This is a genomic window from Anaeromyxobacter terrae (assembly GCF_022690685.1).
Taxonomy (GTDB): Bacteria; Myxococcota; Myxococcia; order Myxococcales; family Anaeromyxobacteraceae; genus Anaeromyxobacter; species Anaeromyxobacter terrae.
The window spans coordinates 1-55,604 of the sequence record NZ_JALCYY010000008.1 but is presented as its reverse complement, the minus strand read 5'-3'; the positions used below and the strand labels follow the sequence as shown (position 1 = coordinate 55,604).

The 55,604-nt window shown below is 73.5% G+C and carries 56 protein-coding genes and 1 pseudogene (1 of these 57 running past the window's edge); 38 read left to right on the top strand and 19 right to left on the bottom strand.

Features of this window, described 5'->3' with window-relative positions:
• A protein-coding gene (locus tag MNY62_RS05415) for a response regulator (RefSeq protein ID WP_242343088.1) crosses the window boundary here: on the bottom strand, positions 1-199 show its 5' end (the start). It extends 467 nt beyond the left edge of the window; only the first 199 of its 666 coding nucleotides appear in the window; it begins with the start codon at positions 197-199; its stop codon lies beyond the left edge, outside the window.
• Positions 200-305: 106 nt separating this feature from the next.
• Here MNY62_RS05415 and MNY62_RS05410 point away from each other — a divergent pair, with 106 nt between their 5' ends.
• From MNY62_RS05410 to MNY62_RS05395, 4 genes are all read left to right on the top strand, one after another.
• Entirely contained in the window at positions 306-1,400 is a 1,095-nt protein-coding gene (locus MNY62_RS05410) for an ABC transporter substrate-binding protein (RefSeq protein WP_242343087.1), read from the top strand.
• A 161-nt stretch (positions 1,401-1,561) separates the two neighbouring features.
• Entirely contained in the window at positions 1,562-2,560 is a 999-nt protein-coding gene (locus MNY62_RS05405) for a Bug family tripartite tricarboxylate transporter substrate binding protein (protein WP_242343086.1), read from the top strand.
• Between the two features lie 297 nt (positions 2,561-2,857).
• Complete coding sequence (locus MNY62_RS05400) at positions 2,858-3,199, top strand: tripartite tricarboxylate transporter TctB family protein (protein ID WP_242343085.1); 342 nt, start codon at positions 2,858-2,860, stop codon at positions 3,197-3,199.
• 7 nt (positions 3,200-3,206) lie between these two features.
• Positions 3,207-4,712, top strand: coding sequence for a tripartite tricarboxylate transporter permease (locus MNY62_RS05395; RefSeq protein ID WP_242343084.1), 1,506 nt, complete (start codon positions 3,207-3,209; stop codon positions 4,710-4,712).
• Between the two features lie 128 nt (positions 4,713-4,840).
• Here the strand turns inward: MNY62_RS05395 and MNY62_RS05390 are convergent, their stop codons facing one another.
• The 3 genes from MNY62_RS05390 to MNY62_RS05380 all read right to left on the bottom strand — a co-directional run bounded on the left by MNY62_RS05390 (position 4,841) and on the right by MNY62_RS05380 (position 6,964).
• On the bottom strand, positions 4,841-5,593 hold the full coding sequence (locus tag MNY62_RS05390; RefSeq protein ID WP_242343083.1) for a GntR family transcriptional regulator: 753 nt from the start codon (positions 5,591-5,593) through the stop codon (positions 4,841-4,843).
• Positions 5,594-5,654: 61 nt separating this feature from the next.
• Positions 5,655-6,002, bottom strand: coding sequence for a hypothetical protein (locus tag MNY62_RS05385; RefSeq protein ID WP_242343082.1), 348 nt, complete (start codon positions 6,000-6,002; stop codon positions 5,655-5,657).
• Positions 5,999-6,964, bottom strand: a complete 966-nt coding sequence (locus MNY62_RS05380; RefSeq protein WP_242343081.1) for an RluA family pseudouridine synthase — start codon at positions 6,962-6,964, stop codon at positions 5,999-6,001. The genes MNY62_RS05385 and MNY62_RS05380 overlap by 4 nt, the downstream gene beginning before the upstream one ends.
• A gap of 178 nt (positions 6,965-7,142) precedes the next feature.
• Between MNY62_RS05380 and MNY62_RS05375 the strand changes: the two genes are divergently transcribed.
• From MNY62_RS05375 to MNY62_RS05285, 19 genes are all read left to right on the top strand, one after another.
• The gene (locus tag MNY62_RS05375; protein WP_242343080.1) at positions 7,143-7,781 is read left to right on the top strand and encodes an outer membrane beta-barrel protein; all 639 of its coding nucleotides are present in this window, start codon (positions 7,143-7,145) and stop codon (positions 7,779-7,781) included.
• A gap of 264 nt (positions 7,782-8,045) precedes the next feature.
• Positions 8,046-8,777 carry a 3-deoxy-manno-octulosonate cytidylyltransferase gene (kdsB, locus tag MNY62_RS05370; protein ID WP_242343079.1) on the top strand — a complete coding sequence of 244 codons (732 nt, stop codon included), beginning with the start codon at positions 8,046-8,048 and terminating at the stop codon, positions 8,775-8,777.
• A 20-nt stretch (positions 8,778-8,797) separates the two neighbouring features.
• Positions 8,798-10,465 (top strand): CTP synthase, encoded by a 1,668-nt coding sequence (locus tag MNY62_RS05365; protein ID WP_242343078.1) that lies wholly within the window; start codon positions 8,798-8,800, stop codon positions 10,463-10,465.
• Positions 10,466-10,602: 137 nt separating this feature from the next.
• The gene (gene kdsA, locus MNY62_RS05360; protein ID WP_242343077.1) at positions 10,603-11,433 is read left to right on the top strand and encodes a 3-deoxy-8-phosphooctulonate synthase; all 831 of its coding nucleotides are present in this window, start codon (positions 10,603-10,605) and stop codon (positions 11,431-11,433) included.
• Positions 11,430-11,933, top strand: a complete 504-nt coding sequence (locus tag MNY62_RS05355; protein WP_242343076.1) for a KdsC family phosphatase — start codon at positions 11,430-11,432, stop codon at positions 11,931-11,933. Before kdsA ends, MNY62_RS05355 begins: the two co-directional genes overlap by 4 nt.
• A gap of 100 nt (positions 11,934-12,033) precedes the next feature.
• The gene (locus MNY62_RS05350; RefSeq protein WP_242343075.1) at positions 12,034-13,008 is read left to right on the top strand and encodes a lysophospholipid acyltransferase family protein; all 975 of its coding nucleotides are present in this window, start codon (positions 12,034-12,036) and stop codon (positions 13,006-13,008) included.
• Positions 13,009-13,208: 200 nt separating this feature from the next.
• Positions 13,209-13,613, top strand: a complete 405-nt coding sequence (locus MNY62_RS05345; protein WP_242343074.1) for a hypothetical protein — start codon at positions 13,209-13,211, stop codon at positions 13,611-13,613.
• Positions 13,610-14,164, top strand: coding sequence for an LptA/OstA family protein (locus tag MNY62_RS05340; protein WP_242343073.1), 555 nt, complete (start codon positions 13,610-13,612; stop codon positions 14,162-14,164). The genes MNY62_RS05345 and MNY62_RS05340 overlap by 4 nt, the downstream gene beginning before the upstream one ends.
• Positions 14,161-14,916: an LPS export ABC transporter ATP-binding protein gene (gene lptB / locus MNY62_RS05335; RefSeq protein ID WP_242343072.1), complete on the top strand. Its 756-nt coding sequence runs from the start codon at positions 14,161-14,163 to the stop codon at positions 14,914-14,916. Before MNY62_RS05340 ends, lptB begins: the two co-directional genes overlap by 4 nt.
• A complete protein-coding gene (rpoN, locus tag MNY62_RS05330) occupies positions 14,913-16,418 on the top strand; it encodes an RNA polymerase factor sigma-54 (RefSeq protein ID WP_242343071.1) in 1,506 nt (501 codons plus the stop codon). The genes lptB and rpoN overlap by 4 nt, the downstream gene beginning before the upstream one ends.
• Positions 16,419-16,627: 209 nt before the next feature.
• Positions 16,628-17,185 (top strand): ribosome hibernation-promoting factor, HPF/YfiA family, encoded by a 558-nt coding sequence (gene hpf, locus MNY62_RS05325; RefSeq protein WP_242343070.1) that lies wholly within the window; start codon positions 16,628-16,630, stop codon positions 17,183-17,185.
• Between the two features lie 554 nt (positions 17,186-17,739).
• Complete coding sequence (locus MNY62_RS05320) at positions 17,740-18,198, top strand: PTS sugar transporter subunit IIA (RefSeq protein WP_242343069.1); 459 nt, start codon at positions 17,740-17,742, stop codon at positions 18,196-18,198.
• 170 nt (positions 18,199-18,368) lie between these two features.
• Positions 18,369-18,596 carry a sulfurtransferase TusA family protein gene (locus MNY62_RS05315; RefSeq protein ID WP_242337181.1) on the top strand — a complete coding sequence of 76 codons (228 nt, stop codon included), beginning with the start codon at positions 18,369-18,371 and terminating at the stop codon, positions 18,594-18,596.
• Positions 18,597-18,600: 4 nt separating this feature from the next.
• A complete protein-coding gene (locus MNY62_RS05310; RefSeq protein ID WP_242343068.1) occupies positions 18,601-20,547 on the top strand; it encodes a 4Fe-4S dicluster domain-containing protein in 1,947 nt (648 codons plus the stop codon).
• A gap of 5 nt (positions 20,548-20,552) precedes the next feature.
• Positions 20,553-22,031 (top strand): hydrogenase iron-sulfur subunit, encoded by a 1,479-nt coding sequence (locus MNY62_RS05305; RefSeq protein WP_242343067.1) that lies wholly within the window; start codon positions 20,553-20,555, stop codon positions 22,029-22,031.
• On the top strand, positions 22,028-23,545 hold the full coding sequence (locus MNY62_RS05300) for a Ni/Fe hydrogenase subunit alpha (RefSeq protein WP_242343066.1): 1,518 nt from the start codon (positions 22,028-22,030) through the stop codon (positions 23,543-23,545). The genes MNY62_RS05305 and MNY62_RS05300 overlap by 4 nt, the downstream gene beginning before the upstream one ends.
• A complete protein-coding gene (locus tag MNY62_RS05295) occupies positions 23,542-24,009 on the top strand; it encodes a hydrogenase maturation protease (RefSeq protein ID WP_242343065.1) in 468 nt (155 codons plus the stop codon). The genes MNY62_RS05300 and MNY62_RS05295 overlap by 4 nt, the downstream gene beginning before the upstream one ends.
• Positions 24,010-24,092: 83 nt before the next feature.
• On the top strand, positions 24,093-24,440 hold the full coding sequence (locus MNY62_RS05290; RefSeq protein ID WP_242343064.1) for an iron-sulfur cluster assembly scaffold protein: 348 nt from the start codon (positions 24,093-24,095) through the stop codon (positions 24,438-24,440).
• On the top strand, positions 24,437-24,769 hold the full coding sequence (locus tag MNY62_RS05285) for a SaoD/DsrE family protein (RefSeq protein ID WP_242343063.1): 333 nt from the start codon (positions 24,437-24,439) through the stop codon (positions 24,767-24,769). Before MNY62_RS05290 ends, MNY62_RS05285 begins: the two co-directional genes overlap by 4 nt.
• A gap of 122 nt (positions 24,770-24,891) precedes the next feature.
• On the opposite strand, the gene MNY62_RS05280 is transcribed toward MNY62_RS05285, so the two are convergent.
• The 3 genes from MNY62_RS05280 to MNY62_RS05275 all read right to left on the bottom strand — a co-directional run bounded on the left by MNY62_RS05280 (position 24,892) and on the right by MNY62_RS05275 (position 27,584).
• Positions 24,892-25,383 carry a hypothetical protein gene (locus MNY62_RS05280; RefSeq protein WP_242343062.1) on the bottom strand — a complete coding sequence of 164 codons (492 nt, stop codon included), beginning with the start codon at positions 25,381-25,383 and terminating at the stop codon, positions 24,892-24,894.
• Positions 25,384-25,706: 323 nt separating this feature from the next.
• Positions 25,707-26,045 carry a DUF6843 domain-containing protein gene (locus tag MNY62_RS25685; RefSeq protein ID WP_408628836.1) on the bottom strand — a complete coding sequence of 113 codons (339 nt, stop codon included), beginning with the start codon at positions 26,043-26,045 and terminating at the stop codon, positions 25,707-25,709.
• Between the two features lie 615 nt (positions 26,046-26,660).
• On the bottom strand, positions 26,661-27,584 hold the full coding sequence (locus MNY62_RS05275) for an RHS repeat domain-containing protein (protein WP_242343061.1): 924 nt from the start codon (positions 27,582-27,584) through the stop codon (positions 26,661-26,663).
• A 617-nt stretch (positions 27,585-28,201) separates the two neighbouring features.
• On the opposite strand from MNY62_RS05275, the gene MNY62_RS05270 reads away from it, so the two are divergent.
• The 3 genes from MNY62_RS05270 (at position 28,202) to MNY62_RS05260 (ending at position 30,970) form a co-directional block, all read left to right on the top strand.
• Positions 28,202-29,761 carry an ATP-dependent DNA ligase gene (locus tag MNY62_RS05270; protein ID WP_242343060.1) on the top strand — a complete coding sequence of 520 codons (1,560 nt, stop codon included), beginning with the start codon at positions 28,202-28,204 and terminating at the stop codon, positions 29,759-29,761.
• Entirely contained in the window at positions 29,758-30,390 is a 633-nt protein-coding gene (locus MNY62_RS05265; RefSeq protein WP_242343059.1) for a peptidylprolyl isomerase, read from the top strand. Before MNY62_RS05270 ends, MNY62_RS05265 begins: the two co-directional genes overlap by 4 nt.
• 139 nt (positions 30,391-30,529) lie before the next feature.
• Positions 30,530-30,970, top strand: a complete 441-nt coding sequence (locus MNY62_RS05260; RefSeq protein ID WP_242343058.1) for a carboxymuconolactone decarboxylase family protein — start codon at positions 30,530-30,532, stop codon at positions 30,968-30,970.
• Between the two features lie 225 nt (positions 30,971-31,195).
• On the opposite strand, the gene lepB is transcribed toward MNY62_RS05260, so the two are convergent.
• From lepB to MNY62_RS05210, 10 genes are all read right to left on the bottom strand, one after another.
• Positions 31,196-31,885, bottom strand: a complete 690-nt coding sequence (lepB, locus tag MNY62_RS05255; protein ID WP_242343057.1) for a signal peptidase I — start codon at positions 31,883-31,885, stop codon at positions 31,196-31,198.
• Positions 31,886-31,899: 14 nt separating this feature from the next.
• A complete protein-coding gene (locus tag MNY62_RS05250) occupies positions 31,900-33,129 on the bottom strand; it encodes an ABC transporter permease (protein WP_242343056.1) in 1,230 nt (409 codons plus the stop codon).
• The gene (locus MNY62_RS05245; RefSeq protein WP_242343055.1) at positions 33,126-34,388 is read right to left on the bottom strand and encodes an ABC transporter permease; all 1,263 of its coding nucleotides are present in this window, start codon (positions 34,386-34,388) and stop codon (positions 33,126-33,128) included. Before MNY62_RS05245 ends, MNY62_RS05250 begins: the two co-directional genes overlap by 4 nt.
• Positions 34,385-35,113 (bottom strand): ABC transporter ATP-binding protein, encoded by a 729-nt coding sequence (locus MNY62_RS05240; protein WP_279426233.1) that lies wholly within the window; start codon positions 35,111-35,113, stop codon positions 34,385-34,387. Before MNY62_RS05240 ends, MNY62_RS05245 begins: the two co-directional genes overlap by 4 nt.
• Positions 35,114-35,115: 2 nt before the next feature.
• Complete coding sequence (locus MNY62_RS05235) at positions 35,116-36,516, bottom strand: efflux RND transporter periplasmic adaptor subunit (RefSeq protein ID WP_242343054.1); 1,401 nt, start codon at positions 36,514-36,516, stop codon at positions 35,116-35,118.
• Complete coding sequence (locus tag MNY62_RS05230) at positions 36,517-37,860, bottom strand: TolC family protein (protein ID WP_242343053.1); 1,344 nt, start codon at positions 37,858-37,860, stop codon at positions 36,517-36,519.
• Positions 37,861-37,866: 6 nt separating this feature from the next.
• Positions 37,867-38,595: a YIP1 family protein gene (locus MNY62_RS05225; RefSeq protein ID WP_242343052.1), complete on the bottom strand. Its 729-nt coding sequence runs from the start codon at positions 38,593-38,595 to the stop codon at positions 37,867-37,869.
• 468 nt (positions 38,596-39,063) lie between these two features.
• A complete protein-coding gene (locus tag MNY62_RS05220; RefSeq protein ID WP_242343051.1) occupies positions 39,064-39,543 on the bottom strand; it encodes a DUF1360 domain-containing protein in 480 nt (159 codons plus the stop codon).
• A 113-nt stretch (positions 39,544-39,656) separates the two neighbouring features.
• Complete coding sequence (locus MNY62_RS05215) at positions 39,657-40,982, bottom strand: class I SAM-dependent methyltransferase (RefSeq protein ID WP_242343050.1); 1,326 nt, start codon at positions 40,980-40,982, stop codon at positions 39,657-39,659.
• 184 nt (positions 40,983-41,166) lie between these two features.
• Positions 41,167-42,060 (bottom strand): substrate-binding domain-containing protein, encoded by an 894-nt coding sequence (locus MNY62_RS05210; RefSeq protein ID WP_242343049.1) that lies wholly within the window; start codon positions 42,058-42,060, stop codon positions 41,167-41,169.
• 17 nt (positions 42,061-42,077) lie between these two features.
• Between MNY62_RS05210 and modA the strand changes: the two genes are divergently transcribed.
• The 9 genes from modA (at position 42,078) to MNY62_RS05165 (ending at position 52,475) form a co-directional block, all read left to right on the top strand.
• Complete coding sequence (modA, locus tag MNY62_RS05205; protein ID WP_242343048.1) at positions 42,078-42,836, top strand: molybdate ABC transporter substrate-binding protein; 759 nt, start codon at positions 42,078-42,080, stop codon at positions 42,834-42,836.
• 2 nt (positions 42,837-42,838) lie between these two features.
• The gene (gene modB / locus MNY62_RS05200; protein ID WP_242343047.1) at positions 42,839-43,513 is read left to right on the top strand and encodes a molybdate ABC transporter permease subunit; all 675 of its coding nucleotides are present in this window, start codon (positions 42,839-42,841) and stop codon (positions 43,511-43,513) included.
• Positions 43,498-44,601, top strand: a complete 1,104-nt coding sequence (locus tag MNY62_RS05195) for an ABC transporter ATP-binding protein (protein WP_242343046.1) — start codon at positions 43,498-43,500, stop codon at positions 44,599-44,601. The genes modB and MNY62_RS05195 overlap by 16 nt, the downstream gene beginning before the upstream one ends.
• A 238-nt stretch (positions 44,602-44,839) precedes the next feature.
• Positions 44,840-46,144, top strand: coding sequence for an inositol-3-phosphate synthase (locus MNY62_RS05190; protein ID WP_242343045.1), 1,305 nt, complete (start codon positions 44,840-44,842; stop codon positions 46,142-46,144).
• A 108-nt stretch (positions 46,145-46,252) separates the two neighbouring features.
• Positions 46,253-47,419 (top strand): glycosyltransferase family 4 protein, encoded by a 1,167-nt coding sequence (locus MNY62_RS05185; protein ID WP_242343044.1) that lies wholly within the window; start codon positions 46,253-46,255, stop codon positions 47,417-47,419.
• A gap of 275 nt (positions 47,420-47,694) precedes the next feature.
• Positions 47,695-48,405, top strand: a complete 711-nt coding sequence (locus tag MNY62_RS05180) for a lysophospholipid acyltransferase family protein (RefSeq protein ID WP_242343043.1) — start codon at positions 47,695-47,697, stop codon at positions 48,403-48,405.
• Positions 48,402-49,142 carry a lysophospholipid acyltransferase family protein gene (locus tag MNY62_RS05175; RefSeq protein ID WP_242343042.1) on the top strand — a complete coding sequence of 247 codons (741 nt, stop codon included), beginning with the start codon at positions 48,402-48,404 and terminating at the stop codon, positions 49,140-49,142. Before MNY62_RS05180 ends, MNY62_RS05175 begins: the two co-directional genes overlap by 4 nt.
• On the top strand, positions 49,139-49,816 hold the full coding sequence (locus MNY62_RS05170; protein WP_242343041.1) for a metallophosphoesterase: 678 nt from the start codon (positions 49,139-49,141) through the stop codon (positions 49,814-49,816). Before MNY62_RS05175 ends, MNY62_RS05170 begins: the two co-directional genes overlap by 4 nt.
• Positions 49,817-49,937: 121 nt before the next feature.
• On the top strand, positions 49,938-52,475 hold the full coding sequence (locus tag MNY62_RS05165; protein WP_242343040.1) for an MMPL family transporter: 2,538 nt from the start codon (positions 49,938-49,940) through the stop codon (positions 52,473-52,475).
• Positions 52,476-52,553: 78 nt separating this feature from the next.
• Here MNY62_RS05165 and MNY62_RS05160 read toward each other — a convergent pair whose 3' ends face one another.
• Positions 52,554-52,931, bottom strand: a complete 378-nt coding sequence (locus MNY62_RS05160) for a response regulator (protein WP_242343039.1) — start codon at positions 52,929-52,931, stop codon at positions 52,554-52,556.
• 123 nt (positions 52,932-53,054) lie between these two features.
• Positions 53,055-53,666 (bottom strand): DedA family protein, encoded by a 612-nt coding sequence (locus MNY62_RS05155; protein ID WP_242343038.1) that lies wholly within the window; start codon positions 53,664-53,666, stop codon positions 53,055-53,057.
• Positions 53,667-53,849: 183 nt separating this feature from the next.
• Between MNY62_RS05155 and MNY62_RS05150 the strand changes: the two genes are divergently transcribed.
• The 3 genes and pseudogenes from MNY62_RS05150 to MNY62_RS05140 all read left to right on the top strand — a co-directional run.
• On the top strand, positions 53,850-54,203 hold the full coding sequence (locus tag MNY62_RS05150; RefSeq protein ID WP_242343037.1) for an encapsulin-associated ferritin-like protein: 354 nt from the start codon (positions 53,850-53,852) through the stop codon (positions 54,201-54,203).
• The gene (locus MNY62_RS05145) at positions 54,203-55,015 is read left to right on the top strand and encodes a family 1 encapsulin nanocompartment shell protein (protein WP_242343036.1); all 813 of its coding nucleotides are present in this window, start codon (positions 54,203-54,205) and stop codon (positions 55,013-55,015) included. The genes MNY62_RS05150 and MNY62_RS05145 overlap by 1 nt, the downstream gene beginning before the upstream one ends.
• A gap of 3 nt (positions 55,016-55,018) precedes the next feature.
• Positions 55,019-55,604, top strand: a pseudogene (locus tag MNY62_RS05140) (hypothetical protein); the annotation flags it as partial.

The window sequence follows — 55,604 nt, the reverse complement described above, 5'->3', positions numbered from 1 at the left end:
GGAGCCGGCGCAGGACCTCGAGGCCGTCGAGGTCCGGGAGGCCGAGGTCGAGGATCACGAGGTCGTACTGGTGGGTGCGCAGCACGCTGTCCGCGTCGTCGCCGCTCTCGACGCGGTCCACGGCGTGGCCCTTCGCGCGGAAGGCGCTCTCGACGCTGCGCCCGAGCTCGAGGTTGTCCTCGACGACGAGGAGCCGCATGGGACGAGTACTATCACCCCTCGACCGGCGCCGAACCAGCGTCGCCGTGAGTCGGCGGGGCGCGTGGCGTGACCGGCGGCGCTCCCGCGTGCCATCATGCCCGTGCGTGCGCCGCCGCCTGCGTCAGCTCCCCGCCCTCGCCGCCGCGGCGCTCGTCGCAGGCGCCGCGGCCGCCCGCGCGGATGACTCGCCCTCCACCGCCGCCGGGGTGATCGCCGGCGGGATCCGGGAGGGGAAGGTGGTCGTCTACGCAGCCACCGACGCGGACATCATCGCGCCGCTCCTCGAGGACTTCTCGGCGCTGTACCCGCGGATCTCCGTCGAGTACCACGACCTCAACACCCGGACGATGAACGAGCGGTTCCTCGACGAGGTGGCCTCGAACGCCCCGGTCGCGGACGTCCTGTGGAGTCCTGCGATGGATCTCCAGATGAAGCTCGCCAACGACGGCTACGCCCAGGCCTACGAGAGCCCGGAGGTGGCCCGGCTCGCGCCCTGGGCGGTCTGGCGGAACGAGGCCTTCGGGACCACCCTCGAGCCCTTCGTGTTCATCCACGACCGGCGCCGCCTCTCCGAGGCGCAGGCGCCGCGTTCGCACGCGGAGCTCGCCCGCTGGCTCGAGGCGCAGGGGGAGCGGGTGCGCGACCGCGTGGGCACCGGCGACCCCGAGCGCAGCGCCATCGGCTATCTCATCCTCACCCAGGACAGCCGCATCGACCCGGCCTTCCCCGAGACGCTCCACGCGTACGCGCGCGCGGGACTCGCGCTCCATGCGACGAGCTCCAGCATGATCGAGGCGGTCCACGCCGGCCGCGAGCTCCTCGCCTTCAACGTGAACGGCTCCTACGCGCTCCACGCCGCACGGCAGCACCCCGAGCTCGCCGTGATCTTCCCGAAGGACTACGTCCTCGCCACCTCGCGGATCGCGCTCATCTCGCGGACCGCGCCGCACCCCAACGCCGCGAAGGTGTTCCTCGACTACATCCTCTCCCGGCGCGGCCAGGAGGTGCTGGCCTCGCGCTGCGCGCTCTTCTCGATCCGGACGGACGTCCAGGGCGAGGACACGGTCGCCGCGCTCTCCGCGAAGCTCGGCGCGCGGCTCAAGCCGATCCACGTGGGGCCGAGCCTGCTCGTGTTCCTGGACGGGTCGAAGCGCGCCGACTTCCTCCGGCGCTGGCGCGGCGTTCCGCCCGAGCGCTGACGCGGCGCGCGCCGCGCTCGGGCGCCACCTCCCGGCCCGGCTGACGCCGTCGGCGGCCACCCGGACGGACGGGACGCCGCGGGTGGGGAGTCGCGACAGCATCCCGACAGCTTGCCGTCCGTAGGCTCCGGGTGGAGCTGCAAACCACCACCGGAGACCGCATGATCCCCCTCCCTTCGAACCTCGCCCGCCGCGCCGCGCTCGGCGCCGCCGCGCTCGCCGTCGTCACCGCCGCCACGACCGCCTCGGCGGCCGGCTTCTCGCCGGAGCGGCCGGAGTGCATCGCCCCCGCGAACCCCGGCGGCGGCTGGGACACGATCTGCAGGACCACCGCCGCCGTGCTGCAGAAGCGGAGCACGCTCAAGAGCACGATGTACGTCACGAACATGCCGGGCGGCAGCGGCGCCGTCGCCATCGCGAACGTCGTCGCGAAGCGGAAGGGAGACGGGGACGTGATCGTCGCCGCGTCGAACTCCCTCTCGTTCACGATGGCGGCCGGCCGGACGCCGCACACCTACGCCGACGTCATCCCGATCGCCCAGATCGCCGCGGAGTACGGCGGCTTCTTCGTCCGCGCCGACTCGAAGCTCAAGACCCTCGCCGACCTCGTGGCGACGCTCAAGTCGAACCCCGCCTCCGTGTCCTTCGCGGGCGGCTCGGCGCCCGGCAGCTTCGACCACGTGAAGACGGCGGTGTTCGCGAAGGCGATCGGCGTGGACGCGACCAAGCTCGTCTACGTGCCGTTCCAGGGCGGCGGCGAGGCGATCACCGCGCTGCTCGGCGGCCACACCGACGTCGCGAGCATCGACCTCGCCGAGGCGAGCGCGCAGCTCGAGGCCGGCAAGATCCGGTGCCTCGGAATCGTCAGCGACAAGCGCTCCTCCAAGCACAAGGACCTGCCGACCACCTACGAGCAGGGCGTGAAGGTCTCCTTCCCGGTGTGGCGCGGGTTCTACATGGCCCCCGGCGCGTCCCCCGAGGCGGTGAAGTTCTGGACCGAGACCGTGAAGGCGATGGTCGCATCGCCGGAGTGGGTCGCGGAGCGCGAGCGGCTCGGGTGGGAGGGCGTGAACCGGTTCGGCGTCGAGTTCGCGACCTACGCCAGGGACGAGCTGCAGCGGTACCAGGCGCTCCTCAAGGAGCTCGGGTTCGTGAAGTAGGCGCCGCCAGGACGGCCCGGAGGACGACATGGTGACTGCGAAGAAGCTCGTGACGCGCGCCCGCCTCGAGGGGCTCGTGTTCACGCTCGTGGCCCTCGGGTACATCTGGCAGGCGCGGAACATCCCCGCGCTCTTCCAGATGCCCGGCGTTCCCGGGCCTGCGGCGTTCCCGACCCTCCTCGGGTTCGCCCTGGGCGTCGCGGGGGTGTGGCGGGGGCGCCCCCGGGCGCGCCCCGCGGGCCCCCCGCCCGGCGGCGGGGCCCGGGGGGGGGGGGGCTCCTCGGGGGCGGGCGGGCGTTGGCCCGGGCGCCGGACGACGAGGACGTCGTGGAGGCGCGGCGGGAGGAGGGCGCCGGCGGCGTCGGCGCCCGCGCCCGCGCCCGCGGGTGGCTCGCCGCCCACGGCAGGTTCTGCGGCCTGTGGATCGTGGTCCTCGGGTACTTCGTCTTCATGCCGGAGCTGGGCTTCCCCCTCGGCTCGGCCCTCGCCCTCGCGGCGATGGGTCGGCTCCTCGGCGAGAGGCGCTGGCACGTCGTCGTCGGCGGCGCCCTGGTCGTGACCGCCGTCCTCCACCTGACCTTCGCGAAGGGGCTCGGCGTCAGGCTCCCGCTCGGCGTCCTCTCCTTCCTGGGGAAGTGAGCCTCCCATGCTCGACCACCTCCTGAACGGCTTCGCGACCGCGCTGCAGCCGATGAACCTCGCGATCGCGTTCCTCGGCTCCATCATCGGCACCGTGATCGGCGTCCTCCCGGGCCTCGGGCCCACGGCGACCATCGCGATGCTCCTCCCCCTCGTCTTCACGATGTCGCCGGTCGCGGCGATGATCATGCTGACGTCCATCTACTACGGGGCGATGTACGGCGGCTCCACCACCTCGATCCTGGTGAACATCCCGGGCGAGTCGGCCTCCGTCATCACCACCATCGACGGCCACAAGATGGCGAAGCAGGGACGCGCCGGCGCAGCCCTCGCCATCGCGGCCATCGGCTCCTTCATCGCCGGCACCCTGGCGGTGATGGTGCTCACGATCGTGGGGAAGCCCGTGGCGGGCCTCGCCCTCCGTTTCGGCCCCGCCGAGTTCTTCTCCCTGATGCTCTTCGGCCTCGCCACCGTGGCGAGCCTCGCCGGCGGGAGGATCTCCAAGGCCATCGTCACGACGGTCGTCGGACTCATGATCGCCACGGTGGGCATCGACCTCGTCTCCGGGGCGCCACGGTTCACCTTCGGGAACCCATTCCTCTCCGACGGGATCGACTTCATCGTCGTCGCCATGGGCGTCTTCGCTCTCGCCGAGGTCGTCACGACGGCACGGGAGATCTGGGCGGGCACCCAGTCCGGGGTGGTGAAGGCCGACAAGGTCTGGCTGTCCTGGAAGGAGTTCACCTACAGCCTCCCGGCGATCCTCCGCGGCTCCTTCTTCGGCTTCCTCGTCGGCATGCTCCCCGGCGCCGGCGCCACCCTCTCGACCTTCATCGCCTACAACGTCGAGAAGCGGCTCGCGACGAACCCCGAACGCTACGGCACTGGCGACATCCGCGGCGTCGCGAACCCCGAGTCGGCGAACAACGCGGCGAGCGGAGCGTCCCTCATCCCGCTCCTCTCCCTCGGCATCCCCGGCGGCGGCGCCACCGCGGTGATGCTCGGCGCCCTGATGATGCTCGACATCACCCCTGGCCCGTTGATGTTCGAGAAGCACGGCGCGCTCCTCTGGGCCCTCATCGCCTCGATGTACGTGGGCAACGCGATCCTCGTCGTCCTGAACTGGCCCCTCGTGAACGTCTTCGCGCGGATCATGGCGGTCCCGGCGCGGTACCTGATGCCCATCGTGCTCGTCATCTGCACGGTCGGCGTCTGGTCGATCTCGCAGTCGAGCGTCGATCTCGTCTGCACCGCCTTCGCGGGCCTGGTCGGCTACTACATGCGCCGTCACGGCTGGCCTGTGGAGCCGCTGGTCCTCGGGCTCATCCTCGGCGGGCGCATGGAGTCGTCGTACCGCCAGGCGCTCATCATCTCGAAGGGCAGCCACGGGATCTTCCTCGAGAAGCCGATCTCCTTCGGGCTGCTCCTCGCCGCCGTGGCGTTCCTCGTCGCCCCGCCGATCCTCGCGCGACTCAAGCGGACGCGCGCGATCGCAGCCCCCGTTCACGCATAGCCGCCGCTCCTCCGCGGCGGGGCGGGCCCCCCATGCCTCCCCGCCGCTCCTCGCAGCGAGGAGCGGTCAGCGCGACGCAGCGGTAGCGACGCCGGCCGCGAAGGTGATCGCGGATCACGAACTGTCGTTCAGGCGAGGGCCCGGGCCGCCGCGCGGGGCTGCTCGAGGACCTGGAGGCGGTTCACGCGTCGGAGCGCATCCACGAAGAAGTCGTTCCCGGACCACCCCACGAGCAGCTCGTGGAACCCGGCATTCGCGCGGAAGAGCTCGGGCACCGGGGCCCGCCGGTAGCCGCCGTCGAGGAGCGCCTGCTGCTCGGCGCGCGAGGCCGCGAGGGCCTGCGGGTCCACCCGGAAGCCGGGCTGCAGCAGCGCCTGGGACTCCACGGCGGCGCGGAACCGGTACCCCTGCTCGTAGCCGGCCTGGGAGGTGAGGACCGGGCTGAAGGCCCAGCCGTTGCCAGGCAGGCGGTCGATCCAGCCCTCGTCGGCGGCGCGGTGGAGGATCCGGAGGAGGCGGCTCCGGGGCAGGCCGTACCTGCGCATCAGCGCGCTCTCGCTCAGCCGGTCCGGCAGCGCGCCGTCCAGGCGATCCCGGGCGAGGGCGAGGTAGGCCTCCTCGTCCGGCGGCGCGGGCGGCGGGGCGCGGCGGCGCCCGAGCTGCCTCGCGCCCCGCGCGAGGAAGAAGCCCCGGTGCGGCTCGGACCGGACGAACCCCTCTCGCGCGAGCGCCTCGAGGGCAGCGACCACCGGCCCGCGGGAGACCTGGAAGGTGTCGGCCAGGAGCTGTGCCGGCAGGTGCGTGCCGCGGGAGAGCCCGCGCGCGCGGACGTGATCGAGAATGCGCTGGGTCAGCTGAGGCGAGAGGCTCGGTCGGGCCATGGCGGGGTCCTGCCATTCGTTAACATGAACGGCTTGCCCGGGACCGCCGTCGGAGCCCGAGTCAGAGCTCCGGCTCGCCCGGCGCCGCGGCCTCGTCGCGGGCCCGGCGCCGCGCGCTCCGCACCGCCGCGAGGACCGCGACGCCGACGATGAAGACCGCGAGCCACGGCGCGCCGCGGTCGAGCTCCCGCCGCAGCGCGCTCCGCTCCGCCGCCCAGAAGAGCGCGATCCCGGAGAGGACGAAGGACACGCCCGCGGAGAGGAGGCCGCGCGCGACGCGGCCCTTCCCGGGACGACGCCTGACCCAGGCGATGCGCAGCCCGGCGCCGGCGGCGAGCACCACCCCGAACAGGAAGAGCCAGACGCCGGCCATGCCGCCGACGAGGCCCGGAAAGTCGTACGCGGTCACGCGGCCTCCTCCACGCACCCGTCCCAGAACGCCGCCAGGTCGGGCGGGAGCGGCGATTCGAGCCGGACCGGCTCCCGCGTGCGCGGGTGCGGGAGCTCGAGCCTGAAGGCGTGGAGCGCGTGGCGCGGCAGCCTGAGGCGCGCGTGGTCCTCGTCGGTCAGGGCGTGGCGGGTGAAGCGATCGAAGATGTTCTCGTCGGGCCCGTAGATCTTGTCGCCCACCATGGGCAGGCCGGCGTGCGCGAGGTGGGCGCGGATCTGGTGCTGGCGGCCGGTGCGCGGCCGGCAGGCGAGGAGCGCGACCGGGGTTCCGCCCGCGAGGACGCGCCGCGCGAGCACCTCGAAGTCGGTCGCCGAGGGGAGCCCGCCCGCCGCGACGTGCATGCGGACGCGCACGGCCGACGCGCCGGTGAGGGCGAGCGGCGCGTCCACCGTGAAGGCGTCCTCGCGCGGCGCGCCCTCGGCGATGGCGAGGTAGGTCTTCGCGACGCGCCCGTTCGCGAAGTCGCGCTTCATGCGCGAGGTCCACTCGGGCGCGCTCCCGCAGGCGAGCAGGCCGGAGGTCTCGCGGTCGAGCCGGTGGGCGGGGTCGACCTTCCGGTCCGGGAAGCGCGCCCGCGCGAGGGTGGTGAAGGTGTTCGCCGAGTAGCGCGCGGTGGGGTGCACGGGCAGCCCGGCGGGCTTGTCCACCACGAGGAGCGCGCCGTCGTCGTGGACGACTTCGAAGGCCTGCGGCGTCTCCGGCTCTGGCTCGAGGTCCTTGAGGAGCGCGAACGAGAGGCCCGGCGTGACGCGCGTGGAGGGCTTCAGCCGGCGGCCGTCCTCGGTCTCGAGCCGGCTCTCGATGAGCTTCTGCACGCGCTCGCGGGAGAGCCGCCGGATCTTCTCCTGCAGGTAGCGATCGAGGCGCCAGCCCGCGTAGTTCGGCTCGACGGTGAAGCGGACGCGGACGACCTCGGGCACGCGCGGACCATACCACCGGAGCCCCGACGCGGTCGCCGCGGACCCCGTCGCCTCGCCGCGTGAGCCGGCGACGATGTCGCACAGCCGCCCAGGCGCGACCTGGCCCCGAACCGTGCCCCGTGAATCCCCGAGCGGGTAACATCGTCCGTTCGTTCGTCCACCCCTCCAGGAGACAACCATGCGGAAGCTGCTCGCCCTGCTCATCGCCTTCCCTCTCGTCGCGGCCGCCCAGGAGGGTCCCGCGCCCCAGCCGCCGAGCTACCCGCCGCGCTCGCCGAGGTACGCGCCGGCGCAGCAGCGCGACGGCTGGTACATCGGCTTCGGCGTCGGCGTGGGCGACGGCAGCGTCTCCGGCCAGGGCTCGAGCCTGTCGTTCAAGGAGCTGAACTACGATCGCGACCCGACGCGCCTCGGGCTCAACTTCAAGGTCGGCTGGACGGTCACGCCGCGCCTCCTCCTCGGCCTCGACATCACCGCCGCGCGCGCCCAGGCGAGCGGCAGCGGCGTGACGACGGCCGCCCAGATCACGAACTACGACGCGGTCGCGACGTTCTTCCCGATGGAGCGGGGCCTCTTCCTGCGCGGCGGTCTCGGGCTGTCGGCGCTGTCGCTCGCGTACGACGACGGGATCGACGACATCACCGACACGTACGGCGGCACGAACCTCCTCGGCGGGGTCGGCTACGCGTTCTGGCTCGGGAAGCAGTTCAACCTGACCGTGAACCTGGACGCCTCGAAGCAGTTCTACGGCTCGAGCGACACCGCCCCGGAGGGATCGTCGTTCTGGATGCTCTACGCCGGGTTCGACTGGTACTAGCGCCACGGCGCACGGGGCCCTGCCCCGACGACGGCGGCGTAGCCGTCGGCGGGGCGGGGGCGCAGCCCCCGGAAGCCAGGAGGGACGCAGTCCCTCCCGGCGGGGAACCTTCGCGCACCCGCGCAAGCGGGCGCGAAGGTTCACGGGCCCCGCCGAGCAGGGGTGGGGCCCCGACGACGGCGGCGGAGCCGTCGGTGGGGCGGGGGCGCAGCCCCCGGCATGAGTTGACGCGATCGGTCCCTTCCCGTACTTTGCGGTCCCGGTTTGAGACGCATCTCCGTCATCATCCCGGCCCGGTTCGGAGCCCAGCGCTTCCCCGGAAAGCCCCTCGCCGACCTGGCAGGAATGCCCCTGATCGCCCACGTGGTCGACCGGGCGCGCGCCGCGCGTGGCGTCGACGTCGTCGCGGTCGCGACCGACGACGCCCGCATCGCGCGCGCCGCCGCCGACGCGGGCGCGGAGGCGATCCTGACGGGCCCGGCGAGCACCGGGACGGACCGGGTGGCGGAGGCGGCGCGGCGGCTCGCGCAGGCGCCGGACGTGGTGGTGAACCTGCAGGGCGACGAGCCGCTCATCGAGCCGGCGGCGATCGAGACGCTCGTCCGGGCGATGCAGGACGGCGTGGAGATGGCGACGCTCGCCCGCCCGCTCGAGCCGGAGGAGCTCGAGCGGACGCAGGTCGTGAAGGTGGTGACGGACCTGAAGGGCGACGCGCTCTATTTCTCTCGCGCGCCGATCCCGCACCGCCGCGCGGGCGGACAGAGCCCGCTCGCGCGCGCGCACGTGGGCATCTACGCGTTCACCGCCGCGTTCCTCCAGGAGTTCGCCGCGTTGCCGCCCGGGCGGCTCGAGGCGGAGGAGTCGCTCGAGCAGCTGCGCGCGCTCGAGCATGGGCACAGGATCCGCGTGGCCGACACCGCCTACCGGGGGTTCGGGATCGACACGCCAGAAGACCTCGACCGCGCGCGGGCGCTGCTCGCCGCCGGTCGCGCATGAGTGAGGGGAAGGGGACACGGATGGTGAAGCGAGGCAAGAAGACCAAGTACCTGTTCGTCACCGGCGGCGTCGTGAGCTCGCTCGGGAAGGGCCTCGCGGCCGCGTCGATCGGCGCGCTCCTCGAGAACCGGGGGCTCGAGGTCACGCACCTCAAGCTCGACCCGTACATCAACGTCGATCCCGGGACGATGAGCCCGTTCCAGCACGGCGAGGTCTACGTCACCGACGACGGCGCGGAGACGGACCTCGATCTCGGGCACTACGAGCGCTTCACCAGCGCCAAGATGACCCGGAAGAACAACTACACGACCGGGCGCATCTACTCGAACGTCATCCAGCGCGAGCGGCGCGGCGAGTACCTGGGGAAGACCGTGCAGGTCATTCCCCACATCACGGACGAGATCAAGGCGGTCATCCGCGAGGCGGCGGGCGGCGTCGACATCCTCATCGTGGAGGTCGGCGGCACCGTCGGCGACATCGAGTCGCTGCCGTTCCTCGAGGCGATCCGGCAGATGAAGTACGACGTGGGCGAGGAGAACGCGGTCTACGCGCACCTCACGCTCGTGCCATTCATCGCCGCCGCCGGCGAGCTCAAGACGAAGCCCACCCAGCACTCCGTGAAGGAGCTGCGCGAGATCGGCATCCAGCCGGACCTCCTGCTCTGCCGCTCGGATCGCGAGATCTCGCGGGAGATGAAGGACAAGATCGCGCTGTTCTGCAACGTCGATCCGTCCGCGGTGTTCACCGCCCTCGACGTGAAGTCGATCTACGAGGTGCCGCTCGAGCTCCACAAGGAGGGGCTCGACGACAAGCTCGCCGAGCTCTTCAACATCTGGAGCCGCGCGCCGCGCCTCGACAAGTGGGAGCAGATCGTCCAGAAGGTGAAGGCGCCGAAGCACGGCGAGGTCCGCATCGGCGTGGTCGGCAAGTACGTCGAGCTGCACGAGAGCTACAAGAGCCTCAACGAGGCGCTCGTGCACGGCGGCATCGCCGGCGACGTGCGGGTGGAGCAGGTCTTCATCGACTCGACGAAGCTCGAGGAGGGCGATCTCTCCGAGCTCGACCAGGTGGACGCGATCCTCGTCCCCGGCGGCTTCGGCGTGCGCGGCACGGAGGGGAAGATCCTCGCGGTGCACCACGCGCGCGAGCACAAGATCCCGTTCTTCGGGATCTGCCTCGGCCTGCAGATGGCGGTCATCGAGTTCGGGCGCTCCGTGCTCGGCCTCGAGCGCGCGAACTCGCTCGAGTTCGACGAGCAGACGCCGCACCCGGTCGTCACGCTCATGGAGGCGCAGAAGGCGGTCGCCGAGAAGGGCGGCACCATGCGGCTCGGCAGCTACCCGTGCGCCCTCAAGGAGGGGACGAAGGCGCGCGAGCTCTACGGCGCGGAGCTCGTCCACGAGCGCCACCGGCACCGCTACGAGTTCAACAACGCCTACCGCGGCCAGTACGAGGCGGCGGGGCTCGTGTTCTCCGGCACGAACCCGGAGCTCGACCTCGTCGAGATGATCGAGCTCAACAACCACCCGCACTTCGTGGGCTGCCAGTTCCACCCGGAGTTCAAGTCGAAGCCGTTCGCCCCGCACCCGCTCTTCGCCGGGTTCGTGCGCGCCGCGCGCGAGCACCGCGACCAGCAGGCCGGCCGCCACGCGGCGGTGACGAAGCTCCACGTCGGGAAGAACGTCTAGGCGACCATCCAAATGATTCGCGAACAGACAACGAGCGAAGCGAGTCCGCCGGGGCGCCACCGCGATGGCGGCGAAGCCGCGCGCGGTGGCGCACGGGACCGGGCGAGCCGGGGCGGGGGCGCAGCCCCCGTCGAATCATGAGCGAGCGGGTTCTCGCCCGCATCGGCGGGCACGAGGTCGGGGACGGGAGGCGGCTGCTCCTCATCGCGGGGCCGTGCGTGATGGAGTCCGAGGCGCACGCGCTCGCCCACGCACGAAGGGTGAAGGCGCTCGCCGAGAAGCACGGCCTCCCGGCGGTGTTCAAGGCGAGCTTCGACAAGGCGAACCGCTCCTCCGGCAAGAGCTACCGCGGCATCGGGCTCGAGAAGGGGCTCGCCGCGTTCGAGGCGGTGAAGCGCGAGACCGGCCTCCCCTGCACGACCGACGTGCACGAGACCTGGCAGGCGGAGCCGGCCGGCCGCGTGGTGGACGTGCTGCAGGTCCCGGCGTTCCTCTGCCGCCAGACCGATCTCGTCCTCGCCTGCGCGCGCCACGGCAAGAGCGTCTCGGTGAAGAAGGGGCAGTTCCTCGCGCCGAAGGAGATGCGCCACGCGGTGGCGAAGTGCCGCGAGGTCGGCCAGGAGAACGTGCTCCTCGTCGAGCGCGGCGCGACCTTCGGCTACGGGAACCTGGTCGTCGACATGCGTGGCCTCGTGATCATGCGCGAGCTCGGCGTGCCGGTGTGCCTCGACGCGACGCACTCGGTGCAGCTCCCGGGCGGCGGCGGGGACACCACCGGCGGCGAGCGGCAGTACGTGGCGCCGCTGGCGCGCGCCGCCGCGGCGGTCGGCATCGACGCGCTGTTCATCGAGATCCACGAGGACCCTGCGCAGGCGAAGTCGGACGGCCCGAACTCGCTCGACTTCGACATGGCGGATCGGCTCCTCGCCGAGGTGCTCGCGGTCCGGCGCGCCCTGGGGCAGCCGTGAGCCCGCAGGACGACCTCCTCGCGCGGGCCGCGCGCGTGCGGCTCGTCCTCCTCGACGTGGACGGCGTCCTCACCGACGGTCGGATCTGGTACGGGCCCGAGGGCGAGGCGCTGAAGGCGTTCGACGTGCGCGACGGGCACGGCGTCGTGCTCCTCCGCGATCACGTGGACTTCGGCGTCATCTCCGGCCGGCCGGGCAAGGCGACCCAGGTCCGGCTCGAGGAGCTCCGCTTCAAGCACCTCGTCTTCGGCGAGCGCGACAAGCTCGAAGGCTACGCCCGCCTCGCGCACCTGGGCCTTCCGGACGAGGCGGTCGCGTACATGGGGGACGACGTGAACGACGTGCCGCTCCTGCGTCGGGTGGGGCTCGCCGCCGCGCCCGCCGACGCGCGCCCCGAGGCGAGGGCTGCCGCGCACCTCGTCACCTCCGCCCCCGGCGGACGCGGCGCCGTCCGGGAGCTGTGCGACCTGCTCCTCGCCGCGAAGGGCATCACCGTCTAGCCCGCACGAGGGAGCGCCCACTTCCCGCGGCAAAAGCGCTCCAGTCAAGGGCCCTCGCCCCTGCCGATCCCCCCGGATCCCGTGCTAGTTTCGCGCCGCCATGACGGTCCCGCTGCGCAAGCGGATCAAGCGGAGCATGCGGTCGGCGATCGTTCGCGCCGCCATCCGGGTCCTCTCGCTCCTCCCCCTCTCCGTCGCGCTCGCGCTCGGCGGCGCCATCGGGAGGCTCGGCTACCTCCTCGCCGGCAACACGCGGAGGCTCGCGCTCCGGCACCTCGCGCTCGCCTTCCCCGAGAAGTCCGAGGCGGAGCGCGAGGCGATCGCGCGCCGGATGTTCGTGCACCTGGGGCGCGCCGCGCTGGAGGTGGTGACCATCCGCTCCTACGACGCGAGGCTCGAGTCCTACGTGGAGCTCGCGAACGGCGAGGTGCTCCGGGAGGTGATGGCGCGCGGCAAGGGGATGATGTTCGTCACCGGCCACGTGGGGAACTGGGAGCTCCTCGCCCGGCGCATCGCCCGCGCCGGGGTGCCGAACGCGGTCATCGCCAAGGCCGGCCACGATCCGAGGCTGAACGCGCTCGCCGAGGAGTTCCGCGCGTCTGGCGGCGTGACGACGCTCTGGCGCGAGAACGCCGAGACCGGCCGGGCGATCATCCGCACCTTCCGCCAGGGGCGCGCCCTCGGGCTCCTCATCGACCAGGACACCGACGTGCAGGGCGTCCACGTGCCGTTCTTCGGTCGCCTGGCCTACACGCCCCGCGCGGCGGCGGACCTCGCGCTGCGCTTCGGCGCGCCGGTCGTGGTCGGCACCATCCGGCGCAAGGGGCCCCGGGCGGGAGACGGCCACCTCCTCGAGGTGGTGGAGATCCCGTACGACCCGTCCGCGGCGGATCGCGAGGCCGAGGCTGTCCGGCTGACCGCCGCCTGCTCGCTCGCGCTCGAGACAGCCATCCGGCGTAGCCCCGAGGAGTGGGTCTGGATGCACGAACGCTGGAAGACCCGGCCACCCGTCGAAGCCAGCGCGCCGCGGCAAGCAAGCACGATGCCGAAAAGCTCTGAGCTTTCCGGCGCCTAGGGCGTAACCCGCATAGCAAGGTGTGTGCCCGTCGATCGGGGTTGGAAAGAATGCTACCGTTTCCGCGGTTTTCGACATGGGCAGTGCGGGCGATCACGCTCGCCGCCGCCCTCCTGGCGACGCCAGGATGCGGTTCGAACCGATCACGGGAGGCAGAGCAGGTGGCGCCGGAGCTGAAGCTCGAAGGGGTACGATTCCGCATGTACCGGGGCGAGGAGCTGCGCGCCTTTGGCGAGGCTGCGTCGGCCACCCTGCGGCGCGACTCGACCCGCGTCACCGCTCGTGACCTCGTTGCCGTCCTGCCCGAGAAGGGTGCGCCGGTCCGGATCAGCGCCCCCCACGGTGAGGGGGTTCTCTCGAAGAGCGTCTTCTCGGCGTCCGGCGGGGTGGTGGTGAGCCAGCGCGAGGACGTCGCCCGGACCGCCAGTGCCCGCTACGAGCCCTCGGAGGGCGGTGGGGGCCTCGTGCGCGGGGACGAGCCCGTCGTCGTCGAGGGGACCGGCTACCGGCTCGAGGGGCCGCGCTTCACGCTCGATCCAGACGTAGGCCAGATCGTGATCGAGGGGGGCGCCCACCTCGACGCCGGCCGCGGGGTCGCTCGATGACGCTCGCCGCCTTGCTCGCCCTGGCCGCGCTCGCCGGCGCGCCGCAGGCGCCCGCCGGGGCGAAGCCGAAGCGCCCCGCCGCGAGCGCAGCGCCGCGAGGCGCCGCCGCCGCGGTGGCGGGCGAGGGGAAGGTCCACATCGACGCGGACGAGCTTCAGTACGTCTTCAAGCAGCGCCAGGTGATCTTCACCGGAAAGCCCGTCGTCCTCACGCGCGGCGACGCGAAGCTCACCTGCGCGCGGCTCGTCTCCACGAACGACGCGCGGGGCGAGGTAGCGCAGGCGGTCTGCTCGGGCGACGTGCGCTTCGAGCGCGGCGAGCGGGTCGTCACCTGCGAGAAGGCGACCTACGAGGCTGCGGCGGCGCGGCTCGTGTGCGAGGGGAGCCCGGTGCTGAAGGACGGGCCGAGCGAGGCGCGCGGCACGCGGCTCGTCTACGACCTGAAGCGCGACGAGGCCAAGCTGGAGGGCGCGAAGATGGTGCTGCCCGGCGAACAGGTCGACGCCCGCCGGCGCGAGCTCGAGGCGCGGCGCAAGGGAGGCACGCCTTGACGGCGGACGTCCTCCGCGCCGAGGGGCTCGTGAAGAGCTACCGCCGCCGCCGCGTGGTCGACGGCGTGTCGTTCCACGTCGCGCCCGGCGAGGTGGTGGGGCTGCTCGGGCCGAACGGCGCCGGCAAGACCACCTCCTTCAACATGGTGGTCGGGCTCGTGACGCCCGATGGGGGCACGGTCACGCTCGGCGACACCGAGCTCACCCGCGAACCGATGCACCGGCGCGCGCGGCTCGGGGTCGGCTACCTGCCGCAGGAGGCGTCGATCTTCCGGCGGCTCACGGTCCGCCAGAACTTCACCGGGGTGCTCGAGGCGCTCGGGGTCGGCCACGCCGAGCGAGAGCGGCGGGCGGAGGCGCTCCTCGCGGAGTTCCGCCTCGAGAAGGTGGCGGAGAGCCTCGGCGAGCAGCTGTCCGGCGGCGAGCGCCGCCGCGCCGAGGTGGCGCGCAGCCTCCTCTCGAACCCGAAGTACATCCTCTTCGACGAGCCGTTCGCCGGAGTCGATCCGATCGCCGTCGGCGAGCTGCAGCGCCTCATCGGCTCGCTCCGCGACCGCGGCATCGGCGTCCTCATCACCGATCACGCCGTCCGCGAGGCGCTCGGCATCTGCGGCCGCGCATACATCCTGTCCTCGGGGACGATCCTCGAGGCGGGCACACCCGCCGAGATCGCCGCGAGCCCGCGGGCGCGGGCGGTCTATCTGGGAGAGAAGTTCAGGCTGGACGACGCTCCGGCCATGGAGCGGCGATGAGCCTCGAGCTGAAGCAGCACCTCAAGATGACGCAGCAGCTGGTGATGACGCCCCAGCTGCAGCAGGCCATCAAGCTCCTCCAGCTCTCGCGCATGGAGCTCGTGGACCTCATCCGCACCGAGATGACGGAGAACCCGCTCCTCGAGGACCCCGCGGAGGGCGAGGAGGAGTCGCGCGCCGAGGGAGCGAGCCCGGCGGAGCAGGCGCAGCTCGACGCGGAGCCGCAGCACAAGGACGCGGAGAAGTCCGAGGAGGTGAAGGGCGAGGAGGGCGCGAACGAGATCGACTGGGACCAGTACCTCGACCACTACCAGCTCCAGGGCCACACCGCGCCGTCGAACCGCGGCCTCACCGACGAGGAGCTGCCCGGCTACGAGGCGACCCTCACCAAGAAGACCGATCTCGTCGATCACCTCGTCTGGCAGCTCCGCCTCTCGAACCTCACGCCCGAGGAGGAGCGCGTCGCGATGCTCGTCATCGGGAACCTGGACGACGACGGCTACTTCAAGATGCCGGCGGTGGAGGGCGAGAGCGAGGAGTCGATGACCCGCGATCCGCTCGTGCGAGTGGCGTTCGAGGCGGGGGCCGGGGTCGAGTTCGCGGAGCGGGTCCTCAAGAAGGTCCAGTCGCTCGATCCGCTCGGGGTCGCCGCGCGCGACCTGCGCGAGTGCCTCCTCATCCAGGTCCGCCAGCTCAACGCCGACACGCCGGAGATCGTGGCGATCATCGAGCGCCACCTCAAGCACCTCGAGTCGAAGAACTACGCGGCGATCGCGAAGGACCTCAAGATCTCGATCGACGAGGTGGTGAAGGCGGTGAAGGTGATCAGCCGCCTCGAGCCGAAGCCGGGCCGGGCCTACTCGGGGGAGGAGGCGCAGTACATCACGCCCGACGTCTACGTGCACAAGATGGGGGACAAGTACGTCACCGTCCTCAACGACGACGGGCTCTCCAAGCTGCGCATCAGCGGGATGTACCGCGCCGCCCTGAAGAACGGTCAGGCGGGCGAGGCGAAGGAGTACATCCAGGAGAAGCTGCGCAGCGCGGTCTGGCTCATCCGCTCCATCCACCAGCGGCAGCGGACGATCTACAAGGTCACCGACTCGATCGTGAAGTTCCAGCGCGACTTCCTCGACAAGGGCATCGCCTACCTCCGGCCCCTCATCCTGCGCGACGTCGCGGAGGACATCGGGATGCACGAGTCCACGGTCTCGCGCGTCACGACGAACAAGTACGTCCACACGCCGCAGGGGATCTACGAGCTCAAGTTCTTCTTCAACTCGGCCATCAACAGGACCGGGGGCGACGAGATCGCGAGCGAGGCGGTCAAGAACCACATCAAGCGCATCGTCGCCGCCGAGGACCCGAAGCACCCTCACTCGGATCAGCGCATCGTCGAGATCCTGAAGGACCAGGGCATCGAGATCGCGCGCCGGACGGTCGCCAAGTACCGCGAGGTGCTCGGGATCCTCCCGAGCTCGAAGCGCAAGAAATACTTCTGACGGGTCCGGGCGCCGCCGCGCGCCGACGCCCCCGAATGAGCCCGGAATCGGGGCCTGGGGGAGTGCCTGCGGGCGGCGCTCTGTTATGATTCCACGTGAGCATGTTGCCAGCGTGGGCAGCATCGGCGGCGGCCGCGGCTCCGGGGGACTCCAGGTCCCACCGGTCCGCGGCCGAAGTATTTTCAGCGATCCCGCAGAGGAGGCGGTCAATGCAGGTGAACATCACCTTCCGGCATCTCGAGCCCACCGAAGCGCTGAAGTCCCACGTCAAAGGCCGCGTCGAGCACGTCCAGCGCTACATCGACCGGCCGAGCGAGGCCCACGCGGTGCTGCACGTCGAGAACCTCGATCACCACGCCGAGCTGACCGTGAAGGCGGGACGCTTCCTGCTGCGCGGTACCGCCCGCTCGGCCGACATGTACGCGTCCATCGATCAGGCCGCGGACAAGATCGAGCGGCAGCTCAAGAAGCACAAGGCGAAGCTCTCGAGCCACTACAAGTCGAACGGCACGCCTCCGCCCTGGGCGCCGGTCGAGGTCCGCCACGACGTGCTCGACATCCTCGAGCACCCGGAGCGCCCGAGCCACCGCGTCGTGAAGAGCACCCAGTTCCAGGCGAGGCCGATGACGATCGACGAGGCGATCCTCCAGCTCGAGCTGCTCGACGCGAAGTTCTACGTCTTCCAGAACTCGGCGGACCGCGCGGTCAACGTGGTCTACCGGCGCGACGACGGAGGCTTCGGCCTCATCGAGGCGCGCCCGAGCTGAACGACAGTGCGTGATTCGGGGCACCTTCGGTGTCCCGAATCACGCTGTCGTTCAGCCAGATCTAACGGGGGCTGCCGCCCCCGCCCCGTCGAGCAAGCTCGCCGGGGCCCCACCCCTGCTCGCCGGGTCCCGTGCGCCGCCGCGTGGCGGCTTCGCCGCGAACGCGACGGCCCCCCCCCGCCCGGGGGGCCCCCCCCCCCGGGGGGGGGGGGGGGCCCCCCCCCCCCCGCCCCCGCCCCGGCGCGCTCGCTTCGCTCGCGGGTCGGGAACCTAGCCGCGCCCGCACGGCCTACGGCCCGGCCCGCATGGTGTCGTCGGGGCCCGGTACTCGTGCCGAGCGGACGCACGAGGCGCGTCCCCCGGACCTCCGGCTCGCCCCGGCGGGCTCGCTTCGCTCGCGGCTCGGGAACCTAGCGGCGCCCGAACTCCGTCGCAGGGCCCCGCCCGGCGGGCTCGGCATCGCTCACCGGCGATCCATCGCGAGCGGCCGTTCGACGGCTCCGCTTGCCGTCTTGCCGACGCGTTGCCACCTGTGTTAGCTGACGCCGGTTCCCATGAAGATCGTCGAGTTCCTGCGGCCCGACGCGGTGATCGCGAACCTCTCCGGCCAGACCGGACAGGCGACGCTCGCGGAGCTCTGCCGGCCGCTCGCGGCCGCCTACAAGGTCGACGGGCAGCGCCTCCTCGAGACGCTGCTCGAGCGCGAGAAGCTGGGCTCGACAGGCATCGGGGAGGGCGTCGCGATCCCTCACGGGAAGGTCCCCGGGCTCCCCGGCCTCATCGCCGCGTTCGGCCGCTCGACGGCGGGCATCGACTTCCGCGCGATCGACGGGCGGCCCACCCACCTGTTCTTCACGCTCTTCGCGCCGGAGAACTCCGCCGGCGCGCACCTCAAGGCGCTCGCGCGCATCAGCAGGATCTTCAAGAACGCGACGTTCCGCGAGGCCCTGCTGCGCGCAGGCTCCGCCGATGAGATCTTCCGGCTCATCGAGGCGGAGGACGCCAAGTACTGAGCGGACGACCGGGCGGGTGCCTGGTGCGGCGCCGCGGCGCATCCCCGCTCACGGTCCGTGTCGGCGATCGTTTGATGGTAATGTCGGGCCGCGTAAGGCCCGCTCGAAGCGCCGCCGCGGCGATCACCACCGGCCGAGCGTCTCGCGTCCTCGCAAGGAGAACGTCTCCAGTGGCCTCGAATTTCATGCGGATCGACTGCTCCGGGATGCGCTGCCCTCAGCCGGTGCTGAAGCTCGCCGTCGAGACCGCGGAGACGCCCGCCGGGACGGTCGTGGAAATCGTTGGCGACTGCCCGACGTTCGAGAAGGACATCCGGACCTTCTGCGAGCGGCGCAAGAAGACGCTGCTGTCCGTCCGTCCCGACGCGCAGAGGGTCGTCATCCAGATCCAGTACTGAGAGAGTGAGCGGAGCGCGGAAGCCGGGCCCGACCGAGGCCACTCCGGAGACGGAGCAGCGGGCGACCGGCGTGTACCTCTGCCGCTGCGGCCCGAACCTGGGGGAGGTGGTCCGCCTCGGTCCGCTCGCTGATCCGGCGGCGTGGCCCGGCGCGGGCGACGTCGCCATCCACGACGTGCTGTGCTCCGAGGAGGGGAAGGCCTGGCTCGCCGCCCGGATCCGGGAGCGGGGTCTCGAGCGCGTCGTCGTCGGCGCCTGCTCGCCGCGGGAGCACGAGGCGACGTTCCGGGCGGTGCTCGCGGAGGCGGGCCGCTCGCCGGAGCACCTGCAGCTCGTGAACCTGCGCGAGCAGGTCGAGTGGGTGGGCGGGGATCCCGGCGTCGCCACCGAGCGGGCGCGCCGGCTCCTCTCGGCGGGGCTCGCGCGGGTCCGGCTGCACCGGCCGATCCCCCGCGAGGAGGTGGCGGCCTCGCCCGACGTCCTCGTCGTCGGTGGCGGCGCCGCGGGGGTCGCGGCCGCGCGGGCGATCGCGCGGCGCGATCGCCGGGTCTTCCTCGTCGAGCGCGCGTTCGCGCTCGGCGGGCTCGCGAACCGGCTGGACGAGATCTTCCCCGCGGGGGAGTGCGCGAGCTGCTTCATGGAGCCGGTGCTCGACGAGGTGCTCCACTCCGAGCGGATCGAGGTGCTGACCGGCGCCGAGCTCCGCCGCGTGCGCGGCGCCCACGGCCGGTTCGCGGTGGAGCTCGCGATCTCCCCGCGCGGCGTCGATCCCGCGGTCTGCCTCGGCTGCGGAGCGTGCAGCGCGGCCTGCCCGGCCCTGCGCGCCGACCCCGACGGCGGTCCGGCGCGGAAGGCAATCGGCGTCCCGTACCCGGGCGCGCTCCCGCACGCCTCCGCGATCGACCGCGTGGCGTGCCTGCGCACCCGGGGCGAGGCCTGCGACGCCTGCGCCCGCGCCTGCCCGTTCGGCGCGGTCCGGCTGGACGAGCCGGGCCGCACCCGCGAGCTCACCGTCGGCGCGATCGTGGTCGCGACCGGGATGCGGCCGGGTGAGGTGGCCGGGCCGGACGGCGTCGTCTCGACGTATGCGCTCGAGCGGATGCTGCACCCGGACGGCCCGACGGGAGGCGAGCTGCGCGGCGTGGGCGGGCGGCCACCGCGCGCGGTGCTGCTCGCCGCGACGGCCGACGAGGACGGGACCCTCCCCGCGGAGGAGCTCCTGAAGCTCGCGGGCCGGCTCCGCGCGCGCCTGCCATCCGCGCGGGTCGCGGTGGCGGGCGGGATCGAGCGCGCGCCCGGAGGGGCGCGGCGGGCGGCGGCCCTCGCGGCAGGCGGGGTGGAGCTCCTGCCCGGCGCGCTCGTTCCCGGCGCGCTCGAGGCGTCCGCGGACGGCGTGCGCGCGCGGCTCTCCGACGGGGCCATCTGGACGGCCGATCTCGTCGCGGTCCACGCGCCCGCGCGCGCCGCCGACGGGGCCGCGGCGCTCGCGCGGCTCCTCCGGATCGACGCCGACGCGCGCGGATTCCTCGCGGACCGCGGCGCGAGCCCGTTCGAGCCGACCGCCACGCGCTTCGCTGGCATCTACGTCGCCGGCGCGGCCGCCGGCCCGCGTCCCATCCACGAGGCGATCCGCGACGGCGCCGCCGCGGCCGGGCTCGTGCTCGCCTCGCTCGCCCCCGGCGATCTCCTGCCGCTCGAGCCGCTCGCCGCCGAGATCGACCAGGCCCGCTGCGGCGGCTGCGCGGTGTGCGTCGCGGCCTGCCCCTTCGGCGCCGTCGCGCTCGACCCCGCGACCGGGCGGGCCCTCGTGGCGGCGGTGCACTGCCGCGGCTGCGGCACCTGCGTCGCCGCGTGCCCTGCCGGCGCGGCGACCGCGCGGCACTTCACCGGTGCGCAGATCGCGGCGGAGATCTCGGCGCTCCTCCGCGGCGCGCCGGAGAGCGGGGGATAGCCGGAGTGCCGCACGAGCCCCGCATCGTCGCGTTCCTCTGCAGCTGGTGCGCGTACTCCGCCGCCGACCGCGCCGGACAGGCGCGGATCGAGTACCCGCAGAGTCTCCTCACCGTACGCGTCATGTGCACCGGGCGGGTCGAGCCGGCCTTCGTGCTCCAGGCATTCCGCGAGGGCGCGGACGGCGTGCTCGTCGCGGGGTGCCACCCCGGCGACTGCCACTACCTGGACGGCAACCTCAGGGCCGCCGCGCGCCACGCGGTGCTCGTGCGCGCCCTCGAGCAGGCGGGCATCGAGCCCGCGCGCTTCCGGATCGCCTGGGCGAGCGCGGCGGAGGGCGAGCGCTTCGCCGCGACCGTGCGCGAGATGACCGAGGCGCTCCGCGCGCTCGGGCCGCTCGCCTACTCCGCCCGCGCGCTCGAGGGCGTGGGCGAGGCGCTCGAGGACGCTCCGGTGCCGCTCGACGCGTCGCTCGCCCGCCGCGCGGAATACCCGCCGCGCGCGCCCGGCAAGCCGCGCGTCGCCTTCTACTGGAACGCCTCCTGCGGCGGCTGCGAGGAGGCGGTGATGGATCTCGGCGAGGGGCTCGCGTCCCTGCTCGAGCGCGTCGAGGTGGTGCTCTGGCCGGTGGCGTTCGATCACAAGCGGGCCGACGTCGAGGCGCTGCCCGACGGGGGGATCGACGTCGCGTTCGTGAACGGCGCGGTGCGCCTCACCGAGCAGGACGAGTGGTCGCGGCTCCTGCGGCGCAAGGCGCGCATGCTCGTCTCGTTCGGCGCGTGCGCGCACATGGGCGGCGTGGTCGGGCTCGGCAACCTGTCCTCGCCCGCGGAGCTCCTCGACGCCGCCTACCGGCGGCCGGCGTCTGTCTCGAACCCGGACGCGCCGCTCCCGGGCGGCCCGGTCGCCGGGGGAGCCGGCCTCTCGCTGCCCGTGCTCCTTGCCCGCGCGCTCCCGCTCGCCGACGTCGTCCCGGTGGACTACACCGTCCCGGGCTGCCCGCCCTCGCCGGCCATCGTCGAGGCCGCGCTCGACGCGCTGCTCGGCGACTCCCCGCCGCCCCGGGGCGCGGTGCTCGCGCCGAACGTCGCCCTCTGCGACGGCTGCCCGCGCAAGGGCTCGCGCCCGGAGCGGCTCGAGGTCGAGTCCCTCCGCCGCATCGCCACCTCCGCCGTCGACCCGGAGCGCTGCTTCCTCGCCCAGGGGCTCGTCTGCCTCGGGCCGGGGACGCGGGCGGGCTGCCAGCCGGGCTGCGTCGAGGCGGGCATGCCGTGCCGCGGCTGCTTCGGCCCGCTCGACGGCGTGCGCGACCCGGGCGCGGCGATGCTGTCCGCGTTCGCGTCGCTCTTCGCGGGCGGCGAGGCGGAGGTGCTCGCGCTCGCGGACGCGCTGCCCGATCCGGCGGGCACGTTCTGGCGCTACTCGTACGCGGCCGGGCTCGTGCCCGCGCGCGTGCGGCCCGCCTCCGAGGAGGACGAGGGATGACGCGCCGGATCACCATCGACCCGATCACACGCCTCGAGGGCCACGGCAAGATCGAGGTCTTCCTCGACGCAGAGGGGAACGCCGAGAGCGCGTTCCTGCAGGTGCCGGAGCTGCGCGGCTTCGAGCGCTTCTGCGTGGGCCGGCCGGCGGAGGAGATGCCGCAGCTCACCGCCCACGTGTGCGGCGTCTGCCCGGCGGCGCACCACATCGCGGCCGCCCGCGCGCTCGACGCGCTGTACGGCGTCGTCCCGCCCGCCGCGGCTCGCAAGATCCAGGCGCTCTACTACAACCTGTTCATCTTCGAGGATCACCTCCTCCACTACTGGTACATGGGCGGGCCGGACTTCTACGCCGGCTCCTCGGCGCCCGCGCCGATGCGAAGCATCGTCGGCGTCCTCGCGAAGGTCGGCGCGGACCTCGGGCGGCGCATCCTCGGCGCCCGCAAGGAGGCGCGCGAGCTCATGGCCGCCATCGCGGGGCGCACCATCCACCCCGTGTTCGCGCTGCCCGGCGGCGTCTCCCGCCCGCTCGACCCCGGGACGGTCCGCCGCGCCCGCGAGCTCGCGCCCGGGCTCGTCAGGTTCGCGGCCGACACGCTCGAGTCGTTTCGCGCAGCGGTGCTCGGGAGCGGCGAGTACGGCGAGGCGCTCTCGAGCGAGGTGTACCGCGTCCGCTGCCACTCGATGGGCATGGTGGACGAGGCGGGGCGGCTCACCTTCCTCGACGGGGTGCTGCGGATCGTGGACCCACAGGGCGGCGAGCTCGCGCGGTTCGAGCCGAAGGACTGGCTCCTCCACCTCGCCGAGCGGGTCGAGCCCTGGACCTACGCGAAGCTCACCTTCCTCAAGGCGAAGGGCTGGACCGGGTTCACCGAGGGCGACGACAGCGGGCTCTACCGCGTCGGCCCGCTCGCCCGGCTCAACGTCGCGCGGACGATGGCGACGCCGCTCGCCGAGGCGGAGCGGCAGCGGCTCTTCGACGCGCTCGGCTGGCCGGCCCACCAGACGCTCGCGTTTCACTGGGCGCGGCTCGTGGAGGCGCTGCAGGCGGCGGAGGCGATCGAGGCGCTCGCGGCCGATCCGGCCCTCGAGGCGCGCGAGGCGGACGAGGTCCGGACCGTGCCCGCGCCGCTCGCGGGGCCGTCCGAGGGGGTCGGCGTCGTCGAGGCGCCGCGCGGCACGCTCATCCACCACTACGCCACCGACGCGGCCGGCCTCCTCACCGCCGCGAACCTCGTCGTCGCCTCGCAGCACAACGCCGCGCCGGTGCAGATCTCCGTGCGCAAGGCGGCGCGGGGGCTCATCCGCAACGGGAAGGTCGATCCCGCGCTCCTGAACCAGCTCGAGATGGCGTTCCGCGCCTACGACCCCTGCAACGCCTGCGCGTCGCACGCGCTCCCCGGCGAGCTGCCGCTCGTCGTCACCGTGCGCGGGGCGGATGGCGCGGTGCGCGAGGTGATCCGGCGCCGGGTGACCCCGGAGGATGCCGACGCCGGCGCCGCGGTGGGGGAGTGACCTTGGAGGTCCTCGTCCTCTGCCTCGGGAACGCGCTGCGCAAGGACGACGCGGTCGCGCTCCACATCGCCGACGCGCTCGTGCGCGAGGGCGCGGAGGGGATGACGATCCGCCGGAGCGCCGCCGCCGGGCTCTACCTCCTCGACGACATGGAGGGCTTCGACCGCGTCGTGGTGGTGGACGCGGTGCGGACCGGCGCGCATCCGCCCGGGACGGTCCTCGCCTTCCCGCTCGACGCGCTCCACGCGCCCGAGGGCCCGTCGCCCCACGCGATCGGCCTTCCCTCTGCGCTCGCACGCGCCGCGGCGGCCGGCGCGCCCGTCCCGTCGCGCATCGAGGTGGTGGCCGTGGAGGCGCTGGAGCTCGACGAGGTGGGCGAGGGGCTCACGTCCGCCGTCGCCGCGGCGATCCCCGCCGCTGTCCTCGCCGTGCGGCGGGCGGTGGCCGCGCTCGCCATTCCGTGAAAGGTCGTTTCGCGGGCGGGGCCCGACCGGGTTCTGCGCTGTCCGTGGCGCGGCAGCCGGAAATCGGGCATCTCAGCGGGCCGATGCGAACCGTCGCCGACTGCCTCTCCGATCCCGCGCACGCCGGCCCGCTCGACGGCGCGACGCGCGTGGGGCGGGCGGCGGACGGCGATCGGAGGGTGGCGGTCGGGCTATGGACTGACGGGGGACGGGTCGTCCGCGCGCGCTTCCGCGCGACGAGCTGCGCCTCGCTCATCGCCTACGCCGAGGTGGCCTGCGCCGCGCTCGAGGCAGGGCTCTCCCCGGCGGCGCTCGACGCGCCGCGCCTGCGCGCCTCGCTCGCGGGCGTCCACCCCGGCCACCTCGTCCGCGCGGAGCTCGTCGCCGCGGCGATCCACGCCGCCGCGCTCACCCGAGAGGATCCCGAATGAACGTCGCGTACGTGTTCTCGACGCCGAATGCCTCCTTCATCCTCGAGAAGATGATCGTCCCGCAGCTCGAGGAGGGTCGGCACGGGGCGAACGTGGTGGGGATGTTCTTCTTCGTCGACAACAACTACCTGCTCGTGCGCGGCAACCCCACCGGCGAGCGGCTCGCCGCGGTGGCGCGGAAGAGCGGCATGCTCCTCATGGGCTGCGACCAGTGCTGTTACCAGCGCGCGATCGCCGACAAGCTCATCGAGGGGATTCCGATCGGCTGCTTCCCGGACCTGTACAAGGCGCTCGCGGGCGCGAAGGTGGATCAGGTCATCACGCTGTAGTTCCGGTGCGTGAAAGCGCGACTGGGCGAGATGCGGGTGTGAGCCGCCTTACCCTTGCGGCCCAGAGTTGCCTGCGGGACCTGCGAGCTTGGCAACCCAGGTCCAGGAGGCGGTACACAGGGTCAGGGCTTCAGCCCCAAGGCGGCGCGTCCCCTACGCCGCCATGTCGTCGCGTCTGCTCCGCCGATCTTCACCGCCTCCGCAAGCTGCTGGGCGGCTGAGCCGCTTTCCCCGTGTTCCTCCAGTGTCACCGCATAGCGCGCCCGCAAGAGCGCGCGGTAGTGCGCCTGATCGCTTGCCCCGTACTGTGGGTTCTCGGAGGAGAAGAAGCCCATCACGGGAAAGACTGGGGTCCAGAACGACCTGCGCGGATCGAACGCGGGTTGCTCCCCTTCGAGCGCGCAGGCGGCGTGGAACACGGCGGCCTCGGCGTTTCCAGAAGCCAGCGCTTCACTGGAAAGCCTTCCCAGTTCGTACTCGAACCTGAACCGCAGCATCGCGACGAACAGCCGGCTGGAGCTGACCGATAAGGCTGAGAGGCTCGCCGCACCCACGACAAATCCGAGCGCGACCAGGGCCACTCCGATGAAAAGGTGCCTCAACTTGCGGGTCATGGCGTACAGGCTGCCGATTGACAGTGTCGGCGGTCAAGACCGCTCGTCGGCGTCCTGTTAGCCAGCTACCGGACCGTCCCCTGCTGCCGCACGACGTTGCTGGGCCTCTGGGCGTCGCCGGACGAGGAGGATTTCGGGACGGCACCGAGCCGCCCTGTTCGTCGGGTGGAGTGCTAGTGCAGCTGACCCGGGACGGGATGGCCCTTGTCGTCGCGCTTCTGCTCAGCTCGTCGCAGGTCGTCCTGCGTTCCGAAGAGCACGTACAGCGTCACCCGCTCATCCCTCGCCGCGAACCGATTGTAGCGATTGAACGGTGAGAGACGTCAGGTTTGCGGGTGCCTTGACGAGGGCGCCTCCGGCGATCTCCTCGTAGAACTCGTCGCGCTTGGGGCTCGAATCGAGTTGGGAGTCTGAACGACCCCATCCCGCGGCACCCGAACCACGAGCAACCCGTCCTGCACTGGGAGCCGTGGTGAGGTCGGAACACCGAAATCGATTCTCACCGACCCCGCGAATCCATCAGGAACAACGAAGCGATACCCCTTCGCGGCGCAGCCTGAGAGTCCCGCTGTGATGGTGAGGGCGGAAAGCAAGGCGATTGGGCGCCAACAACAGAAGCGCGGGCGGTGGCGGAGGTGCAGGCGCACGCGAGGCCCCAGCATCCCGACGAACGTGCGCATGGACATCAACGGCCGCCCACCTTCCGACCCTTGGCGCGTGGACCCCCCTGCCACGAGGCTACGAGGCGCCCAATGCAGAAGGACACGTCAGCGACGGCCCGAAGAATGAGGAGGGCCGCCCTCTTTGGGTCCCGAGCCTTGCGGAGCATCATGGCCACCTGAACGCAATCAGCGAACGGGTCCCGCATTCGCTTTGGCAGGCCCGCCGCTCCCTGGGTGCTCTGCCGCAGGGCGACTCGAAGCTGGTCCAAGACCAGCCACGTCGAGGTATCCGCGAATCCGGAGTCGTCAACCACAAAGAGACAATCCTGGAGAAGGATGGTTCCCTCTGCGTCTGCGCCCCCTCGCTGCACGAACCTGCTGCGAAGTGTGTCGGACAGTTCAAGTATGGCCGCGACGGAATGCGCCAAGAAAAGCGTTCCATCCCGGTTCAACCCCGCCCAGGCTGACACCATGCGCGACAACCGAACTCCCTGATTTCTGGCGCGCAGCATCGAATGCGCCAGGGTCGTTGAGCCTCTTCCTCTTGGAGACTGATTTCGAGAACGCCGCGACTTCATCGGGACTCCAGCTCGTCGTTGCATCTCAGGTCCGGATCTAACCCAACCCCGGGAACATCGGGCCGAGCGGAGAGTCCGGGATTGGGAGATGCCACGGGTTATCGCGAATGTTCATCCTCGACGTTGGCACGCTGTCCGGGTTCCAGTTCACCAAGCCCTCCCACTCTCGCACCTCGGGAGTGTCTGGACATGGACAGTACTTCTTCACCCGGTCGAGCCAATATCTCAGCCCGTGCTGGGCGTTCCGCGCCTTCTTCTTGTGGCCCGCGTCGAGGAAGCCCCAGGCTTCCGCGAAGTCCTTCTGTGCTCGGATTTGGGCTGCCCGCGCACGCGCCTCCTCCATTGCCTTGGCGCACGCATCGGCAAGTGCACTCGTGCCGTCAGCATCCGTGAACCTCAGCGGATTCTGGTTTGCGTATCCATACCAATCTGGCGCGTACGTTCCATTGATGGTTCCCATCAACGCAATGGGGTCCAACTCCAGATACCGTCCAACCGAAGGCAGATACCACCTGTTCCAGTTGTAGTACGGCCCCTGGAGCCCCACGCTCCCGAGCAGCCGCTCGTCGTACTGGCCTGGGAGCCGCAAGTTCGTCACCACTGTCCGCCCGGAGATCGGATCAACCGACGTCTTCTCCGAGATGTCGCCGTACGGTCGCGCCATCGTGTTCCAGACGAGCGCGCCGGCCTGATTCGTCATCGCCCGAGGCGTCTGGAGCGCGTCCGCGTGCAGGTAGTAGGTGTTCTTCACCCCAGCGGCCTGCTCGACCTGCGCGAGCGGTTGGCTGTCGAGCCACACATAATCCCGCACGCTCGACCAGCTTCCGTTCACGACGGCGACCTCGGATAGCGGATTGCCGGCCGGATCGGAGATCACGTACGTCCACTCTCCGCCCGCGTCCTGCCGCGCGATCCGTCGGTTCCGCGCGTCGTACTTGAAGCGCGCCAGCGGCTGCGTCACGTCCCCAGAAGGACACGTCGCACGACGACGTGCCGTTGCAGGTTCGCGTCGTGCACGCGTCCGACGTGCAGATGACCGGCGTCCCGATGCAGGTCCCCGTACCGTCGCAATGGTCGCCATACGTGCACCCGTTCGCGTCGTCGCACTGGGTCTCGATGGTCGCGTATGCGAACGGCCGCCAGACGCCCTTCGAGCACTGCCAACGCGTGACGCACGGGTCGGTTGGCTCTGGGCCGCAAGTCCCGGAAGCAGCTGCCTTGGCCACCTCGATCGCTGGGCCGTTGGCAGGATCCGGCACGCCTCCGGAACATCCGAGCTGCAACCACAGGATCGCTCCTGCAAAAAGGAGAAGGCGTGCTGGCATGCCCGGCCCTCCGAGGGTGGTGCGGCGGGGAGAGCATGTCATACCCATAGGAAAACTAGCCCGTCAAGCACGCACGGCGAAAACGAACGCAAAGTGAAGGATCTAGCAGTGTTCACGCCGCCGGCGCCTCCTTTCGGCAGCCGCGATGCGTGACAGGTCGATGACCGGAACGTGACCGTGCTCGCCGCGTGGAAGGACGCCCTCGCCGTTCCCGGAGCGGGTGGACTGGACGGGTGCCGGTTAGGGAAACGGGATGCAGGTCGCCGACCTCGCCCTCGCCTCGAACGCCGTCGCCCGGGCCGCCGCCCGGCTGGAGAAGATCGCCCGGCTCGCGGAGGCGCTGCGGGCGCTCGCGCCGGAGGAGCGGCGCGCCGGAGCGAGCTGGCTCTCGGGGGAGCTCTCCCAGGGGAGGATCGGGCTCGGCCCCGCGGCGGTGCGGCGCGCGCTCGAGGGGAGCGAGCCGGCCGGGGCGGCGACGCTCTCCGTCGCGGAGGTGGAGGCCGCCCTCGACCGCATCGCCGCGGCGCGCGGCGGCGGCTCGGGCGGCGAGCGCGCGCGGCTCCTCGCGGCGCTCCTCGCGCGCGGCACCGCCGAGGAGCGCGACTTCCTCGGGCGGCTCCTCCTCGGCGAGCTGCGCCAGGGCGCGCTCGAGGGCGTGCTCGCGGAGGCGGTCGCGCGCGCCGCCGGGCTGCCCGCGAGTGACGTGCGGCGCGCGGTGATGGTCGGCGGCGCGCTCGCGCCGGTGGCGGAGGCCGCGCTCGCGGAGGGCGCGGCGGGGCTCGCGCGCTTCCGGCTGCGGCTCCTCGAGCCGGTGCAACCGATGCTCGCGCAGCCGGCGGCCGGGGTGGAGGAGGCGCTCGACGCGCTCGGCGAGGCCGCGCTCGAGTGGAAGCTCGATGGCGCGCGGGTGCAGGTCCACAAGGACGGGGAGCGCGTTCGCGTCTTCTCCCGCACGCTGCGCGACGTGACCTCCGCCGTTCCGGAGGTCGCCGAGGCGGTGCGCCGGCTCCCGGCCTCGTCGCTCGTGCTCGACGGCGAGGCGATCGCGCTCAGGCCCGACGGCTCGCCCGAGCCGTTCCAGGTCACCATGCGCCGCTTCGGGCGGAAGCTCGACGCGGCGCGCCTGCGCGAGGCGCTGCCGCTCTCGGTGCTGTTCTTCGACGCGCTCCACGCGCAGGGGGCGGACCTCATCCTCCTGCCCTTCCGCGAGCGGCACGCCGCGCTGGCGGACGCGCTCCCGCAGCCGCTGCGGGTGCCGCGCCTCGTCACGGCGGACCGGGCGGCCGCGGGGGCCTTCCTCGCCGACGCGCTCGGGCGGGGCCACGAGGGGCTCGTCGCGAAGTCGCTCGCCGCGCCGTACGAGGCGGGCCGCCGCGGCGCGAGCTGGCTCAAGGTGAAGCGAGCGCACACGCTCGATCTCGTGGTGCTCGCGGCGGAGTGGGGCAGCGGCCGGCGGAGGGGCTTCCTGTCCAACCTGCACCTCGGCGCCCGCGATCCCGCCGCCGGCGGGTTCGCCATGCTGGGGAAGACGTTCAAGGGCATGACCGACGAGATGCTCGCCTGGCAGACCGAGCGCTTCCGCGCGCTCGCGCTCGGCACGACCGACGGGTACGTGGTCCACCTGCGCCCGGAGGTGGTGGTGGAGATCGCGTTCGACGGCCTGCAGGAGAGCCCGCGCTATCCGTCGGGCCTCGCGCTGCGGTTCGCCCGCGTGAAGCGCTACCGCACGGACAAGCGTCCGGAGGACGCCGACACGATCGAGACCGTGCGCGCGCTCCACGCGCGGCAGCTGGCGGCGGAGCATTCCGCATGATTCACTGGAGGTCCATGCGCTCCGCGCTCGCCGCCGCCCTCGCCGCGTGCCTGCTCCTCGCCCCCGAGGCCCTCGCACGCCCGGCCCGCGCGCCGGGCCCGCCCGAGCACCCACGCGTCCGCCTCGAGACCGAGCGCGGCGCGATCGAGCTCGAGCTCGACAGGGTGCGCGCGCCGCTCACCACGGCGAACTTCCTGCGATACGTCGAGGCGGGCCGCTACGACGGCGGCCGCTTCCACCGCACCGTGCGCGCCGACAACCAGCCCGCCGATCGCGTGCGGATCGCGGTCGTGCAGGCGGGCGTCGCTCCCGCGAAGGAGTCCGAGGACTTCCCGCCGATCCCGCTCGAGCGGACGCGCGACACGGGGCTCCACCACCGCGAGGGCACGCTCTCCATGGCCCGGGCCGGGCCGGACACCGCCACGAGCGACTTCTTCATCTGCATCGGGGACGAGCCCGAGCTCGACTCCGGTGGACGCCGGAACCCGGACGGTCAGGGCTTCGCCGCCTTCGGGCGCGTCGTCTCGGGGATGGATGTCGTGCGCCGCATCCACGCAGCTCCGGCCAAGGACCAGGCGCTCGATCCACCCGTCCGCATCCTGCGCGCGCGCCGCATGGGGACCCGCTGATCGCGCGAGCGTCCGCCGATTGCGGCGATCTGCCGCAGCGCTAGATCCCCCCCCGACGCCGCGCCGACCGGGGCCGCGCGGCCGGCGGCGACCCCGGTCGCCGCGGCTCGCGATCGACCAGCGCCAGGAGGAGACGGACATGGCGGACGTGAAGGCGATCCACGACGAGGTGAAGCAGCTGTTCGGAATCGTGCCGACCTGGGTGAAGGAGATGCCCGAGTCGGCGGTGACGGGCTTCTGGACGCTGATGCGCGACTTCCAGCTCGCGGAGACGCGCATACCGAACAAGTACAAGGAGCTCATGGGGCTCGCGGTGGCGGGCGCGACGCGCTGCCGTTACTGCGCGCTCTTTCACACCGAGGCGGCGCGAATGTTCGGCGCCACCGACGACGAGATCGCCGAGGCGAGCATGATGAGCGCCGCGACGATGGCGGGCAGCACCTTCCTGAACGCGCAGCAGACCGACTACCACACGTTCGCCCGCGAGCTGCGCGAGATGCTCGAGTACGTCCGCGCCCACCAGCCCGCCGCGACGGCGCCGGCGACCGCCACGCAGCAGCAGCCGCCGATGCAGCACTGATCTCACGGGGGCTGCTCCCCCGCCCCGACGACGGCGGTCAGCCGTCGGTGGGGCGGGGGACGCAGGCCGGTCATTCACGGACGATTACTGCGGGAGGGGCGAAGCCCCTCCGGCGGGGAACGGTCGCGAACCCGCGAAGCGGGCGCGACCGTTCACGGCCCCCGCCGAGCAGGGGTGGGGCCCCGACGAGCTTCGCTCGGCGGGGCGGGGGCGCAGCCCCCGTTATTAATGATTCACGAAGTGGAAGAGCCGGTCCCAGCGCGGCCCGCCCGGACCCCACGACACGAGCGCGAGCCAGGCGCGGCCCTTGATGCGGCCGACCGGCACCGGGCCGAACACGCGGCTGTCGGCGGAGTGGTCGCGGTGATCGCCCGCGAGCCACACCGTCCCGTCCGGCACCTTCGCGACCGGCACGTCCCCGCACGGCAGGTAGGGCGTGCAGAAGGTGTGGTAGCGGTGGTCGACGAGCGTCTCGACGAAGTCGACGCACGGCTCCTCGCGCCAGGGACCGCCCTCGTTCTTGTTCCAGTACGTGCAGCGGCCGGGGACGCGCTCGCGCGGCACCGGATCGCCGTTCACGACGAGGTGGCCGTCCCGGATCTCGACGGTGTCGCCGCCCACGGCGACCACCCGCTTGATGAGGTCGTCGTCGCGCGGGTTCCCGGGCGGCGCGAGGAGCACGACGATGTCGCCGCGCGCCGGGCTCCGCCAGGTGGCCTGCGCCGTCTCGGTGAACGGCAGGCGCGCCCCGTAGGCCCACTTCTCGACGATGACGTAGTCGCCGATCTGCAGCGTGGGGATCATCGATCCCGACGGGATGTAGACGGCCTCGTAGAGGAACGTCCGGAACGCGAGGACGGCGAGGATGGTGAACGTCCAGCCTCGCACCTCTTTGACGAGCTTCGACCGGTCCACGCGCCCTGCGTCTCCTATTCGGTCCGCATCGCCTCGACGGGGTCGAGCTTCGACGCCCGGGCCGCAGGGTAGATTCCGAACAGGAGGCCTGCCCCGCCCGCGGAGGCGAGGGAGACTATCACCGCCCAGGCCGGGATGCTCGCGGGAACTTGCCAGATCGCGTTGGCCCCGAGGGCGAGCCCGGCGCCGAGCAGGACGCCCACGAGCCCGCCGAGGGCGGAGAGGACGACCGACTCGACGAGGAACTGGGAGAGGATGCGGCGGCGGCGGGCCCCGAGCGCCATGCGGATGCCGATCTCGCGCGTCCGCTCGGTGACCGAGACGAGCATGATGTTCATGACGCCGATGCCGCCGACGAGGAGCGCGAGCGCGCACACGCCGAACGTCGCCGCCCCTACCATCTTGGCGAGGTTGTCGAAGAGCTGGGCGGAGGTGTCGTTCGAGAAGATCTCGAAGTCGTTCTCCTCTTGCGGCGCGAGCCCGCGGACGCGGCGGAGCTTCGCCACGACCTCCTCGAGCGCCCTCGGCGCGTCGTCCGGCGTCGTCGCGACCACCGCGATGTTGTTGTTCCGCACCTTCCCGAGCGCGCGCTCGTAGGCGGTCCACGGCACGACCGCCCAGGCGTCCTTCGACTCCCCGAGGATCGAGCCCTGGCGCTCGGCGACCCCGATGACCTCGAAGGGCACGCCGCGGACGCGGACCTCCTGGCCCAGCGGGTCCTGGCCGGGGAAGAGGGTGTCCTGCACGTCCGCGCCGATGACGATCACGCGCCGGCCGAGCTGGACGTCCGTGTGGCTGATGAATCGGCCGAGGGCGATGTCGACCCCGTTCGCGCGCTCGTAGTCCGGCAGGCCGCCGCAGACCGAGATGCTCTGCTTGGTCGCGCGCTCGCGGGTGGAGAGCGACTCCGGGCGGCGCGCCCACTCCTCGATCGACACGTAGGCGACGTGCGGCAGCTCGCGGAGGGCCTCGCCCTGCTCGCGGGTGAGGTCGGGGCGGCGCTCGTACTTCCGGTGATCGTGAGGGCCGAACTGGAGCGCCGGCCACTTCTGCACCTGGAAGGCGCCCGCGCCGAGCGCGGCGAAGTCGCTCGTGAGCTTCAGCCGGAACCCCTCGGTGAGCGACATCATCGCGACGACCGTGGACGCGCCGATGACGATGCCGAGCAGGGTGAGGACCGAGCGCAGGACGTTCGCGCGGAGCGTCCCGAGGGCCATCGTGATGGTGTCGAGGAGCGCGGTCATTCGTAGCGCAGCGCCTCCACTGGATCGAGCCGCGCGGCCCGCCAGGCGGGCCAGGAGCCGAAGAGGAGCCCCACGCCGGCCGAGAAGCCGATGCCGAGCGCGACCGCGGACGGCGTCGCCGCGGCGGCGAGCGGCGTGAGGAGCGCCACGAGCTGGGCGACGCCCAGGCCGAGCGCAGTCCCCACCGCGCCCCCGAGCGCCGCCACCACCGACGACTCGATGAGGAACTGGAGCAGGATGGTGCGGCGCCGCGCGCCGAGGGCACGCCGCACGCCGATCTCACGGGTCCGCTCGGTGACCGACACCAGCATGATGTTCATGATGCCGATGCCGCCCACGACGAGGGTGATCATGCCGACGCCGATGGCCACGCCGTAGAGCGCGCCGGTGAGCTGCCGGTACACCTTGAGGAACTGCTCCTGCCGGTTGAGGGCGAAGTCGTCCTTCTTGTCGGGCGGCACCTGCCGGACGCGGCGGAGGATGCCGACGAGCTCGTCCTCGAGCGCGGGGAGGTCCTCCGGCGCCGCGGCGACGGCGATGTTGAGGGAGCGCTTCGCGCCGAGGTCGCGCCGGAAGGTCGTGTACGGGACGATGACGTTCGCGTCCATGTTCATGCCGAGGAGCTGGCCGCGCCGGCCTACCGTCCCCACGACGGTGAAGGGGATCCCGTTCACCATCACCTTCTTGCCGAGGGACGCCTCGGGCGCGCTGCCGGGGAAGAGCCGGTCCACGATCTCGGCGCCGAGCACCACCGCGTTGCGGGAGAGGTCCACGTCGACCTCGGAGAGGAAGCGCCCGGCGGCGATGGAGCCCGCGCCGGTGTCGAGGTACTGGGCGTTCGTGCCGATGATCTGGACGGTCGAGACCTCCTTCTCTGCGCGCGTCACCGGGCCGCGCGTCATCGCCATGGGGGCGACGGCGGAGGCGTGCACCGCCTCGCGCTGGATCGCCTCGAGCTCGCGGCGGCCCAGGTCCTTGCGGTTGCGCATCTCCCACCACTCGTCGCGGCCCTGCACGAACCAGCCGAACTTGGAGACGTAGACCGTGCCCGCGCCGAGGGTCGAGATCTGCGACTCGAAGGAGGCGTTGAGGCCCTGGATGATCGCGACGATGGCGATCACCGTCATGACCCCGATGACGATGCCGAGCGTGGTGAGGAAGCTCCGCAGCCGCGCGCCGACGAGGTTCGAGAGGGCGATGCGCACGCCCTCCACGATCTCGGAGCTCGCCCGGACGAGCCCGCGCCGGAAGCTCCTCATCCGTGCACCGCCCGCGCCGCACCCAGCGTGGCGACCTCCGCGCCGGGGCCGTCGCCCACCACCCGCCCGTCGGTGAGCCGGATCGCGCGCGGGCAGCGCGCAGCGAGCCGCGGCTCGTGGGTGACGAGCACGATGGTGTGGCCGCGGCGGTGGAGGTCGTCGAAGAGCCGGATGATCTCCTCGCCGGTGGCGGTGTCGAGGTTGCCGGTCGGCTCGTCCGCGAGGAGGAGCGACGGCTCGCCGACGAGCGCGCGCGCGATGGCGACGCGCTGGCGCTGGCCGCCGGAGAGCTCGTTCGGCCGGTGGTGCATGCGGTTCGTGAGGCCGACGGCGGCGAGCGCCGCCTCGGCGCGGGCGCGGCGCTCGCGGCGCGACATGCCGCGGTAGACGAGCGGGAGCTCGACGTTCGCGAGCGCGGTGGCGCGCGGGAGGAGCTGGAAGGTCTGGAAGACGAAGCCGATCTCCTTGTTGCGCAGATCGGCGAGGGCGTCGTCGGCGAGCCCCTGCACGTCGGCGCCGTTCAGCCGGTAGCTGCCGGAGGTGGGCGTGTCGAGGCAGCCGATGAGGTTCATGAGCGTCGACTTCCCCGACCCGGACTGGCCGATGATCGCCACCCACTCGCCCCGCTCGATCGCGAACGAGACGCCGTCGAGCGCGCGCACGGTCTCGCCGCCCACCACGTAGTGCCGGCAGAGGTCCTCGACGAGGATCAGCGCGTCGTCCACGGCTAGCCCTTCCCCGCCTTCGGCCCCTTCGCCCCGGGCGCCTCCTCGGTGACGGGCTTGCCGTCGGCGAGCTCGCGCGAGAGGACGCGATACGGCCCCTCCACGACCTTGTCGCCCTCGGCGAGCCCCTTCACGATCTCGATCTCGGTGTCGCTCGCGAGGCCGGTCTCGACCTCGCGCACCTTCGCGACGCCGCCGTCGACGACGAAGACCACCTTGCGGAGCGCCTCGCGCCGCGGCTTCTTCCCCGGCTGCGCGGGCGCGCCGCCGCCGCTCCCCTGCGCCGCGCCGTCCGGCGCGGCGTCCTTCCCCGAGGCGCCGCCGCGCAGCTCCTTCTCCGTGCGCACGGTCACCGCCTGGATGGGCACCACCACCGCGCCGTCGCGCGTGTCGGTGGCGATCGACGCCTGCGCGCTCATGCCGGGCAGCGCGCCGGGCACCACCTCCGTGAGCGCGAGCCGCACGACGAACGTCGTCACCTCGCCCTCGGTGCCCGCGTTCTTCACCGTCGCGTTGCGCGCGACCTCGACGACCTGGGCGGGGAACTTCCGCTCCGGGATCGCGTCGATCTCGATGTCGGCGGTGTCGCCCTCCTTCACGAACACGACCTCGTGCTCGCCGACCTCCACGTTCACCTCCATCTGCGAGAGGGTGGAGATGACGACGATGACGTCCTCGGAGAAGTCGGAGCCGCGCACCCGCTCCCCGACCTGCTTCTGGCGCTTCGTCACGACGCCGTCGATGGGCGCGGTGAGCGTGGTGAGCGACAGGAGGTGGCGCGCCTCGCGCAGGGACGCGTCCGCCTGATCGATCCGCCCGCGCGCCGCGTCCGCGCGAGCGCGCTCGCCGGCGACCTTCGCGCGAGCCTGCTCCACCTCGGCCGCGCTCGCGTTGCCGGTCTGCGCTAGGCGCTCGACGCGCGCGAGCTCCTGCTCGAGCTGCGTCACGTTCACGTTCTGCGACTGGAGATCCGCCGCCGCCGAGGAGCGCGCCGCGTCCTGCTGGGAGACCTGGGCGGAGTAGCGGCGCGCGTCGATGCGGCCGAGCACCTGCCCCCGCTTCACCCGATCGCCCTCCTTCACGTTGAGCTCGAGGAGGTCGCCCGAGATGTTGGACGACAGCTTCACCTCGGTCGCGGCCTGGAGCTTCCCGGCGGCGGTGACGATGCGGGTGATGCTGCCCTTGCGCGCGGTGGTCGCCTGGATCGCCACCGGCGGCTCCGGGCGCGGCCGGAGCGAGCCGATCGTGATCGCGGCGACCGCGACGACGAAGAGGGTCGCGACGATCCGCTTCGTCCAGCTCATGCGGACCGGCGGCGGCGGGCGGGCGAGGACGGGACCCTCGGGCGCGGGGCGCTCGGCGGGCTCGGGGGCATGCATCGGTGCGGGGTTGTGCGTCGCCATCTAGATGGGTCCTCCCGCGGCGCGCGCGAGATCCGCGAGCGCGACCGCGTGATCGATCCTCGCCTCGACCAGCGCGAGCTCGGCCTGGGTCAGCTTCAAGGAGGCGTCGCGCAGCTCGAGCTGCGTCGCGAGGCCGGCATCGAGCCGCTCCCGCGCGAGGGCGAGCCCCTGCTCCGCCATCCGGAGGTTGTCCGTCGCGAGCGAGACCTGCCGCGCGCGCGCCTCCGCGAGCGCGCGGGAGTCTGCGATCTCCTTCGCGACCGCGTCGAGGGTCCGCTCCTCCGAGGCGCGGGCGCGCCGCGCGCCGCTCTCGGCGCGCTGCACCTCGGCGAAGGTGCGGCGGCCCTCGAACAGGTTCCACGTCGCGACGAGCTGCACGCTCGCCGTGTAGTCGCGGGACGGGGAGGCGTAGACGCCGCCCTTGCCCGCGAACTCCACGCCGCTGCGATCGTAGCCCGCCTGCACGCCGAGCCGCGGCAGGTAACCGGCCTGGGCGATGCGGATCGCGGCGTCGGCAGCCTCGACGCGCGCTCGCTCGGCGGCGAGCGCGGGGCGGCGCTCCCGGGCGGCGGCGAGGACCACGTCGGCGGGGGGCGGCGCGCCGGGGGCGCCGGCGGCGGGCTCGAGCGTCGCGGGCGGCACGACGCGCGCGTCGAGCGCCTCGGCGCCGAGCACCTGCGCGAGAGCGGAGCGCGCCTGCGCGACCACGGCGCGCTGGCCCTCCACGTTGATGAGGTCGTTCCCGAGGTTCACGCGCGCGCTGTACGTGTCGCTCTTCGGCGCGCGCCCGGCGGCGAACAGCGCGTCGGCGCGGTCCACGAGGTCCTTCGAGCGGGCGGCGGTGTTCTCGAGCACGGCGAGGGTCCGCTCCGCGCGGACCACCTCGTAGAACCGGCGCGTGACGTCGAAGGCGGTCGCGAGGGCGGCCTCGTCGTACTGCCGCTCGGCGGCGCGCCGGGCGAAGCCGGAGCGGCGCACGTCGTTCACGGTCGCCCAGTCGAACACGGGCTGCGTGAGCTGCAGCCCGAGCGAGTAGGCCTCCGTGTCGGAGGCGCGGCCAGTCTCGACCACCTGGTTCGTGCGCGGGTCGTAGATGAAGCCCGCCTCCGATGAGCGGCCGATGAAGCTGTGGCCGAACGAGGAGGAGAGGTCGAGGCGCGGCAGCGCGCCGGCGACGCTGGCGGTCCGGTCGGCGCGGGCGGCGTCCGTGTCCGCGCGCGCCATGGCGAGATCGGGGTTGTTCCGCGCCGCGAGCGCGAGCGCGTCGTCGAGCGTGAGCGCGGTCTCGGCGCCCGCGGGGGCGGCGAGCGCGAGCGCGAGCGCGGCGGCGATGGAGCGGGCCAAGGCGACCTAGCCTCCTCTCGGGCCGCCGAGGGCGGCGGCCGGGACGATCTTCAGCAGGGCGACGTAAGCGGCGTAGAGGACGATCGTGACGGTGAAGGCGCGCGCGCGGGTGGCGCCGGCGGCGCGCGCCATGCCGGTCGCGACGAGCACGACCGCCCAGAGCGCGAAGAGGTCGACGGCGGAGAGCGCGGCAGCGAGCGGCGGCGCGGCGCGCGGCGCGAGGGCCGCCAGGCTCGAGGGCAAGAGCCGCGGCACCTCGTCCGGCGAGATGGGCGCCCGTGCCACCGCGGCCGGGATCGCGAGCAGGCCTCCGAGCCACACCGGCAGCATCCCGTGCGAGGTGACCGCGAAGGTCTCCTTGAAGCCCGGCCCCGTCCCCGCGACGCGGAAGCCCGCGAACAGGGCCGCCGCGGCGCCCAGGGCGAGGAGGGCCGGCGAGAGCGCCGCGCCCGCCCAGCCTGCGATGTGGCCGAGCTTGCGCGCGGTCGCGACCGCCTCCTCGCGCTGGAACTGCGTCATCTCCTGCGCCTCGGGGCCGCGATTCCTGCGCTCCGCGGCGGCCGCGTAGTCGAGCCGCGGGAGCAGCACCGCGGCGAGGAAGAGCGACGCCGCGGTGGCGACGCCGAGGGCGGTGAGGGAGCGGCGCCGCGCGGCCGCCTCGGCGATGCCGCTCGCCGGGGAGGTGAGCGCGCGAGCGACGATGGTTCCGTCCTGGAGGAGCTCGGTCGTGGTCATGGCGAGGGGTGCGTGCGGGCCCTTACGTAGCCGGCGCAGGGCGTATTTCACGCCGCCCCGTCCGGCTGTCAAAAGAACAGGGAGACGGGACGCCTCTCGCCGTGACGGCGGGACCGGACCCGCGCAGGCGGGCGTGGCGAGAGGGCTCGCCTGCGGCGACGGTGCGTCCCTGGACGCGGCGTGAAGCGGGCGAGGGCGCGACCATGAGGCGGGGAGCTTGCCCCGTCGCGGTTGCGAACGCACGTCCTCGACGTGAAGAAAAGTGAAGGGCGGTGGGCCTCGCGGCTCACCGCCCTTCAACCCGCGAGGGCGGCGGGTGCGTCACCGCGCCCGCCTGCCTCACTGGTCCCCCCCGTTTCCCCTCGCAGCGAATGATCGGCACCGGGAGGGCGTCGGGCAACCGCCTACAGTTGCGGCTGCGGGCGCGCTGCCGTGGGCCGATGGAGCGGCCTGCCGGGAGCGGGCTCCTCAGTGATGCCTCGAGGCTGCCGCCCGCTCGTCCGCCTCCTCTTTCGCCGCCTCGCGCGCCGCGCCCGCGCCGCCTACGCGAAGGGCCTCGGCCCGCTCGCGCACGAGCCGCGTCGCCGCCTCCTCCGTCCGCTGCTGGCGACGCACGAGGCCCTGGCTCTCGTCCACGAACCAGAAGGCGACGCGCATGAACGCGGCGATGACCACGACGAGGATCGACGAGAGGAACACGTCGAGGATCGTGGAGACGACGCCCCAGCGCGGCGCGACGCGGACGTAGATCGCGCCGGTGAGCGGCACGAGCACGAAGGCGATCCAGTGGGACAGGCAGTACGGGCACGACACGAGATAGCCGAGCCACGTCTCCTTGCCGCCGAGCGCGCTGCGGAGCGGCTCGAACGCCTTCTCCTTCGCGATCGTCTGGGCGATGCCCATCACGACCGCCGACACGACGAGGAGGTGGAAGACGCGCTCCGCCATGGCCTCCTAGACAGGTAGCGACGCGCGCCGTGAGCGGCAGCCCGTGGCGCCCGCCCGCCCGGCCACCGCCCGGGCTGCCTTCGAGGCGCCCGCCTGCGCGCCACGGAGTGCGGCTACGGCGGCGCCGCGTACGCTCGCGTGAGCGGCAGCCCGCTCCTCCCGCCATCTGGCCTCACGTACAGCGCCTGGAACACCGTGTTCCGGGCGCGATCGAAGTCGTCCGCCGCGCCGGCCATGTAGAGCCGCCAGATCCGGTACCCCGTGACGCCCACCAGGCGCTCGGCCTCGGCGCGGCGGCGCTCCAGGCGCGAGATCCAGTGACGCAGCGTGAGCGCGTAGTGCTCGCGCAGGGACTCCACGTCGCGGAGCTCCAGCCCCGCCTCCACCGCGGCGCGCGCGGTCTCGTCCAGGAGCGGCAGCTCTCCGTCGGGGAACACGTACCGCTGCACGAACCCGCCCTCGCGGAGGAGCCTCGCGCGCAGGCTGCGATCGCGCGGCGTGGCGGGCGAGATCCCGTGGTTCAGAAACAGGCCGCCCGGGCGGAGGAGCTCGTACGCCCGGCGGAAGTACGTCCCGAGCCGCGCGAGGCCGACGTGCTCGACCATCCCGACGCTCACCACCTTGTCGAACGGCTCGGCGGAGAGCGTGCGGTAGTCGGCCACCTCCACGCGGCAGCGCGAGCCGAGGCCGCGCGCGGCGATCCGCTCGCGCGCGAGCGTCGCCTGCGCCGGGCTCAGCGTGATCCCCAGCGCCGAGACGCCGTGGTGCTCCGCCGCCCAGGTGACGAGCCCGCCCCATCCGCAGCCGATGTCGAGGAGGCGGTCTCCGGGCGCGAGCCGGAGCTTGCTGCAGACGAGCTCGAGCTTGGCCTCCTGCGCCTCGTCGAGCGAGCGGGTCGGGTCCTCGAAGTAGGCGCACGAGTAGACCATCCGCTCGTCGAGCCACAGCGCGTAGAAGTCGTTCCCCGCCTCGTAGTGGTGGCGCACCGCCTCCGCGTCGCGACCGGGCGTGTGCTTCGCTCCACGGAGGTGCGCCGCGCGCGAGAGCGGCGTGGGCGAGCGGGCGCCGCGGAGGAGGGCGGGCGCGAGCGGCGCGAGCGCGAGGAGCTCGCGCGGGCCGACGCGCAGCCGCTCGCGCAGCGAGACCGCGTGGACGAGATCACCCTCCACGTCCCAGTCGCCGCGGACGAACGCCTCGGCCACGATGAGCTCGCCCGGCGGCCAGAACATCCGCAGGAGCGAGGCGGGGTGCGTGAGCACGAGGACGAAGCGCGCCTCGCGCCCGGCGGCGGGCGCGAGCGTCTCGCCGTTCCAGAGCCGCACCGCGAAGTCCCGCGGCGCGAGCGGCGCGAGCAGCACCTCCAGGGCGCGGAGGGTGCTCCGCGTGTCCGGCGCCGCCGGGGTGCGGTGGCGTTCCATCGCTCGGGCAGGGGTCGCCATGGCGTTTCCTCCCAGTCCGAGAGGCCGATGCCCGCCGTTGCGGCGGTGCGCCGCGGACTTCGGGGGCCCCCTCCTCGTGCCCGGGCGGCGCGACGGGCGGGCGAGCGGCAGGTCCCCGAGGTGGCGAGCGCCGGCGCTCACCCCGGGTGATAGCGGTTGATCCGGTCCGGGGCGCGCGCCCGCGTCACGCTGCGTCGTAGCGGATGCCGCCCGCCCCCGCCGCGTCGTAGCCCGCGACCTCGCCCGCGGCGCGCGCGAACGCCGCCGACTGCGCCACCTCGCAGAGGCGCACGACGCGCGGATCGCCGAGATCGCTCGCGCGGACGAGCAGGCCGTACGGCTCGCGGGCGAGCGCGCGGAACGCGAGCCCGAGCCGCGCGGCCCAGGCCGCCGAGGCGAGGCCGGCGTCCGCCCTGCCGGCGGCGACCGCCGCGGCGACCTCGGCGTGGGAGGAGAGGAGGGCCGCCCGCGCCTGCGCCGCCGCGGGATCGATCCCGGCCGCCGCGAGCGCCGCGTCGAGGTGGGCGCGGACGCCGGCGGTGGGTGGGCGCGAGGCGAGCCGGAGCCCGGCCAGCGCTTCGAGCGGGGGCACCTCGCCGCCGGCGCGCGCGACGAGCCCGACCTCTCGCACGACGAGGTGCACGCGCGCGAGCCGCTCGCCGTCGAGGTCCGGGGGGAAGGCGCCGGCGTGGGCGCCGCAGGCGAGCACGGTCCGGCGGCGCAGGAGCCCGAGCCCCTCGCCCATGTCGGCGGGGACGAGGCCGAGCAGCGGCTCGCCGCGCTCGCGCGCGAGGCGCAAGAGGAGCTCCACCGCCACGTCGCCGTTCGCGGCGACGAGCGGTGGCGCGCCGGCGGCGCCGAACGCCTCTCGCGGGCCGGCGCCCCCGGGATTCACCCCCGCGGCGCCTTTGCGGGCCGCCCAGCCGAGGACGTCGTCCCGCTCGAACCTCCACTCCGCGCCGACCCGCCGGGCCGGCAGGCCCCGCTTGAGGAGGCGGTAGACGTGCTTCGGGTGGACGCGGAGGAGCCGCGCGATCTCTTCGGTGGTGAGGAGCGAGTCCGCCACGGGTAACGACATGCTACCATGTTCTCCACATGCGTTACCTGTTGCTACTCCTGGCGGTGCTGGGCGGTCCCGCCCGAGCCGTCGCCGCCGAGCGCCAGCTCTCCGTCGCCGCCGCCGCGAACCTGAAGCCCGCGCTCGATGAGCTCGTGCGCGCGTTCGAGGCGCGCCGGCCGGAGGTGAAGGTGCGCGTGACCTACGGCGCCTCGGGCGCGTTCTTCGCCCAGATCCAGAGCGGCGCGCCGCTCGACCTCTTCTTCTCGGCGGACCGCGACTATCCGCAGAGGCTCGTCGCCGCCGGCCTCGCGGCGGACGAGGTCGTCTACGCGATCGGGAGGCTCGCCCTGTGGGTGCCGGCGGGCTCGAGCCTCGACGTCGAGCGGCGCGGTCTCGCCGCGCTCGCCGATCCCGCCGTCCGCAAGGTCGCGATCGCGAACCCGGCGCTCGCGCCCTACGGCCGCGCGGCGGAGGGGGCGCTCCGGGCAGCGGGCGTGCTCGACGCGGTGAGGCCGAAGCTCGTGCTCGGGACGAGCGTCGCGCAGGCCGCCCAGTTCGCCGTGACCGGCGCCGCGGACGCCGCCCTCGTGCCGCGCTCCCTCGCGAGCTCGCCCGAGCTCGCCGTCGCCGGGCGGAGCGTCCCCTTGCCGGACGGGCTCGCCCCGCCCATCGAGCAGTCCGCCGTGGTGCTCTCCGGCGCGCGCTCCCCCGGGCTCGCCCGGGACCTCCTCGCCTTCGCGCGCGGCGCCGACGGCCGGCGCATCCTCGCCCGCCACGGCTACGCGCTCCCCTGAGCATGGATCTCGAGGCGCTCAGGCTGTCCCTGTGGCTCGCGACGCTCACGACGGTCGTGCTCGTCGCGCTCGGGCTGCCGCTCGCGCACTGGCTCGCGACCACGCGCTCGCGCCTGCGCTTCGCGCTCGAGGCGGTGGTCGCGCTGCCGATCGTGCTGCCGCCCACGGTGCTCGGCTTCTACCTCCTCGTCGGGCTCGGGCCGCGAACCGCCGCCGGCCGCGCGTTCGAGGCGCTCCTCGGGCACCCGTTCCCGTTCTCGTTCGCGGGCCTCGTCGTCGCCTCCGTCCTCTACAGCCTGCCCTTCGCGGTCCAGCCGTTCGCGGCCGCGCTGTCGGGCGTGGACCGGCGCCTCGTCGAGGCCTCCTACACGCTCGGGGCCTCGCCGCTCGCGACCTTCTTCCGCGTGACGCTCCCGCTCGCCTGGCACGGCGTGCTCGCCGGCGCCGTGCTCGCCTTCGCCCACACCCTCGGCGAGTTCGGCGTCGTGCTGATGGTGGGCGGGAACGTGCCGGGCGAGACGCGGACGCTCTCCATCGCGCTGTTCGAGCAGGTCGAGTCGCTCGACTACGCCGCCGCGAACCGCACCGCGGCGTTCCTCCTCGCCGCCTCGTTCCTCGTCCTCGTCGCAGTCCACGGCCTGCAGCAGCGGAGGTTCCCGCGGTGGGACGCGCGCTGAGCCTCGACGTCGAGCGTCGCTTCGACTCCGGCCCGGTCGTCCGGGCTCGCGCGGAGCTCCCGCTCGCGGGCGGGCTCGTCACCGTGCTCTTCGGCCCGTCGGGCTCGGGGAAGACGACCGTGCTCCGGCTGCTCGCCGGACTCGAGCGGCCGGACGCGGGCGCGATCCGCCTGGACGGGGAGACCTGGGCCGACGCGACGACCGGCGCGTTCGTGCCGCCGCAGCGCCGCGGCGTCGGGCTCCTCTTCCAGGATCACGCGCTCTTCCCGCACCTCACCGTGGCGGGGAACGTGGCCTTCGGGCTCTCGGCGCTGCCGCGCGCCGAGCGCGACGCCCGCGTGCGGGAGCTCGCCGTGCGCATGCGGATCGAGGAGCTCCTCGATCGGCGGCCCGCCGCGCTCTCCGGCGGGCAGCGCCAGCGCGCCGCGCTCGCGCGCGCCCTCGCGCCGCGGCCGCGACTCCTCCTCCTCGACGAGCCGCTCTCCGCCCTCGACGCGCCCACCCGCGAGCTCCTGCGCGGCGAGCTGCGCGGGCTCCTCGAGTCCTCCGGCGTGCCCTCGATCGTGGTCACGCACGACCGGACCGAGGCGCTCGCGCTCGGGGATCGGATGGTGGTGCTGGCGCAGGGCGGCGTGCGACAGATCGGCCCGGTGCACGAGGTGTTCAGCGCGCCCGCCGACGTGGAGGTCGCGCGCATCGTCGGGACGGAGAACGTCCTCCCCGTCCGCATCGCGGGGCGCGAGGGCGGGCTCGCGACGGTGCTCGCCGGCGCGGTGGTGCTCGTCGGCGTCGATCCCGGCGGCGTCGCGGGCGAGGCCTACGCCTGCGTGCGAGCGGAGGACGTCGTGCTCGAGGACGCCGCCCCGCACGGCTCGTCCGCGCAGAACCGGCTGCCCGGCGTCGTCGTCGCGCGCGTCGAGGAGGGTCCGCTCGTGCGCGTCGCCGTCGACTGCGGGGCGCGGCTCGTCGCGCTCGTCACGCGCCGCTCGGCCGACGCCCTCGCGCTCGTCCCCGGGCGCGCGATCGTGGCGCGCGTGAAGGCGCCCTCGGTGCGGATCGTGCCGCGCGCGCCGGCGGCGGACGGGTAGTCGCGCCGGCGAACCTGCGCGGTGTCGGACCGATTCCGGGAGCCCGCGAACCCAATCGCGATCGTCGAGGCTCCCTCGAGCGCAGGCGGGCGGGCGTATCCTCGCCCTTCAGGAGTGCGGGTGCACGAACACTCGGCCCCTTCCGCCGCGACCCGCCATGCGATAGAAACCGCGCTCAACCGTCGGCCGTGCCCCTTCAAGGCGCAGGAGCAGGCGGTCAGCCCACGAGGAACCACACATGAAGACCGGTTTGGGGGTAAAGCCCGTTCGGAAGGGCGAGAAGCTTGCCGTCCTTCTTCCGGGCATGGGTGCCGTCGCGACGACCGCTGTCGCCGGCGCGGTCGCGGTGCGGCGGAAGCTCGCTTCCCCGATCGGCTCTCTCACGCAGCTCGGCCACCTGCTCGACGAGCGGGGCGAGGTCGGTCCGCGCGTCTCCGACGTGCTCCCGCTCGCGAGCCTCGACGACCTCGTCTTCGGCGGGTGGGATCCGATCCCCGACGACGCCTACGCGGCGGCGAGCCGCGCGAAGGTGCTCACCCACGACCACCTCGATCCGATCCGCGCCGAGCTCGAGGCCATCAAGCCCATGCCCGCGGTGTTCGACAAGGAGTGGGTCCGCAGGCTCGACGGTCCGAACGTGAAGAAGGGCACGCTCCGCGAGAAGGCGGAGGCGCTCCAGGCCGACATCCGCGGCTTCATGCAGAGGCACGGCTGCGCGCGCGCCGTGATGGTGTGGACCGGCTCCACCGAGGTCTACGCGCAGGTCGGCCCCGCCCACCAGTCGCTGAAGGCCTTCGAGGCGGCGCTCGACAAGAGCGACCCGACCATCGCCCCGTCGATGATCTACGCGTACGCCGCGATCAAGTGCGGCGTCCCGTTCATGAACGGCGCGCCGAACCTCTCGCAGGACACCCCCGCGCTCCAGGAGCTCGCCGAGCGCGAGGGCGTCGTCACGGGCGGCAAGGACTTCAAGACCGGCCAGACGCTGATGAAGACGACGATCGCGCCGATGCTCCGGGCGCGCCTCCTCGGCCTCGACGGCTGGTTCTCCACGAACATCCTCGGCAACCGCGACGGCGAGGTGCTCGACGACGCGGCGAGCTTCAAGACGAAGGAGGTCTCGAAGCTCGGCGTGCTCGATCAGATCCTCGACCCGCGGCGCCACCCCGAGCTCTACGGGGACATGGACCACAAGGTCACGATCCACTACTACCCGCCGCGCGGCGACAACAAGGAAGGCTGGGACGCCATCGATCTCGTGGGGTGGCTCGGCTACCCGATGCAGATCAAGGTGAACTTCCAGTGCCGCGACTCGATCCTCGCGGCGCCGCTCGTGCTCGACCTCGCGCTCCTCGCCGACCTCGGCCAGCGCGCGGGCGAGAAGGGCGCCCAGGAGTGGCTCTCGTTCTTCTTCAAGAGCCCGGTCGTGAATCCCGGTCACTCGCAGGTGCACGACCTCTTCCAGCAGCAGACGAACCTGCACGCCCAGCTCCGCCGCTATGCCCAGGCGGTCGCGGCGACCTCGCAGAGCAAGGTCGGGTAGCCGCGCGCGGCTGCCCCTCCTGCTAGAGTGGCCCCGCCCGCCTTCGCGGGCGGCGGGGCCACCTCGGCGCGGCGGCCGCTCCGCGGTCCGGCTCCGGGTGGTCCTCTCGTGCGCATCTGCATCGTCACGCCGTACGACCTCTCGCACGAAGGCGGCGTGAACCGGCACGCGCAGGACCTCGCCCGCGCGCTCGGCGACGCGGGGCACGAGGTGCGCGTCCTCGGCCCGGCGAGCGGGGCGGTGCCGGACGGCTGCGACGGCGTGCCCGGCGTGGTCCCCGTGCCGGCGAACGGCTCGGTCGCGCGGATCGGCCTGCTCCAGTCGGCGAGCGCGACCCGCGCCTACCTCGAGGCCGGCCACTTCGATCTCCTCCACGTGCACGAGCCCATCGTCCCCGGGCCGGGCCGTCACGCCCTCCGCCTCGCGCGCGTCCCGGTGGTGGCGACGTTCCACGCGAACGCCGATCGCGAGCTGCCGCTGCAGCGCGCGCTCCGCGCCGTCGCCTCGGCCGGACTCTCGCGCATCGACGCGGGGATCGCCGTGTCGCGCGCGGCGAAGGCGTTCTCGCGCACCATCTACCGCGGCCGCACCGCGGTGATCCCGAACGGCGTCGACCTCTCGCGCTTCGCGGCCGCAGGCGCCCCGAGCTCCCCGCCGCCGCAGGGCGCGCCCGGGCGCGCGGCCGCCCGCGTGCTGTTCGTGGGGCGCTTCGGCGAGCCGCGGAAGGGCTTCTCCGTCCTGCTCGACGCGGTGGCGCTGCTCCGCGCGCAGCGGCGCGCCGTCGAGGTGGACGTCGTGGGCGCGGGCTCGGCGGAGCGGTTCCTCGCGCGCGCCGCCCACCTCGGCGTGAGGTTCCGCGGGCGGCTCGGGGACGCCGCGCTCGCGGAGGCCTACGCGCGGGCGGACGTGTTCTGCGCGCCGTCGCTCGGGGGCGAGAGCTTCGGGATGGTGCTCGTCGAGGCGATGGCCGCGGGCTGCCCGGTGGTCGCGAGCGATCTGCCGGGCTACGCCGAGGCGGCGCGTGGCGCCGCGCTGCTCACCCCGCCCGGAGATCCGGGCGCGCTGGCGGTGGCCCTCTGGCGCGCCGCGGTGGACCGCGACCTCCGCGCGAAGCTCGCGCTGCGCGGGCAGGCGCGCGCCGCGGCGCTCTGCTGGAGCCGCGTCGCCGCGCGGGTGCTGCACGTCTACGCGCAGGCGGCGGGGCGGGCGGCGCTCCCGGCCGCGGCGCTCGCGCGCGAGGAGGCCCTCCCGCGGGCAGCGGCGCGGCCGGTGTAACGACTGAGCATGATTCGGAAACAGTCAACGAGCGAAGCGAGCCCGCCGGGGCGCCACCCCGATAGCGGCGAAGCCGGCTTCTTGCCGGGGGGCGCACACGCCGCGCCCCCCGGACCCCCACTCGCTCCGGCGCAGCCTTGTCCGGCTGCGCCTGCGCTCGCTTTCGGTGGCGCACGGGACCCGGCCGGCGGGGTGGGGCATCATCCGAGTGCGCGCACGGGCGCGCGGAGCTCTGCTCGGCGGGGGGGCGCAGCCCCCGTCAGAACATTGCGATCATGACCACTGCGCGCTTCCCCCGGACCTGGCGCCAGACGGCGGTGCTCGTGCCGCTCGCGCGCGCGCTCCGTCTCTACTACCGCCCGCGCGTGCACGGCCTCGAGGCGGTCCCCGCCGATCGGCCGGTGATCTACGTGGCGAAGCACCCCCGCACCTGGCTCTACCTCGAGACGATCCTGCTCGGCCTCGTGTCGTTCTGGGACTCCGGGCGCGTGCCGTTCCGGCCGATGGAGAAGCGGGGCACCTCGCTCCACCGGCTGCCGGCGCTCGGCTGGGTGCGCCGGCACGTCGGCACGATCGAGGCGACCGAGGAGGCCGCGGTCGCGGCGCTCGAGGGCGGCGAGTCGGTGCTCGTCTTCCCCGGCGGCGCGCGCGAGCTGTACGGGCCTCCCGATGCCCTCGACTGGAAGGGGCGGCGCGGCTACGCGCGGATCGCGGCGCGCGCCGGCGTGCCCGTCGTGCCGATCGCGATCGCGGGCGCGGACCAGCAGCACCCGCTGCGTCTCCCACTCGGGCGCGGGCACAGCGCGTGGCTCCCGCCCGTGCCGCTGCCGGTGCCCCTCGACTACTGGTTCGGCGCGCCGCTCGAGCCGCCCGCGACGAAAGACGCCGCGGAGGTCGGTGCCTTCGCCGACGCCGTCGCCGCGGCGGTCGAGGCGCTCGTCGCCCGCGCGTCGGCCGCCCGCCGCAAGCCCTGGAGCCTCACGTGACGCATCCCGCCGGCCCGCCGCCCATCGACGCCGACCGCTGGTACTACCGGCGCGCCTACCTCCCCTGGGCGCGGGCGCTCTCCGGATATCACCGGATGCGGCTCGAGGGCGCGCCGCCGCCCGAGGGGCCGTGCATCTACGTGGCGCTGCACGGCGCCGGCTACCTGGTGCTCGACCTCGTCCTCGCGGGCTACCACCTCGGCTGGAAGCGCTGGCACGAGCGGAGCGGCCCGCGCACGCCGCTCCGCATCGTGGCGGCCGAGTCGCGCATCGAGAAGGCGCTACCGGGCCTGCCCGTGCTGAAGCGCCACTTCGGCCTCATCGATCCGAGCGAGGAGAGCTGCCTCGCGGTGCTGCGGCGCGGCGAGCAGCTGCTCGTGACTCCCGGTGGGATGCGCGAGGCGCGGCCCGCGCGCGACTTCTACCGGCTCCGCTGGGACGGCCGCTACGGCTTCGTGCGGCTCGCCCTCGAGACCGGCGCGCCCATCGTGCCGCTCGCGGTGGTGGGGGGCGCGGAGGCGTACCCCGGCTTCCGGGTGAAGCGGCTCTCGTTCTGGTCGCCGCTCCCGCTCCCGGCGCGGCTCGACGCCGCGCTCGGCGAGCCGATTCCGGTCCCGCACGCGCCGGGGCGCGGGCGGGACATGGAGCTCGTGCAACCCCTCCACGCGCTGGCGCGGGAGCGGACGCAGGCGCTCTACGACGCGCTCCTCGCGCACCGGGAGGCGCGCGCGCGGTGACGATCTGGATCGCGAGCGACTGGCACCTCGCGCCGGAGAGCCCGGCCGCGGCGGTCCGGCTCGCGCGCGCGTTCCTCGCCCGGGCGCAGGAGGCGGGCGTACGCGTCGTCCTCAACGGCGACGTGTTCGACGTCCTCTTCTCCGGCGAGGGAAGAGCCGAGGCGGCGCACCCCGAGGTGGCCCGCGCGATCGCCGCGCTGTCGGCCGAAGGGAGGCTCGATCGCACTGCGGGCAACCACGACCCGGCCGCCGGTCCAGAGCGGCTCGTGCTCCACGTGCCGGGGATCGGGCGGGTGCTCGTCGCGCACGGCCACTCCGCCGATCCCGTCAGCCGCTCGCCCATCGGGCGGCTCGGAGACGGCATCTCCCGCCGCTTCGGCCGGCTCGCGCTCGTCCGCGGTTTCGCACGCGCGGTGGAGGTGGCCGCGCGGGCGGTCGCCGAGGAGCAGATGCTCGCCCTGTTCCGGCGTCGCTGCCTCGACCTCGTCCTGCGCGAGGAGTGCGCGCTCGGGGTGTTCGGCCACGTGCACGTTCCCCACCTGTCTCCCGGCGACGCCTACGCCAACGCGGGCGGTCTCACCCCGGCCGCGCTGTCGTACCTCGTGCTCGGAGAGCGCGGCGCCCGGCTCGAGACGCTGGGTCCGAGCGAGGCGGCCCGCCTCCTCTCCGGGTGACCGAACGAACCCCCGAACCCCGGGGCCTCGCCTGGAATCAAACCGGGGTGAAATGCGGTAGAACACCTGCCCCTGGCGCGTGTGTCCACCGGACGCCCGGGAGAAGGATACGTACCCGACCATGCGACCGTCCGAGCGCTGGGTCCGCTTCGCGGACCGCCACCGCACCGTCATCCTCGCCGTCTGCGCCGTCCTGGCGCTGGCGGGAGGCGTCGGAGCGGTGCGGCTCTACAGCGACCTGCGCCCGGACCTGTCGGAGCTGCTCCCGGCGACGAGCAAGAGCGCGGTCGATCTGGAGAACGTCACCTCGCGCGTCGGCGGGTTCGCCGAGCAGACGGTGATCCTCTCCGGCGCCGACGCGGTGACGCTGCAGCTCTTCGCCGACGACCTCGCCGAGAAGCTCGACGCCGCCCCGAAGGACCTCGTCCGCTGGGTGGAGTACCGGGTGGACGAGATCGCAGACTTCTACCGGCCGCGCCTGCTGCTCTTCCCGGAGAAGGCCGAGCTCGAGCAGCTTCGCGACGTGCTCGCCCGGCGCATCGCCTGGGAGCAGGCGAGCCGCGAGGGGAAGGCGGAGGGGGCCGCCCCGGACGTCGAGGGGCTCATCGCGAAGCTCGGCGGCGACCGCAAGGAGCTGCTGGGCCGCTTCCGCGACGGCTACACCATGGGGCAAGTTCCCGTCCCGGGGAAGCCCGGCGAGAAGATGACGATCCTCGCCATGATCGTCCGGCTCGGCTCGGCCCCGGGGGACTACGGCAAGGTCGCCGCGCTGAACGACCTCGTCCGCAAGACCGTGAAGGAGCTCGATCCGAAGAAGTACGCGCCCGCGCTCGAGGTGACCTACGGCGGGTACGTGACCTCCACGGTGATGGAGCACGACGCGCTGGCCGAGGACCTCGTGTGGGCGACGCTCCTCGTCGTCCTCGCGGTCGCGGCGGCGGTGGCGATCTACAACCGCACCTGGAAGGCGGTGCCGGCGGTGGGGATCCCGCTCCTCGCCGGTGTGCTCGCGACCTTCGGCGTCGCCGAGCTCGCGGTGGGGCACCTCAACTCGAACACCGCGTTCCTCGGCTCGATCGTGGTCGGGAACGGGATCAACGTCGGGCTCATCCTCTTCGCGCGTTACCTCGAGGAGCGGCGCCACGGGGTGGGCCCGATCCCGGCCATGCAGACCGCGGTCGCGACGACCTGGCTCGCGACGCTCACCGCCGCGCTCGCCGCCGGCGTCTCCTACGCCTCGCTCCTCTCCACCGACTTCCGCGGCTTCAACCAGTTCGGGCTCATCGGCGGCGTGGGGATGGCCCTGTCGTGGCTGTTCTCCTACGTGATGACGCCGCCGCTCGTCCTCGCCTGGGAGCGGCGCTCGCCCATCACGCGCGACGGCCAGCGCCCCTCGCGCCCGATCTTCACGCTCGCGCTCTCGCACCTCGTCGAGCGGGCACCGCGCGTGACCACCCTCGCGGCGGTCCTGCTCTCGGCGGTCTCGGTCTTCTTCGTCGCGCACTTCGCGAAGGACGCGCTCGAGTACGACTTCCGCAACCTGCGCGACGCCTCGGCGATGGAGAAGGGCGGCCCGGGCTGGTGGGACGCGCGCGTGGACGACCTGTTCGGCGAGCACCTCACCCCGACCGCGCTCCTCGCGAAGGACGAGGCCCAGGCGCGCGAGATCGCGCGCCGCATCGAGGCCCACCGCCGCGCGACCCCCGCGACCACGATCGGCTCGGTCGTCTCGATCGAGGCGTTCGTCCCGCCCGGCCAGGAGGAGAAGCTCCCGGTCGTGCGCGAGATCCGCGCGCTCGCGACGCGCGAGAACCTGTCCTTCCTCGCGCCGGACCGGCGGATGGCGGTCGAGGCGGTGCTCCCTCCCGCCGACCTCCGGCCGTTCGGCGCGACCGACCTGCCCGACGTCCTCCGGCGCCAGCTCACCGAGATGGACGGGCGCGTCGGCACGCCCGTGCTCGTCTACCCCTCCGGCAAGATCGACGTCTGGAACGGCCGCGACGTGCTCCGCTTCACCGAGGAGCTCCGCGCGCTCGGCCTGCCCGCCGACGCGCCGGTGGCGAGCTCGCTGCTCGTCTTCGCGGACGTGCTGTACGCCATCCAGGCGGACGGCCCTCGCGCGACGTTGCTCTCGCTCGTGGGAGTCGTCCTGCTCGTGGTCGTCGCGTTCGGGATCGGCAAGCGGTCGGTACGGTCGCTCGCCGACGCGGGCTGGGTGCTCGCCGCGCTCGCGGTCGGGGTGCTGTGGTTCGTCGGCCTCGCCGGCGCGCTGCACCTGCGCCTCAACATGCTGAACTTCATCGCCCTGCCGATCACCTTCGGCATCGGCGTCGACTACGCCACCAACATCTTCCAGCGCCGCCGGGTCGACCACGCCCGCTCGATCTCGGACATCGTGCGGACCACCGGCGGCGCGGTGGCGCTCTGCTCGCTCACCACCATCATCGGCTACGCCTCGCTGCTCGTGGCGCGGAACCAGGCGCTGTTCTCGTTCGGCCTGCTCGCCGTCCTGGGAGAGCTCGCCTGCCTCGCGGCCGCGCTCGTCGCGCTCCCCGCCGTGCTGCGCTGGCGCGAGCGGAGCTTCGAGCGCCCTGGCGCGGACGCCGGCCGGGGCGCGGAGCCGGGCGAGAGCGGCGTCGATCTGCGGGCGGCTCGCTGAGCGCTCGCCCGCTGCACGAGCGAACTGGCCTGAACGGCCGACCGTGATTCGCGACACCGCGAAATCACGAGCTCTCGTTCAGGCGAGCTGCGCCGCGCCGACGCGCTGCAGCGCCCACTCGAGCTGCTCGCGCGAGAACGGCTTCTCGAGGAACGCCTCGGCCGCGGGCCGCGACTTCGTGGCCCGCTCGCCGGTCATGGCGATGATCGGGACGCGCGCGAGGCGCGGGGTGCGGCGCACGCGGGCGACGAGGTCGTGCCCGGTCATGCGGGGCGTGTAGAGATCGGCGAGGATCGCGACGGGCCTCGGCCCGCGCGAGAGCAGCTCCCAGGCCTCGGCGCCGTCGTGCGCCACGGCCACCGAGAAGCCCGCTCGCTCGAGCAGAGCGCGGATGGCTTCACGCATGCCCGGGTCGTCCTCGACGAGCAGGATCCGTCGGATGATGGTGGCTTCCACGCCGGAAACCTAGGGACCCCGCACACCTGCGGCGAGGCCAGGCACCGACGGGGACGGCGACCGCTCCGGCGGACGCGCCTGGCGCGCCCCCGGCGGCAGCGGCGCGAGCGACGAGCGCGGGCCTCAGGGCTGCGCGCGTCGCGCGCGCCGGGCGCGGGCGCGCCAGGCGAGGAGGGCGGCCGCGATCACGATCGCCAGGGCGGCGGGCCAGGCGGCGGCCAGCGCGCCTGCGCCGCCGACGCGCTCGTAGCCCGCCCCGAGGGCCCACCCGATCCAGAAGTAGAGCGTCGCCCACACGAGCCCCGCGACGAGCGTCCCGAGCGCGAAGGTGGACTGCCTGAGCCGCAGCGCCCCGGCGATGACCGTCATCACGATGCGGAGCCCGGGGACGAGACGGCCGAGCACGATTGCCGTCGCGCCGCGCCGGGCGAGCCACGCCTCGAGCCGAGCCTCGCGCTCCGCGGTGTAGCCGAGGCGGCGCGCGACGCGGACGAGGAGCGGCCGGCCTGCGTGACGCGACACGAGGTAGAGGAGGGCCGCGCCGAGGACGGTCGCCGTCGTGACGACCGCGGCGGTGGGCGCGAAGGCGGCGCGGCCGCGGTGCGCGAGGAACCCCATCGCCGCGATGAACAGATCTCCCGGAAGCGGCAGCGGGACCCCGGCCTCCTCGACGAAGATCACCGCGAAGAGGCCGGTGTACTGCCAGCGGGCGAGGAAGTCGGCGGGGCTCTCCACGGAGGACTCATGCCATGGAACCGCTCGGCAAGGAACTCGCTTCCCGCGGCGGGTCGGATGCTCGGGCGGCGCGCCGCGGGCGCCGCGGCCTGCGGGCGACATCGACTGAACGTGTGCCCCCCGGACGCGGCGCCGGACGTCCCGGGGCTTGGCGGCGACGTCCCGGCTGCGCACTCGTGCAGGATGGCCGGCGCATCGCAGGGATGGCACGAGCGGGAGGAGCTCCTGTCCGCTCGCACGAAGAACCTTCACCGGGCGCTCGTCTCGCTCCAGGAGGAGCTCGAGGCGATCGACTGGTACCAGCAGCGGGTCGACGCGACCGAGGATCCCGAGCTCCGGGAGATCCTCGCGCACAACCGCGACGAGGAGAAGGAGCACGCGTCGATGATCCTCGAGTGGATCCGCCGCCATGACGTCGCGTTCGCCCGGATGCTGAAGGAGCACACCGGCCACGCGGGTCCGATCGTGACCGAGGAGGAAGCGGCGAAGGCCTCCGGCGAGGCGGGCGGCGACGCGCAGCGGGAGAAGGGGAAGTGATGACGACCTGGCTGGATCGAGAGAGCGCCCCGTTCGAGCAGGAGGTCTGGGATCGCATCGACGCGATCGCGCGGGGGGCCGCCGACGAGGTGAGGGCGGGGCGGCGGCTGCTCGAGGTGGTGGGGCCGATCGGGTTCGGCGCGCGCGCCGGCGTCGCGGAGGACCTGCCGCTCGGGGAGGAGCCGGAGGGCGCCCACGTCCACGTGCCGAAGGTGCGCCCGCTGCCGGTCATCCACCGCACGTTCACCCTGGGCGCGCGGGCGATCGAGGCGGACAGCGCCTGCGGCGAGCCGCTCGTCCTCTCCGAGGCGTCCGAGGCGGCGCGGCAGATCGCCCGCGTCGAGGATCGGATCGTCTTCGAGGGGCTGCCGCGCGCGGGCGTGCGTGGGCTCCTCGGCCACGAGGGCGCCGTCGAGCTGCCCGCAGGCGATTGGAGCGATCCCGTCCGCACGGCGGACGATCTGCTGGGCGCCCTCACCCGGCTCGACGGGGCGGGCCGGCACGGGCCGTACGCGGTGGCGGTCTCGCCGGGCCGATTCTACCAGCTCCTCCGCCCCTACCCGGGCACCGCCCTCACGCCGTACCAGCAGCTCCAGCCGGCGTTCGCGGGCGGGATCGTGAAGGCGCCCGTGCTCGAGGACGGGGCGGTCGTCGTGATGCGGACCGCGTCCGGACCGCGCATCATCGTCGGCCAGGATCTCGCCGCGGCTTACGACGGCCGGGAGGGGATCTTCCACCAGATCTCGCTCGTCGAGTCGGTGACCCTCATGCCCGGAGTCCCCGGGTCGGTCGCGGTCCTGCGCGGCCGCTAGCCCGTGGCCCGCCGCCGCGCAGGCGAGGGCGCCCTCCCGGCCGGCGACGAGGTGGGCAAGCTCCTCGCGACCTCGCCGTCGCGCTTCACCGCCGAGCGCGACGCCCTCTCGCGCGCGCTCGCGGGGCGCGGCGACGCCGCGGGTGCGGCCGCGCTCCGCAAGCTCCGCCGTCCGGTCGGGCTCGCCTGGGTCCTGAACCGGGTCGCCCGCGAGCGGCGGGAGGAGATCGCGGCGCTGCTCGGCGCGGGCGACCGGCTCCGCGCGGGCCAGCGTCGCGCGCTCGCGGGTCAGGGCGCGGAGGCGCTGCGCGAGGCCGAGCAGGAGCTCCGGGCGGCGGCGCGCGCGCTGCGGGGGCGGGCCGGCGAGGTGCTCTCCGAAGAGGGGCGCCCGGCGAGCCCTGGCGTGCTCGCGCGGGTGGAGCTGCTCCTTCGGGTGGCGGCGACCGCGCCGGGCGGCGCCCGGGAGGCCCTCCGCGCCGGGACGCTCCCCCGCGAGCCGGCGGTCGCGACGGGGGACCTCTCCGGCCTCGGGCTCGTCGCGGGCGGCGCGGCGAGCGCAGGCGCCGCGGAGCCGGCGCCGCGAGCGCGAG

Excerpts from the sequence above, each read along its gene's own strand:
- MNY62_RS05405 (WP_242343086.1), top strand. The coding sequence starts at position 1,562 with ATGATCCCCCTCCCTTCGAACCTCGCCCGCCGCGCCGCGCTCGGCGCC.
- MNY62_RS05395 (WP_242343084.1), top strand. The coding sequence starts at position 3,207 with ATGCTCGACCACCTCCTGAACGGCTTCGCGACCGCGCTGCAGCCGATG.
- MNY62_RS05390 (WP_242343083.1), bottom strand. The coding sequence starts at position 5,593 with ATGGCCCGACCGAGCCTCTCGCCTCAGCTGACCCAGCGCATTCTCGAT.
- MNY62_RS05375 (WP_242343080.1), top strand. The coding sequence starts at position 7,143 with ATGCGGAAGCTGCTCGCCCTGCTCATCGCCTTCCCTCTCGTCGCGGCC.
- MNY62_RS05365 (WP_242343078.1), top strand. The coding sequence starts at position 8,798 with ATGGTGAAGCGAGGCAAGAAGACCAAGTACCTGTTCGTCACCGGCGGC.
- kdsA (WP_242343077.1), top strand. The coding sequence starts at position 10,603 with ATGAGCGAGCGGGTTCTCGCCCGCATCGGCGGGCACGAGGTCGGGGAC.
- MNY62_RS05350 (WP_242343075.1), top strand. The coding sequence starts at position 12,034 with ATGACGGTCCCGCTGCGCAAGCGGATCAAGCGGAGCATGCGGTCGGCG.
- MNY62_RS05345 (WP_242343074.1), top strand. The coding sequence starts at position 13,209 with ATGTACCGGGGCGAGGAGCTGCGCGCCTTTGGCGAGGCTGCGTCGGCC.
- MNY62_RS05340 (WP_242343073.1), top strand. The coding sequence starts at position 13,610 with ATGACGCTCGCCGCCTTGCTCGCCCTGGCCGCGCTCGCCGGCGCGCCG.
- rpoN (WP_242343071.1), top strand. The coding sequence starts at position 14,913 with ATGAGCCTCGAGCTGAAGCAGCACCTCAAGATGACGCAGCAGCTGGTG.
- hpf (WP_242343070.1), top strand. The coding sequence starts at position 16,628 with ATGCAGGTGAACATCACCTTCCGGCATCTCGAGCCCACCGAAGCGCTG.
- MNY62_RS05320 (WP_242343069.1), top strand. The coding sequence starts at position 17,740 with ATGAAGATCGTCGAGTTCCTGCGGCCCGACGCGGTGATCGCGAACCTC.
- MNY62_RS05300 (WP_242343066.1), top strand. The coding sequence starts at position 22,028 with ATGACGCGCCGGATCACCATCGACCCGATCACACGCCTCGAGGGCCAC.
- MNY62_RS05290 (WP_242343064.1), top strand. The coding sequence starts at position 24,093 with ATGCGAACCGTCGCCGACTGCCTCTCCGATCCCGCGCACGCCGGCCCG.
- MNY62_RS05285 (WP_242343063.1), top strand. The coding sequence starts at position 24,437 with ATGAACGTCGCGTACGTGTTCTCGACGCCGAATGCCTCCTTCATCCTC.
- MNY62_RS05280 (WP_242343062.1), bottom strand. The coding sequence starts at position 25,383 with ATGACCCGCAAGTTGAGGCACCTTTTCATCGGAGTGGCCCTGGTCGCG.
- MNY62_RS25685 (WP_408628836.1), bottom strand. The coding sequence starts at position 26,045 with ATGCTGGGGCCTCGCGTGCGCCTGCACCTCCGCCACCGCCCGCGCTTC.
- MNY62_RS05270 (WP_242343060.1), top strand. The coding sequence starts at position 28,202 with ATGCAGGTCGCCGACCTCGCCCTCGCCTCGAACGCCGTCGCCCGGGCC.
- MNY62_RS05265 (WP_242343059.1), top strand. The coding sequence starts at position 29,758 with ATGATTCACTGGAGGTCCATGCGCTCCGCGCTCGCCGCCGCCCTCGCC.
- MNY62_RS05260 (WP_242343058.1), top strand. The coding sequence starts at position 30,530 with ATGGCGGACGTGAAGGCGATCCACGACGAGGTGAAGCAGCTGTTCGGA.
- MNY62_RS05250 (WP_242343056.1), bottom strand. The coding sequence starts at position 33,129 with ATGACCGCGCTCCTCGACACCATCACGATGGCCCTCGGGACGCTCCGC.
- MNY62_RS05245 (WP_242343055.1), bottom strand. The coding sequence starts at position 34,388 with ATGAGGAGCTTCCGGCGCGGGCTCGTCCGGGCGAGCTCCGAGATCGTG.
- MNY62_RS05235 (WP_242343054.1), bottom strand. The coding sequence starts at position 36,516 with ATGGCGACGCACAACCCCGCACCGATGCATGCCCCCGAGCCCGCCGAG.
- MNY62_RS05225 (WP_242343052.1), bottom strand. The coding sequence starts at position 38,595 with ATGACCACGACCGAGCTCCTCCAGGACGGAACCATCGTCGCTCGCGCG.
- MNY62_RS05220 (WP_242343051.1), bottom strand. The coding sequence starts at position 39,543 with ATGGCGGAGCGCGTCTTCCACCTCCTCGTCGTGTCGGCGGTCGTGATG.
- MNY62_RS05215 (WP_242343050.1), bottom strand. The coding sequence starts at position 40,982 with ATGGCGACCCCTGCCCGAGCGATGGAACGCCACCGCACCCCGGCGGCG.
- MNY62_RS05210 (WP_242343049.1), bottom strand. The coding sequence starts at position 42,060 with ATGTCGTTACCCGTGGCGGACTCGCTCCTCACCACCGAAGAGATCGCG.
- modA (WP_242343048.1), top strand. The coding sequence starts at position 42,078 with ATGCGTTACCTGTTGCTACTCCTGGCGGTGCTGGGCGGTCCCGCCCGA.
- modB (WP_242343047.1), top strand. The coding sequence starts at position 42,839 with ATGGATCTCGAGGCGCTCAGGCTGTCCCTGTGGCTCGCGACGCTCACG.
- MNY62_RS05190 (WP_242343045.1), top strand. The coding sequence starts at position 44,840 with ATGAAGACCGGTTTGGGGGTAAAGCCCGTTCGGAAGGGCGAGAAGCTT.
- MNY62_RS05180 (WP_242343043.1), top strand. The coding sequence starts at position 47,695 with ATGACCACTGCGCGCTTCCCCCGGACCTGGCGCCAGACGGCGGTGCTC.
- MNY62_RS05165 (WP_242343040.1), top strand. The coding sequence starts at position 49,938 with ATGCGACCGTCCGAGCGCTGGGTCCGCTTCGCGGACCGCCACCGCACC.
- MNY62_RS05150 (WP_242343037.1), top strand. The coding sequence starts at position 53,850 with ATGGCCGGCGCATCGCAGGGATGGCACGAGCGGGAGGAGCTCCTGTCC.
- MNY62_RS05145 (WP_242343036.1), top strand. The coding sequence starts at position 54,203 with ATGACGACCTGGCTGGATCGAGAGAGCGCCCCGTTCGAGCAGGAGGTC.